Annotated in this window: 39 protein-coding genes; 13 read left to right on the forward strand and 26 right to left on the reverse strand. The window is 73.1% G+C overall.

All coding sequences use genetic code 11. The annotated features are described in order from the left end of the window. Positions 1 to 172: 172 nt before the first annotated feature. Entirely contained in the window at positions 173 to 1231 is a 1059-nt protein-coding gene (locus tag J4G33_RS09690) for a COG1470 family protein (RefSeq protein WP_208055760.1), read from the reverse strand. A 44-nt stretch (positions 1232 to 1275) separates the two neighbouring features. After that, positions 1276 to 1896, reverse strand: coding sequence for a hypothetical protein (locus J4G33_RS09695; RefSeq protein WP_208055761.1), 621 nt, complete (start codon positions 1894 to 1896; stop codon positions 1276 to 1278). A 528-nt stretch (positions 1897 to 2424) separates the two neighbouring features. Between J4G33_RS09695 and J4G33_RS09700 the strand changes: the two genes are divergently transcribed. Then, positions 2425 to 5112, forward strand: coding sequence for a LamG-like jellyroll fold domain-containing protein (locus J4G33_RS09700; RefSeq protein ID WP_208055762.1), 2688 nt, complete (start codon positions 2425 to 2427; stop codon positions 5110 to 5112). 175 nt (positions 5113 to 5287) lie between these two features. Next, positions 5288 to 5536: a Rossmann-fold NAD(P)-binding domain-containing protein gene (locus J4G33_RS09705; RefSeq protein WP_208055763.1), complete on the forward strand. Its 249-nt coding sequence runs from the start codon at positions 5288 to 5290 to the stop codon at positions 5534 to 5536. A gap of 115 nt (positions 5537 to 5651) precedes the next feature. Here J4G33_RS09705 and J4G33_RS09710 read toward each other — a convergent pair whose 3' ends face one another. The 3 genes from J4G33_RS09710 to J4G33_RS09720 form a co-directional block, all read right to left on the reverse strand. Then, positions 5652 to 9179: a family 43 glycosylhydrolase gene (locus J4G33_RS09710; RefSeq protein ID WP_208055764.1), complete on the reverse strand. Its 3528-nt coding sequence runs from the start codon at positions 9177 to 9179 to the stop codon at positions 5652 to 5654. 126 nt (positions 9180 to 9305) lie between these two features. Further along, on the reverse strand, positions 9306 to 12338 hold the full coding sequence (locus J4G33_RS09715) for an immunoglobulin-like domain-containing protein (RefSeq protein WP_208055765.1): 3033 nt from the start codon (positions 12336 to 12338) through the stop codon (positions 9306 to 9308). A 210-nt stretch (positions 12339 to 12548) separates the two neighbouring features. Then, positions 12549 to 13589, reverse strand: coding sequence for a sigma-70 family RNA polymerase sigma factor (locus tag J4G33_RS09720; protein WP_307793841.1), 1041 nt, complete (start codon positions 13587 to 13589; stop codon positions 12549 to 12551). 83 nt (positions 13590 to 13672) lie between these two features. Between J4G33_RS09720 and J4G33_RS09725 the strand changes: the two genes are divergently transcribed. Beyond that, complete coding sequence (locus tag J4G33_RS09725) at positions 13673 to 13984, forward strand: DUF1905 domain-containing protein (RefSeq protein WP_208055767.1); 312 nt, start codon at positions 13673 to 13675, stop codon at positions 13982 to 13984. 17 nt (positions 13985 to 14001) lie between these two features. On the opposite strand, the gene J4G33_RS09730 is transcribed toward J4G33_RS09725, so the two are convergent. The 6 genes from J4G33_RS09730 to J4G33_RS09755 form a co-directional block, all read right to left on the reverse strand. Beyond that, positions 14002 to 15066 carry a LacI family DNA-binding transcriptional regulator gene (locus J4G33_RS09730; protein WP_208055768.1) on the reverse strand — a complete coding sequence of 355 codons (1065 nt, stop codon included), beginning with the start codon at positions 15064 to 15066 and terminating at the stop codon, positions 14002 to 14004. 2 nt (positions 15067 to 15068) lie between these two features. Next, on the reverse strand, positions 15069 to 16595 hold the full coding sequence (locus J4G33_RS09735; protein WP_208055769.1) for a sugar ABC transporter ATP-binding protein: 1527 nt from the start codon (positions 16593 to 16595) through the stop codon (positions 15069 to 15071). Between the two features lie 53 nt (positions 16596 to 16648). Next, on the reverse strand, positions 16649 to 17674 hold the full coding sequence (locus J4G33_RS09740; RefSeq protein ID WP_208055770.1) for an ABC transporter permease subunit: 1026 nt from the start codon (positions 17672 to 17674) through the stop codon (positions 16649 to 16651). Further along, positions 17671 to 18717 carry an ABC transporter permease gene (locus tag J4G33_RS09745; RefSeq protein ID WP_208055771.1) on the reverse strand — a complete coding sequence of 349 codons (1047 nt, stop codon included), beginning with the start codon at positions 18715 to 18717 and terminating at the stop codon, positions 17671 to 17673. Before J4G33_RS09745 ends, J4G33_RS09740 begins: the two co-directional genes overlap by 4 nt. Next, entirely contained in the window at positions 18714 to 20285 is a 1572-nt protein-coding gene (locus J4G33_RS09750) for a sugar ABC transporter ATP-binding protein (protein WP_208055772.1), read from the reverse strand. The genes J4G33_RS09745 and J4G33_RS09750 overlap by 4 nt, the downstream gene beginning before the upstream one ends. Positions 20286 to 20390: 105 nt before the next feature. Then, on the reverse strand, positions 20391 to 21392 hold the full coding sequence (locus J4G33_RS09755; RefSeq protein WP_208055773.1) for an ABC transporter substrate-binding protein: 1002 nt from the start codon (positions 21390 to 21392) through the stop codon (positions 20391 to 20393). Positions 21393 to 21744: 352 nt separating this feature from the next. Between J4G33_RS09755 and J4G33_RS09760 the strand changes: the two genes are divergently transcribed. From J4G33_RS09760 to J4G33_RS09775, 4 genes are all read left to right on the forward strand, one after another. Further along, a complete protein-coding gene (locus J4G33_RS09760; RefSeq protein WP_208055774.1) occupies positions 21745 to 26976 on the forward strand; it encodes a hypothetical protein in 5232 nt (1743 codons plus the stop codon). Further along, positions 26976 to 30035, forward strand: coding sequence for a hypothetical protein (locus J4G33_RS09765; protein WP_208055775.1), 3060 nt, complete (start codon positions 26976 to 26978; stop codon positions 30033 to 30035). The genes J4G33_RS09760 and J4G33_RS09765 overlap by 1 nt, the downstream gene beginning before the upstream one ends. Positions 30036 to 30224: 189 nt before the next feature. Continuing rightward, a complete protein-coding gene (locus J4G33_RS09770) occupies positions 30225 to 30722 on the forward strand; it encodes a GNAT family N-acetyltransferase (protein ID WP_208055776.1) in 498 nt (165 codons plus the stop codon). Positions 30723 to 31101: 379 nt separating this feature from the next. Then, positions 31102 to 31866 carry a 4'-phosphopantetheinyl transferase family protein gene (locus tag J4G33_RS09775; RefSeq protein WP_208055777.1) on the forward strand — a complete coding sequence of 255 codons (765 nt, stop codon included), beginning with the start codon at positions 31102 to 31104 and terminating at the stop codon, positions 31864 to 31866. Positions 31867 to 31945: 79 nt separating this feature from the next. Here the strand turns inward: J4G33_RS09775 and J4G33_RS09780 are convergent, their stop codons facing one another. The 3 genes from J4G33_RS09780 to J4G33_RS09790 all read right to left on the reverse strand — a co-directional run bounded on the left by J4G33_RS09780 (position 31946) and on the right by J4G33_RS09790 (position 38041). Further along, complete coding sequence (locus J4G33_RS09780; RefSeq protein ID WP_208055778.1) at positions 31946 to 32692, reverse strand: ParA family protein; 747 nt, start codon at positions 32690 to 32692, stop codon at positions 31946 to 31948. 88 nt (positions 32693 to 32780) lie between these two features. Next, positions 32781 to 34154, reverse strand: a complete 1374-nt coding sequence (locus J4G33_RS17800; protein ID WP_208055779.1) for a M1 family metallopeptidase — start codon at positions 34152 to 34154, stop codon at positions 32781 to 32783. After that, the gene (locus tag J4G33_RS09790; RefSeq protein ID WP_208055913.1) at positions 34151 to 38041 is read right to left on the reverse strand and encodes a Pls/PosA family non-ribosomal peptide synthetase; all 3891 of its coding nucleotides are present in this window, start codon (positions 38039 to 38041) and stop codon (positions 34151 to 34153) included. Before J4G33_RS09790 ends, J4G33_RS17800 begins: the two co-directional genes overlap by 4 nt. A gap of 373 nt (positions 38042 to 38414) precedes the next feature. Between J4G33_RS09790 and J4G33_RS09795 the strand changes: the two genes are divergently transcribed. Further along, entirely contained in the window at positions 38415 to 39197 is a 783-nt protein-coding gene (locus J4G33_RS09795) for a DUF899 domain-containing protein (protein ID WP_208055780.1), read from the forward strand. A gap of 26 nt (positions 39198 to 39223) precedes the next feature. On the opposite strand, the gene J4G33_RS09800 is transcribed toward J4G33_RS09795, so the two are convergent. Beyond that, positions 39224 to 39388 carry a hypothetical protein gene (locus tag J4G33_RS09800; RefSeq protein WP_208055781.1) on the reverse strand — a complete coding sequence of 55 codons (165 nt, stop codon included), beginning with the start codon at positions 39386 to 39388 and terminating at the stop codon, positions 39224 to 39226. Between the two features lie 303 nt (positions 39389 to 39691). On the opposite strand from J4G33_RS09800, the gene J4G33_RS09805 reads away from it, so the two are divergent. Beyond that, entirely contained in the window at positions 39692 to 41725 is a 2034-nt protein-coding gene (locus J4G33_RS09805) for an Rv1352/Rv1906c domain-containing protein (RefSeq protein WP_208055782.1), read from the forward strand. 10 nt (positions 41726 to 41735) lie between these two features. Here J4G33_RS09805 and J4G33_RS09810 read toward each other — a convergent pair whose 3' ends face one another. The 3 genes from J4G33_RS09810 to J4G33_RS17805 all read right to left on the reverse strand — a co-directional run bounded on the left by J4G33_RS09810 (position 41736) and on the right by J4G33_RS17805 (position 44660). Beyond that, on the reverse strand, positions 41736 to 42254 hold the full coding sequence (locus tag J4G33_RS09810) for an anthrone oxygenase family protein (protein ID WP_208055783.1): 519 nt from the start codon (positions 42252 to 42254) through the stop codon (positions 41736 to 41738). Positions 42255 to 42598: 344 nt separating this feature from the next. Further along, the gene (locus tag J4G33_RS09815; RefSeq protein WP_208055784.1) at positions 42599 to 43351 is read right to left on the reverse strand and encodes an Atu4866 domain-containing protein; all 753 of its coding nucleotides are present in this window, start codon (positions 43349 to 43351) and stop codon (positions 42599 to 42601) included. A 181-nt stretch (positions 43352 to 43532) separates the two neighbouring features. Further along, a complete protein-coding gene (locus tag J4G33_RS17805; RefSeq protein WP_208055785.1) occupies positions 43533 to 44660 on the reverse strand; it encodes a helix-turn-helix transcriptional regulator in 1128 nt (375 codons plus the stop codon). Between the two features lie 108 nt (positions 44661 to 44768). Between J4G33_RS17805 and J4G33_RS09825 the strand changes: the two genes are divergently transcribed. Further along, positions 44769 to 45401, forward strand: coding sequence for an NAD(P)-dependent oxidoreductase (locus tag J4G33_RS09825; protein WP_208055786.1), 633 nt, complete (start codon positions 44769 to 44771; stop codon positions 45399 to 45401). A 129-nt stretch (positions 45402 to 45530) separates the two neighbouring features. Next, complete coding sequence (locus J4G33_RS09830) at positions 45531 to 47018, forward strand: gluconokinase (RefSeq protein WP_208055787.1); 1488 nt, start codon at positions 45531 to 45533, stop codon at positions 47016 to 47018. A 118-nt stretch (positions 47019 to 47136) separates the two neighbouring features. Here J4G33_RS09830 and J4G33_RS09835 read toward each other — a convergent pair whose 3' ends face one another. From J4G33_RS09835 to J4G33_RS09855, 5 genes are all read right to left on the reverse strand, one after another. Next, complete coding sequence (locus tag J4G33_RS09835) at positions 47137 to 48261, reverse strand: substrate-binding domain-containing protein (protein WP_208055788.1); 1125 nt, start codon at positions 48259 to 48261, stop codon at positions 47137 to 47139. A gap of 126 nt (positions 48262 to 48387) precedes the next feature. After that, complete coding sequence (mmsB, locus tag J4G33_RS09840) at positions 48388 to 49674, reverse strand: multiple monosaccharide ABC transporter permease (RefSeq protein ID WP_208055789.1); 1287 nt, start codon at positions 49672 to 49674, stop codon at positions 48388 to 48390. Positions 49675 to 49698: 24 nt separating this feature from the next. Then, positions 49699 to 51246, reverse strand: a complete 1548-nt coding sequence (gene mmsA / locus J4G33_RS09845; protein ID WP_208055790.1) for a multiple monosaccharide ABC transporter ATP-binding protein — start codon at positions 51244 to 51246, stop codon at positions 49699 to 49701. Positions 51247 to 51494: 248 nt separating this feature from the next. Further along, positions 51495 to 52280, reverse strand: coding sequence for an ATP-binding cassette domain-containing protein (locus J4G33_RS09850; RefSeq protein WP_208055914.1), 786 nt, complete (start codon positions 52278 to 52280; stop codon positions 51495 to 51497). A gap of 47 nt (positions 52281 to 52327) precedes the next feature. Beyond that, entirely contained in the window at positions 52328 to 53515 is a 1188-nt protein-coding gene (locus J4G33_RS09855) for an ROK family protein (RefSeq protein WP_208055791.1), read from the reverse strand. Positions 53516 to 53697: 182 nt separating this feature from the next. On the opposite strand from J4G33_RS09855, the gene J4G33_RS09860 reads away from it, so the two are divergent. Further along, positions 53698 to 54591 (forward strand): aldo/keto reductase, encoded by an 894-nt coding sequence (locus tag J4G33_RS09860; RefSeq protein ID WP_208055792.1) that lies wholly within the window; start codon positions 53698 to 53700, stop codon positions 54589 to 54591. Between the two features lie 75 nt (positions 54592 to 54666). Here the strand turns inward: J4G33_RS09860 and J4G33_RS09865 are convergent, their stop codons facing one another. From J4G33_RS09865 to J4G33_RS09875, 3 genes are all read right to left on the reverse strand, one after another. Next, entirely contained in the window at positions 54667 to 55416 is a 750-nt protein-coding gene (locus J4G33_RS09865) for a hypothetical protein (protein WP_208055793.1), read from the reverse strand. 39 nt (positions 55417 to 55455) lie between these two features. Further along, entirely contained in the window at positions 55456 to 55716 is a 261-nt protein-coding gene (locus J4G33_RS09870; RefSeq protein WP_208055794.1) for a PspC domain-containing protein, read from the reverse strand. Between the two features lie 223 nt (positions 55717 to 55939). Further along, positions 55940 to 56365 (reverse strand): LbetaH domain-containing protein, encoded by a 426-nt coding sequence (locus J4G33_RS09875; RefSeq protein ID WP_208055795.1) that lies wholly within the window; start codon positions 56363 to 56365, stop codon positions 55940 to 55942. Between the two features lie 143 nt (positions 56366 to 56508). Between J4G33_RS09875 and J4G33_RS17810 the strand changes: the two genes are divergently transcribed. Then, complete coding sequence (locus J4G33_RS17810; protein ID WP_208055796.1) at positions 56509 to 57639, forward strand: glycosyltransferase family 4 protein; 1131 nt, start codon at positions 56509 to 56511, stop codon at positions 57637 to 57639. The last annotated feature ends 32 nt before the right edge of the window (positions 57640 to 57671 follow it).

Here is a 57671-nt window from a genome sequence, read left to right on the forward strand (position 1 = left end):
ACCGTCCCGACGTGGCCGTTCCTCACGGCCACTGATCGCGACGCCACCCCACCACCGCTCCGAGCAGTGTAGGCAGGAGGGCGGGCATACGGGACAGGTGCGCGGGCTGTACGCACCACTTTCACCCGCCCGGCGACCAGGCTCGACGGGCGCGAGAGCCGTGGACCGCGGGTCATGGCGCGGGCACCGAGACCGAGCGACGCCCCTCGTCGCGGGCACGGGCCAGGAGGATGTCGAGCCGACGACGCCGACGCCGGCGGTTCCCGACCGCGGAGTAGGCCACGAGAGCCAGACCGAGCAGGACGAGCAGCTGGGGCCACGGCACCGCCCACATCCGGACCTCTGCCGTGACCGGGGTCATCTCCGGCGTCGACCCGTCGACGGTGAGGACGACGGGATCGAGCTCGACGGTGACAGGAAGGGACACCAGGGGCCACACGTCGTCCACCTCGACGGACACCGTCCGGGAGTCACCGGGGAGGAGCTCCTGGCGGCCCGCCTCCTCGCTGGGGAAGGCGACCTCCTGACCGCCGACAGCCACCGACCCCTCGGCCAGGAGCCGGGTGTTGCCGTCGTTGAGGACGTCGAACGTGACGGTCGCGCTGCCGGGGCGCGCGGGGTTCCAGCGGACCTCGTACCCGGGGTCCACGCCGGAGATCGTCGCCCCAGGCGCGATCTCGCCGTTGACGCGGGTGATCACCCGGAGCCCGACCCTGCTCTCGACGCCGACCTGCGCCCCGTCCCCGTCGGACTGCACCGAGGACACCGAGGCGGTGATGCCTGCTGCGTGGTCACCGGGCTCGGCGTCCTCCGGCACGGCGATCGCGAACGGGACGAGGGCCGTCTCCCCGGGCCCGACCGTGACCTGCTCGGGCAGGGTGACCCACGTCCCTGCGCCCACCGACTCCTGGTCGGCGGGCAAGATGTCGAAACGTCCGGTCCGCGTGGTGAACCCGTCAGCCGCGAGCAGCCGGAAGGTCGCGCCGACCCGGCTCAGGTTCCTGACGGCGAGAGAGTCCTCGACGCCCTCACCAGGATCGAGGGCATGCTCGATCGCGCTCCTCTCGTCCGCACCCGACTCGTCCGCGGGGCGCACCGACCAACGGATGTCGGCCGTGTCGTCCTCCGCGGCCGCAGACGCGGCTGCGGAGGACGACATCAGGGCACCTGACGCGACGGCCAGCACCATGAGGGCGCGCAGGGCGACGGCAGGGACGCAGAACCTGGGCACGGGCTAGTCCAGACGTGGGATCCGAGGCGGGCCGGGGGGCTCGCTCACCAGACGTCGTCCCACAGCGTCAGCGTGAGGGTCGCGGAGTAGCTCCCCGGGGTGACGTCGACGGGCGTCTTGAGGAAGAGGTCGGCGTTCGCCTCCCAGGTCCCGACGGGCCGCGCCTCCCCGGCGTCGAGGGCGAGGGCGAGCAGCTCCTCGCTCACGAGTCCGACGTTGGGCGCGGTCTCGTCGAGCACCGTGTTGACCTGCTCGCCCTCGGCGACCTCGCCGTCGGCCTCGGTCAGGAGGCGTGGGGTCCACCCGAGGTGGCCCGCGGCGATCGACTCACCCCCGGCACCGGTGAAGGCCGAGGACTGGCCGACCACGTACCAGTAGGACTGGTCCGGCACCTCCTCGCGGTCGTCGGTGACCGTGACCGTCGGGAGCACGCCGCGGAACTCGCGGACGTCGAGCTCGCCGGAGTCGACCTCGGTGAGGGTGGCGGAGTCCGAGGCGACCGTCATGGCCAGCTCCCCGGCCGGGGCCAGCTCCTCGATCTCGACGTTGACGTCGACCTCGTCCTGCCCGAGCTCGTCGGCCATCGCCGCTCCGCCCACACCGACCAGCAGCAGACCTCCAGCAGCCCCGACAGCCGTGCGGGCCAGCACGCTCCTTGTGTCCATCGCTTCTCTCCAATCCCCGGTCCCGCGCCAGTGCGGGACCGAGTTCGCTGACGAGCGGACGTTCCGATCGTCGAGGTGGTCAGCGTCTCGCTCGTGGGCTCGTGCCCGGAGAACGCCGCTGCGGCGAGGTCGTCGTCATGGCCGGGCACCGCGACCGAGAGCGAGCTCCGGGCACCGCGGCCCCGGGCTCGCGGACGGCGAGATGGGGTGCGTCTTCAGCATCAGGCACCTTTGCGCTGGATCCGACGTGGACGTGTCGCCGTCAGCGAGGTTAGCGCTACCTGTTAGCGAGAACAACCCCTACGGGCCGGACGCCCGCCGCCCGCCAGAAAGCGGCCTCACGCACGGCCGTGGTCTGCGACGACGGCCGTCGCTCGCCTGGTCGCCACCCTTGTGACCTCTGGTAGTGAGCGCTAACATCCACCTGCCGGGTCCGCCCGTGCGGGACGTCCGGCGCTCGACCTCCCGCCGCGGTCGGCGGGCGCCTCGCGCCGGTCGGCACGTGCCACACACAGCAAAGGAGCTGACGTGACAGGCCACCCCTCACCACCCTCCCGGGGCCGTCCGAGGACCGCCCGCGCCGCCGCGGGGACCGTCGTCCTCGTCGCAGCCCTCCTGCCGCTCACCGCGACGGGCGTCGCGGCCGAGCCCTCCGACGCCCCTCGCGCCGGTCTGGTCGCCGAGTACCTGTTCGACCAGACCTCGGGCACCAGCGTCCCGAGCAGCACGGGTGACGCGATCGGCCCCGCCACCGTGGTCAACGGCACCGACGAGCTGTGGACTGGGTCCTCCCTCGTCCTGACCGGCGGGGCAAAGAGCGGCCCCGGCAGCTGGGTGCGCCTGCCCGAGGACCTCCTCGAGGACCGCTCCTCCGCCACGGTGACGATCGAGACCAGGCTCGACGCCTCGATGAAGACCAGCTGGAACTTCCTCTGGAACATCGGCAGCGACTCCACGACCGAGTACTACTTCGCCTCGGTCCGGGACGCTGCGCGCACCGCCATCACCGCGAGCGGCGGGGGCGGGGAGGCCAACGCGCGCTCGGGCAGCGCCCTGGACGCCGACCGCTGGTACAGCCTCACCTCCGTGCTCGACGGCGAGGCGGGCCGCCTGACCTTCTACGTGGACGGCGAGCAGGTCGGCTCGACCGCGACGACGCTCACCCCGGCGGCGATCACCGACCAGTCCCTCAGCACGATCGGGCGGGCGCCCTACGACGACCCTCTCTACCGTGGCGAGGTGTCCACCTTCCGCGTCTACGACCGGGCGCTGAGCCCCACCGAGGTCGCCGCCGTCTCGACCGCTGACGCCACCATCCATGCCGCGACCCACGAGGCTGCGGCGCAGGCCGTCCTGGACCGGGTCAGCCCCGTGACGATCGACGAACCCGTCACGACGCTGCCCAGCTACGGCGGGCGCGTGACCTGGACCTCGACCGACCCCAGGCTGACGATCGGCCAGGACGGCGTGACGGTGACCGCGGAGCAGCCGGCCCCGGGGACCGACCCGATCTCGACGACTCTCACCGCGACGGCGACGGTCCGTGGCACCCAGGCGACCGACGAGGTCTCCGCCACGGTGCGCGCGACCCCCGCGGCCGACGAGCCGTTCGGCTACGCGATGGTGCACTTCATCGAGGACTCGGCCGGGTACGCCGAGAAGATCTACCTCGACGTCTCCCGAGGCGACGACCCCGAGCGGTGGGACCCGCTCAACGGTGGCGAGCCGATCCTCGCCTCGCACCTGGGCACCACCGGGGTGCGCGACCCGTACCTGACCTACAACCCCGAGACGGGGACGTACTACATCATCGCCACGGACCTGCGGGTCTTCGGCGGGGACCGCGGCGCGGGCAGCTGCGTCGAGTGGTGCCACTGGAGCTCGCAGGGCAGCACGAAGCTCAACGTCTGGGAATCGCCCGACCTGATCACCTGGAGCGGCGTGCGCCAGGTCGACGTGGCCCTCGACGTCGACGGCACCACCCCGGCCGAGCTCGGCATGGCCTGGGCCCCCGAGGCCACCTGGGTCGAGGACTACTACCCGGACGGCAGCGGCGCCTTCGTCCTGTACTGGTCCTCGAACGTCTACACCGACGCCCAGCACACCGGGCCGACCTACTCTCGGGTGCTGTGGGGAGCGACCTCTGACTTCACGCAGGAGACCTACGAGTACGGCGGGGTCTTCATCGACGAGGGTGGCAACACGATCGACACGACGATCACCCAGCACGACGGGACCACCTACCGCGTCACCAAGGACAACTCGGCCGGCAGGGGCCTGTACATGGAGTCCACCACGGCCCCCCGGTGGTGGGAGCCGTCGGCGACGTGGTCGACGATCCAGACCACCATCGGCGCGTCCTGGGCGGGCGGGGACCCCGGCGGCGTCGAGGGCCCAGCCATCTTCAAGGCCCACGGTCAGGACCGCTGGTACCTGTACGTCGACGTCATCCCCACCACCGGGTACCGCCCGATGGTCACGACCGACCTGGACGCCGGCTGGACCGTGCTGGACAGCCCGGGCTTCTTCATGGCGCCGAGCACCAAGCACGGCGGCATCATCCCCCTCACCGGCGAGCTCTACGCGGACCTCCGAGCAGCCGACGCGACCGGAGCGGTCACCACCGACCTGGGCAGCGTCGAGGTGCCCGAGGGGGCCGACGACGACGTGCTCCGGGCCGCCCTGCCCGGTTCGGCCGAGGTGACCCTCGCCTACGGGCGCGGCACGGCCGAGCAGCCCGTCGACTGGGACCTCGCCACCGTGGACCGCACGACCGCCGGGACCTACCCGGTCACGGGGACCGTGCGCACCATCGGCGCGAACCTCAACCAGTGGGTCGGGGCGGGCGGATCGACGGCCTGGGACGCCGCCGGCCGTGAGCCGTACAGCTCGACCGCCGTCGTCGTCGAGGCCGAGGTGGTGGTCGTCGACGCCGCGGCGCCGGAGGTGGGGGTGGCGGCCCAGACGCGGTGCGTCGCCGGGTCGGTCGTCCTCGCCGTCCGGGTGACGAACGAGGGGGAGGTCCCGGTCAACGCCACGGTCACCACGGACCACGGTGCCCGCACGGTCGGCTCGCTCGAGGCCGGGAGGAGCGCGTCGGTCGCCATCTCGACCCGTCAGCCCGCGATCACGGCGGGGAGCGTCACGGTGACCGCGGAGGCCGACGGCAGGACGGCGTCCGGGACCAGCCCGTACGCCGGGGCTGACTGCGGCTGACCTGCAGGGTTCGAGGGCCCGCCGGGCACCCCCGGGCGGGCCCTCGAACCCCGCGGCGGCCGGGCTCCGGCCGCCGCGGGTCCGTCGAGGGAGGCGACCTCCCCCATCAGCTCGGGACGCTGCGCGTCACCCGAGCCTCGCCCCACACCTCGTCCGCACCGGAGACGTCGCCATCGTGGACGTGCTCTCCGTCCTGTCCTGGGTCGCGACCACCGCCCGGTCGGGGTCCTCCTCCGTGGCCAGGGCCGCGCAGCGGAACATGCCCGACGGCGTCCGTGTGGAGCTGGCCGGCCGGGGCGTCCTCGTCCAGGACGTCCACCTCGGGGCCGCCGACACGGACATGACCGCGGGGAGCGACGGGCCGAAGATCGATCCGGGAGAGGTCGCGCGGGCCAGCCTCGGCCAGGCCCGGCTGGACTGCTGAGCAGACCCGTCGGGGGGGGGGGGGGGCCGCGGGCCCCCCCCCCCCCGGGGGGGGGCCGGCCCCCGCGCGCCCCGCCCCCCGACGGGTCATCGGATGTGCGAGACCTGGCGTGCCCTCACGAGCAGGTCACCGCGTCGAAGGCCACCTCCTGCGAGGTCGAGACGCTCTGGCCGTCGACCGTGGCCTCGGCATCGATCGTCACGGTGCCCGCCTCGACGGACGGCAGCCGGCTGCTGAACGCGTGGGTGACCCCCGCGCCCGGCTCGAGGGACGAGGTTCGCGTCCCGTACGGCGAGGTGCTGGTCACCGAGGCGGGCACGTCGTCCTCGTTGCGCAGCGTCACGGTCTGCACCACCCGGCCCACCACGCACCGAGCACCCACCGAGGCGACCACGTCGACGGTGGGACCGCCGGCGCCCGTCACGGTGACCGTCACCGTGACGGTCCGGTTCTCCGGGGCGACCTCCTCGTCGCTCTCCTGGTCGAAGACGGGCATGCCGTCCGCGGCCCAGTGCACCCGGCGCACGAAGGTGTCGCGCCCGCTCAGGCCACGGTTGTCGGTCCGGGCGTGGAACACGTAGAGGAGGTTGTCGTCCTCGTCGTAGGACCACATGCCGTGCCCGGTCCCGAGCTGCCACTCGCCGTTGAACACCCCGGACTTCTGGACCGGGTAGTTGAGCTTGGTCCACGCCTCCGGGTCCGTGAGGTCCACACCCTCACCGGCCGTGGCGGTCGCCAGACCGGTCGTGTAGGTGTCACCCACGAGGGAACCCGAGTAGATCATGTACAGGGTGCCCTCGTGCGCGATGACGTTGGAGCCCTCGGCGATGGTGTTGTCCCAGGCGTACTCAGGGACGACGATCCGCACGGGCGGCGAGGTGAGCCTCGTGGGGTCCGCCGGGTCCATCCTCGCGATGAAGACCGCGCCGAGCATCTGCCACGAGTAGTACGACTGACCCGAGTCCTCGAAGTAGGTCATGTCCAGGGAGATGTTCTGGATCGGGTTGAGGATGCTCCCGTCGGCCCGCAGCACCTTCTCGGCCTTCGTCCAGTTCTCCGGTACGGCCGGGTCGAGGTCGTTGCCCTCGGCGTCCTGCTCGAGCTGGATGATGCTCGCCCGCCCGGTCCACATGTCGGGCTGCCCGTTCGACCCGTTGTAGCAGGGCATGAACAGCACCGACAGCTTCCCCCCGATGACGTGGAACTCAGGTGCCCAGAAGCACCCCGTCATCACGCCGCCGTCGGCGTCCGTGTCCCCGGCCACCAGCAGGTCGATCTCGGTGTTGCGGCCCTCACGGATCGCGTCGTCCGAGAGGTCGTCGATGGTGTCGGCGACCCGGATCGGCATGTGCGGGCCGTTCGCCGGGTTGACCGGGTTGAGGTTGAGGTCCTCGGTCGCGATCATCAGGAACTTCGTCTGACCGTTCCAGTCGAATCGGAAGATCGACGGGTCGGCCCGCTCGTCGGCGAACGGCGTCGGGTACTCGGGCTGCTTGACCGTCCCGGTGACCTCGTAGGTGCCGGGGGTCGAGGTGTCGACGGCGGCGATGGAGCTCTCGTCCCAGGCGATCGCGCGGGTCGACGTCGAGCCGTCGCTGTAGGCGAGCTCGGCCCGTCCGGGCAGTGCTCCCGCGTCCAGGGTGGTTCCCGCAGGGATCTCGACGCCGTCGAGGTCCCCGATGCCGGTGTTGACCGCACGACCGAAACGCACGTCGAGGGCCTCGGCCACCTCGGCCGTCACGGGCAGGGCGTTGCCGGTGGCGTAGTTCGGCACAGCCGCCTCGCTGACACCGGCCGTCGCGGCGACCGTGCCCCCCAGGACTGCTCCGCGCGTCGCGGGGTCGGTCAGGTCGGTGAAGGTGGTTCGGCTCGGCCGTCCGGCGTCGGAGGTCCACGTCACCACGTACCTCTCGGCCGCGGAGTCCCACACCACCGCCGGACCGTTCACGCCACCACTGACTCCCAGGTCGACCATCCCGATCTCCTCGTACGAGAGCAGGTCGGCGCTGCGGGCGAGCAGCATCTGCCCGGCCTGGGTGCCGTCCGAGCCACCGCCCCGGGCGGTCCTGGTCGCGACGAGGCCGAAGCTCCCGTCGGCGAGGTAGAACAGGTGCGGGTCACGCAGGCTCCGCAGGATGTTCGCTGTCGTCCCGCTCGCGGCCGGTGTGGTGGCGGTGCGCGGGAAGAAGATCCCGTAGTTCTCGTTCAGCGGGGTCCACCCGTCCTCCTGCTCGAGGGCGAGGTGCATGCTCAGGGCGATGTCGGCGTTGTTGGCCTCCGCCGCGGTCGTCGGGGTGCGGTGGTAGGCGAGGAGCAGGGGCGAGCCCTCGGCCGGGAGCACCCGGACCGCGAACTCCCTCTCCGCGGCGAGTCCCGACGCGCTGTCCGTGAGGCGCACCGTGACGCGACCGTCCACCGTCTCGGCGGAGGAGGAGACGATCGCGTCACCGACCTCGAGGTCGCCGCTCACGCCGATCACCTCGAGGGTCGCCCCGTCAGGGGCAGCCGGCAGGGCGTCACCCGACCGGACCACCGGTGGGATCACGAAGCGCTCCGCGAGGCGGTCGGCCCGGTCCTGCGCGGTCTCGTCCGAGGGCTGCACGGTCACCGTGATGTCGGTGCTCGCGCTGACGCCGCGGATGGTCACGGTCGCCGTCAAGGTCACCTCGGCCGCGGGCTCACCCTCCAGCGGCGGGGTCACCAGTCCGTTCGGTGCGACGACCTCCGGGGCGCTCGAGGTCCAGGTGACTCGCCCTGAGGCCGTGGGCAGGTCGATGTCACCGCTGGTCTCCAGGTTCGTCAGACCGAGCCCGTCCAGCACCGCCTGGGCCTGGGCACCGAGCTCGGCCTGGTGGGGCAGCGCGTCCTGGGCCGCGAGGGCTGCGACCTCCTGGGCACCGAGGGCACGGTCGTAGACGCGGAAGGCAGAGATGGCCCCCTGGAAGAGGGTGTCCGGCCACGGGGACCGGGCGATCGTGTTGAGCGATTGGTCAGAGATGTCCGCCGGCGTGGCGGCGACGGCCCCCTGGGCCGCGAGGACCCCGTCCAGGTAGAGCGAGGCGGTGCCGTCGGCATCGACCACGGACGCGACGCTGACCCACTGGTTCGCCGTCACCCCGCACGTGCCGGACTGCACCAGCTGCTCGACCCCACCGGCCTTGATGCCCACCAGGGGGGTGCGGCTGTTGCCGCAGTTCAGGGAGGCGAAGAAGTACTCCGTGGCTGAGGACTCGTTCCCGACGTTCCACAGGAAGTGGAAGGTGCTGAGCATCGCGGTGGAGGCCTTGACCTCGGCGACCACCGTCGCGGTGCTCGCCCCGCTCAGGATGTCGTCCGGGAGCTCGACCCAGGTGCCGTTCGAGGTCTTCGCGCCGCCGCGCAGCGTGAGCGCGGTGCCGGTCCAGTCCGCGGCCTGGACGTTGCGGACCACCGCGGCGTCGAGCTCGGAGCCGTCCGCGGTGTTGGGCACCGTCGCGCCCGAGGCCTGGTCGAAGAGGTACTCGGCGACGAGCCCGTCGGGGGGTACGGCGGCCTGGACCTCGGTGGGCGCCGTCGCCTGAGCGCCGGTCACTCCCAACCCGAGGACCATGCCGCTCAAGGCGGTGAGCGCCGCTACCGCGCGCCGTGGGGTGGACAACTGCATGTCACTCTCCTCCAGATGAGGTCTGAACGTCGTCGGTCAGAGACCGCCGTCGGCGGTCGATGCTCACGAGGGGTCGAGGGCCGCCCGGTCGGGGCAGCCCTCGACCCTCCGCCGCGGTCTGCGTCGTCAGGCGCAGGTCGTCGGCGAGGACGAGGCCTCGGCCGAGGTCGTGGAGCCGTCCGCGGCGGTCGCCGTCGCGCTCACGGTGATCGCGGGCAGCGTGCCCTCCCGCGAGCTGAACGCCGAGGTCACCGTCCTGCCCGCCTCGAGCACGGCGGTCCGCTGGCCGAACGGGGTGCGGACGACCGTGTCGAGCGGGCCGTCGGAGGAGCTCGACACGGTCACGGTCAGCACCACCGCGCCCCGCACGCACCGGGTGGCGGTGCTGAGGGACATCGGGGTACCGGCCTCGACGAGGACCGTGACCTCGACCGTGGCCCTGGACGCGTCCTGGGCCACACCGGTGACGGTGAAGCTGCCCGGTGAGGCATAGGCCGCGGGGTCGATCTCCGCCCAGTCGACGTCCACCGTCTGCGCGGACCCGTCGGCCATGGTCAGCTCCGCCCGAGGGAGGGTCGGCGCGACCCCCGGGGAGGTCGTCACCTCCATCGCCGCGACCGAGGTCACCGCGATGTCCGGGGCGTAGGCCTCGAGGACCTTCTGGTACTCGGCCCGGGTCACGGGAATGACGGTGCCGTGGCGCGGCTTGCCGCCGTCGGCGTTCTGCGGCAGGTTCTCGCGCAGCTTGGCACCCACGGGCTCCCACGAGTCGCCGTCGTCCAGGTCGTCCGAGCCGAAGGGGATGTAGTAGTTCGGCCCACCGTGGTAGTCGGGCTGGTCGATGAACAGGAACCAGTCGTGGTCGTTGACGTCGCCCTCGTTGGCGCGGAACAGGTTGGGGCCCTCACCGCTGGTGAAGGTCCCGCCGGGCTCGCCGTTGGGCAGCCCCGTGGCGATCCGCTCCTTGATGAGCGTCCACTCGTCGGCCGCCCCGGTGGTGCCGGGCAGCGAGCCGCTCACGGTCGCGAGCAGGTCGGTGGACTTCTCGGCGCGGATGGTCATCGACGCCTCGTCCTTGGTGAAGCGGTAGTACGTGTCGTCGATCTGGGCGACCGTCGAGTCGATCATGCCGCGACCGTTGCCCCGACGGACGTCGATCCACGGCCGGGCCTCGGAGAAGGTGACGAAGTCGTCCGTGGTGGCGTACATCATCCGGTTGTAGGTGACCGCGCTGCGCTCGGCCGGGTTGGTCGTCGGGTACAGGTTCGACGCCCAGAACACCACGAACGTGTCGAGCTCGTCGCTCCAGAACGCCTCGGGGGCCCAGGTGTTGCCCGCGTAGTCCGAGGAGACCTTGACGTGGCGCTGCTCGGACCAGGTGACCAGGTCGTCGGACTCCCAGACCTCGATGTGCAGGGAGCCGGAGAGCTGGGCCGTGGTGAAGCCACCGGGCAACCCGGCGACCTTCAGGTCGGTGGCGATCATGTAGAAGCGGTCGCCCTCGGGGGCGCGGATGATGAACGGGTCACGCAGGCCCTGGGTCCCCTCGTCCGAGACGAAGAGGGGCTGCCCGTCGTTGAGCGTGTTCCAGGCCAGAGCGTCGTTGCCGCGCGAGGCCGCGAGGCTCACCTGCTCGGCCCCGTCGCCCTCGCCGGTGAAGAACGCCCACACGTAGGCCTCGGTCTGGTCGGTGCCGCTGGGCATCGGACGCAGGCGGAGCACGAACTCGCGGGTCTGCGTGGCATCACCGTTGGTCGCGGTCGCCGTGAGGACGACCTCCACGGGGTCCGTCCCTGCGGCCGGCCGCTCGACCGCGATGGTGCGCGAGGTCGGCGTCACGCCGTCCCGCACGGTCACGTGGTCGGCGTCCTCGGTCCTCACCGACCAGGAGATGGACGAGCCCTGCTCGCCCGTGGTCGGCACGGAGAAGTTGGTCCGGACGTCGTCGAGGCCGTCGAGCTGCAGGGCGGCGAGGTCCTGAGCCGCCTTGTCCGACGCGGCGGCGTCCTCGGGGACCTCGACCGCGTAGGTCACCGTCCGGGTGGACTCCCCCGCGGTGAACGTGGCGGTGAGGGTGACCGTCGCGGCACCGCTGCCCGCGGCGGGACGCGTCACGACGCCCGTCCCACCGTCCACCTGGATCGCGGGGTCGTCCGACTCCCAGGTCACGGTCGTGCCGTACACGAGGGTGGGGAGGGTCAGGTCAGCGGTGGTGCTGGCCGGAAGGACGAGGGAGGCGACGGCCTTGTCGATCGCCTGGCCGGCGAAGAGCTCCCCGACCTGCGCTGCGTCGAGGGCCTGCCCGTAGACGGCGAGCTCGTCGACCGTCCCGTTCCACCCGGCGTCGGCGTAGGTCGAGCGGCCGAGGTAGGCGACGAGGTCGCTGCCGAAGGAGGCGACGTCGCGGTCGATGGCCACCTGCCCGACGGGGGCACCGTTGACGTAGACGCTGAGCTGGCGGCTCGTCCCGTCGATCACGGTCGTGTACAAGGCCATCCCGGCAGGGGTGCGGATGCCGCTCGTCGCGGCGTTGGTGCTGCCCGGGCCCACCTCGGTGGTCCACGGCGAGGTGGCGTTGACCGTGTTGGTGACGACGGACTTCACGTAGCCGCTCGGGTTGGTCGGGTTGAGCAGCCAGTAGGCGGTCGAGTGCTGCGCGCCGCTGGCCACCGGCGCGCCGATGAAGGCTGCCGCGGTGTTGCCAGCCCCGGACCGAGGGCTCAGCCAGGTCGAGATCGTCAGGTCCTGCTGGCCGACCAGCCCTGCCGTGGGGATCTCGAGGTAGGGGGCCGCGGTCGCACTGCCGCCCGGAAGGCTGAGCACACCACCGGCGACCTGGGCGCCGGTGCGTCGGAGGGTGGCGTCGTAGCCGTTCCCGCTGGTGTCGGGGATGCTCGGGCCGGTCGCGTCGTCGAACGTGTAGTGGATCAGCGGCGCGGGGCCGTCGTCCGCAGCGGAGGCTGCCGCGGGCGTGAAGGCTCCGAGCAGCGCCACGGCGCCCGTGACCGCCGCTGCGATGGCCCGCCGTCGCGGTGCGGGGCCGCGGGGCCACGTGGGCGGAGCCCCGGCACGGCGCTGGCCGCGCGATGAGCTCTCGTCGTGGTGCGGCTCCGCCCCACGACGTCGGGTGCCGGTCGCCACGTGCTTGAGGTGCCCCATTGCAGATCCCTTGCGTCGCGCACCGGTCACCGTTGACCGACGCTGGCTCGGCGATGTTAGCGAGAACATGCCGTTCGCCAGGCTATGAGGGGGCAGGTGCGCCGTCAAGGGATCCGCGGGGTGCGAGCGGCTTCTCCCCGTCCCCGCACCGACCTGACCGGGTCGCTCGTCTGGCCGATGCGCACGGCCGAGTCACGCTGCTGGGCGGGCCTACTCCTCGGGGAACGTCACCGGCAGCCCGAAGGCCTCGACGTGCTCCCGCCCCAGGAACGAGGTCACCTGGCAGATCCGTTCACCGCTGATCGTGAGCACGTTGATCGACCAGGCCTCGAACGGTCCACCGTCCGGGGACAGGTAGCTCACGACGGCGAGCTGCCCGTTGGCCGTGGTCGGCAGGTGGCGCCACTGCCCGCAGGTGCTCAGCGGGAGCGCGCGGGCGAAGTTCATGACGGCCTCCTGGCCGCGGTACCAGTGCGGCAGCGGCGGCATGGACCAGGTGACGTCCTCGGTGAGGAGCGCGACGAGCGCACCCGCGTCACCGGCTTCCATGGCGGACATGAACCTCTCGACGACGTCACGCCGCCCGACGTCCCCGAGCTGCTGCAGGGTCTGCTGCTGCGCGCCGGCGGGCACCTTCTGGTCGATGAGGCGGCGGGCCCGTTGCAGTGCGCTGGTGACCGAGGCGGTGGTGGTGTCCATGAGGTCGGCGATCTCCCGGGCGGAGAAGCCCAGCACCTCGACCAGCAGCAGGACGGCGCGCTGGTTCCCGGGCAGGTGCTGCAGGGCAGCGACGAAAGCGAGCTCGACCGCTTCGCGCTGCTCGTAGCGCGCGGCCGGGCTCGACGCCCCGCCCTCCATCCCCACGTCCGAGTACGGCCCGAGCCAGGCGACCTCGGTGAGGGGCGTGTCCCCGACGACGGCGTCGTGGCTCGGGCTGGTCAGGTCCATCGGCAAGGCCCGACGCCCCCGCGCCGCAACCGCGTCCAGGCAGGTGCGGGTGGTGACCCGGTAGAGCCAGGTGCGCAGGGAGCTGCGCCCCTCGAAGCGCGGGAGTGCTCGCCAGGCGCGCAGGAGGGCCTCCTGGAGCGCGTCGTCGGCGTCGTGCGTGGAACCGAGCATCCGGTAGCAGTGGGCGTGCAGCTCCCGGCGCAACGGGTGGACGAGGCGGGTGAACGCGGCGTCGTCGCCGGTCCGGGCGAGAGCGAGGTCGTCGGCCACCGAGTCGCGCACGAGCTCAGGCTCGATCGGCACCTCGCCCTCGAGCGATGAATCAGACCTGTTCTCGCAGTCTCCCCTCGGAGACATCGCCACCGACCGCATCACAGGAGGACACCATGCCCGAGCCCGCCCCCGCTACTCCCACGGCGCATGAACCCCAGCCCCTCGACCACCGCTTCACCGCCCCGATCGAGAAGGACGGCTCCTTCGCCACCTACCTGACGGTGCACGGGTCGGCCGAGCTGCTCGGCACCGGCAAGGCCGTGAAGATCACCGGGACCATCGACGGGCACGAGTTCGCCGCGACCCTCATGCCCTCGGGCCACGGACCGCACTGGCTGCCGCTGCGGGCCGCGATCTGCAAGGCGATCGGGAAGGGCCGGGGCGGGGAGGAGGTCGAGGTCCACCTGCTGGGGCGGACCACCTGAGCGGCCCGGCTCGCCGGCTACCGTCCCCGCGCCCCCTCCGGTGCGGGCGTCCCAGCCTCGACCCCGCGCCCCACCGCGCCCTGCGTCGACTCCCGCACCACCAGCTTCGTCGCGAGCGGGGTGTCCGTCGTCTCGTCCTCGCCGTCCTCGAGGGTCACGAGGACCTTCTGCAGCATCAGCTCGCCGAGCGCCGCGAAGTTCTGGCGCACGGTGGTCAGCGGCGGGTACAGGAAGGCCGACTCGGGGATGTCGTCGAAGCCGACGATGCTGATGTCCTCCGGCACGCTCAACCGGCGCTCGCGCAGGGCAGACATCAGTCCCAGCGCGGTCTGGTCGTTCGAGGTGAACACCGCCATGCCGGGCTCGAGGTCCATCTCGAGGCCCAGCGTGTACCCGGCCTCGGCGCTCCAGTCCCCGTAGACGAGGTCCACCACGGGCAGACCCCGCTCGGCGAGCTCGTCACGCCAGCCGCGGATCCGCTCGACGGCGTCGGCCGCCCGCGCAGGCCCGGCGATGTGGGCGATGCGGGTGTGCCCGGACTCGGCGAGGTGGCGCACCGCGGCCCGGGCCCCCCGGTACTGGTCGATCTGCACCAGCAGCGGGCTGCGCCGGGAGGAGGACGCCGCGGCCACCACGGGCACGGACAGGTCCAGCTCGCGCACCATCTCGAGCACGCCGATGTCCATGACGATCAGCACGATCCCGTCGACCCGCTGGCGCAGCAGGCCTTCGATCGCGGCGCGCACCGCCCCGGGGTCGTCGTCGACGGTGTTGACCGTGTCCACGCTGTAGCGGGCCGCGCGGGCCGCCATGGTGAACGTCATGCCGATGCGGGTGGGGCCGTAGTCCGCGACGGCCGGGGCGATGAGACCCAGGGTGCGGGTGCGGCGGGAGACCAGGGACCGCGCTGCCGGGGAAGGGCTGTAGCGGAGCTGGGCGATGGCGTGCTCGACACGCTCCCGGGTCGCGGGACGCACGTTGGGCAGCCCGTTGATCACGCGGGAGACGGTCTGGTGCGAGACCCCGGCCAGACGAGCGACGTCGAAGATGTTCGCGGCGCGCGGGGCCTTGTCGTCGGTCACGCTCAGCCCTCCTGCTCGTCCGGGCTCGCGACGAGCGCCAGGAGGGAGTCGACGGTCATGTCCGCCGAGGCGAGGGTCTCCACGATCCGGCCCTCACGCAGGATCGCCACCCGGTCCCCGACGCGCAGCACCTCCTCGAGCTCTGCGGAGATGAACACTACCGACAGGCCGTTGTCGGCGAGCTCCCCCACCAGGTTCTGGATCTCGACCTTGGCGCCGACGTCCACCCCGCGGGTCGGCTCGTCGAGCACCAGCACCCGCGGCGCCAGCGCCAGCAACCGGGCCAGGAGCACCTTCTGCTGGTTGCCGCCCGAGAGGGTCCCGGCCGGGCGGTCGAGGTCTGCGGGGCGGATGCCCAAGGCCTCGACCCAGCTCTGCGCGAGCTCCCGCTGGCGCGCAGGCCTGATGCGCCGGAACACCCCGCGGTGGGCCTGGACGGAGAGGGTGATGTTGTCCAGCACCGACAGGTCCTGGAGGACCCCCTCGGAGCGCCTGTTCTCGGAGGAGTACACGACCCCCAGCGAGATGGCCTTGCGCGGGGAGTCGAGGTCCACCGCCTGGCCCTCGATCCGGATGACACCGGCGTCGAGGCCGGACACCCCGGTCAGGGCCCGCGCCAGCTCGGTACGTCCCGAGCCGAGCAGCCCGGCGACGCCGAGCACCTCCCCCTCCCCCAGGTCGACGTCGGCCCCGCGGATGCCTGGAGCGGCGTCCACCCCGCGAGCACTGAGGAACACCGGGGCGTCGGGCTCCTCGGCGGCCTCGCGGTGACGGGTCTTGAAGTCGGAGGCGTCCCGACCGAGCATCTTGTGGACCAGGTCGATGCGCAGCAGCTGGCGGGTCAGGTACTCCCCGACGAGCTTGCCGTCGCGCAGCACGGTCACGCGGTCGCAGATCTCGTACACCTGGTCCAGGAAGTGCGACACGAAGAGGATCGCCACGCCCCGGTCCCGCAGCTCGCGGATGATGCGGAACAGCTCGGCGACCTCGTCCAGGTCCAGGCTCGAGGTCGGCTCGTCGAGGACCAGCACCCGCACCTCGGTCGAGATGGCCCGCGCGATCGCCACGAGCTGCTGCACGGCGACCGGGTGGCTGCCCAGCAGGGAGGCGGGGTCGACGTCGAGCCCCAGGTCGCGCAGGACCTCGCCCGCCCGGGCGCGCATCAGTCGCTGGCTCAGCACCCCCCGCGAGCGCGGCTCACGCCCCAGCAGGATGTTCTCCGCCACGGACAGGTTCGGGAGGAGCTCGACCTCCTGGTACACGGTGCTGATGCCGGCCCGCTGCGCCTCCTGCGGCGTCGCGAAGCTCATCTCGCGCCCCTCGAGCCTGAGCGTCCCGGCGTCGAGGGCCAGCACGCCCGTGATGGCCTTGATGAGGGTGGACTTGCCCGCACCGTTCTCCCCCATGAGGGAGTGCACCTCGCCGGGGAACATCCGGAAGGAGACGTCGTCGAGGGCCGCGTCGGCCCCGAAGCGCACCGTCGCGCCGGTCAGCTCGAGCAGCGGCTGCGCACCGACGGCCCCGTCCATCCCACCAGTATCGCGGGACGGACGGGGCGCGGCCTGCGCCGCGCGCGGGGCGGCTATCGCCTTCGCTCCGACCGGGCGACGATCACGCGCTGCACGACGATGAACAGCAGCAGCAGAGCCCCGACGATGATCTGCATCCAGGCCTGCTCAGCACCCATGAAGGAGATGATCGTCTTGATCGTCCCGAAGACCAGCACACCGATGAGCGACCCCAGCACGTAGCCGCGGCCACCGGTCAGGAGGGTGCCGCCGATCACCACGGCGGCGATCGCGTCGAGCTCGGTGCCGATGCCGTTGCGGGGGTAGCCGGCCCCGGAGTAGGCCGTCAGCGCGAGCCCCGCCAGGCCGCCGCAGAACCCGCTGATCACGTAGGCGGCGACCTTCGTACGGGCGACGTTCAGGCCCATGAGTCGTGCGGACTGCTCGTTGCCACCGATGGCGTAGATGGTGCGACCGAACCTCGTGAGGTGCAGCACGAAGACCGCGACCGCGACGGTCAGCAGGGCGATGATCCCGGTGGGGGTCAGGTACCAGTCGCCGAGGCGGAACCGGGTCTGCTGCAACCACAGGACCCCGGGCTCCTCGACCCGGATCGAGGACAGGCTCACCACGAAGGCCAGGCCACGGGCGAGGAAGAGCCCTGCCAGGGAGGCGATGAAGGGCTGCACGTTGAAGTACTGCACCAGCACCCCGATGAGCAGGCCGATCGCCGCGCCCCCCGCGAGCATCGCCGGGACCGCGATCCACACCGGTATCCCTGAGACGAGGAGCTGCGCGCCGAGGATCCCGGTGAAGGCCATGACCGACCCGACCGACAGGTCGATGCCCGCCGTGAGGATCACGAAGGTCATGCCCACGGCCAGGATGAGCAGGTACGCGTTGTCCAGCAGCAGGGCCGACATGTTCCGTGCGGTGATGAAGTCCCCGCGCAGGAAGGCCTCAGCACCGGCGAGAAGCAGGACGAGGATGACCACGGCGGCGAAGGACGGGATCATCGCCGCGTGCCGGGCCAGGAAGCTCTCCACCGGGGAGGAGGCGCGCTCGACGCGCACCGCTGGGGTCGTCGTCGTCGTGCTCATGCCGCCACCTTCGTCCGCTCCTGGTCCGGGGCCGTCGTCGACGGCCGTCGTCTGGTCATCGACCCGAGGGCGCGCCGCACCCGCGGGGACTGCACCACCACCACCACGACCACGACCACCGCGAAGAACACCGGGCTCTGCGCCGAGGGCACCCCGAGGAAGAGGATCGTCGACCCGAGGGTCTGGATGATCAGCACCCCCACGACCGTGCCCGCGATGGAGAACTTGCCCCCCGCGAGGGACGTGCCACCGAGGACGACGGCGAGGATCGCGTACAGCTCGATGAACAGCCCCGCGGCGTTCGCGTCGGCCGCCTTGATGTTCGAGGCGTAGATGACCCCCGCCACCCCGGCGAGCACGCCGCTGAGGATGTAGGCCCCCCACACGATCCCCCTGGACCGCACCCCCGCGAGCCTGCTGGCCTCGGGGTTGATGCCCACGGCCTCGGTCAGCACGCCCAGGGCGGTGCGCCGCTCGACGAGGGCCAGGGCGGCGATCGCGGCGACCGAGATGAAGAAGGCGAAGGGCAGCACCGTGAGGTAGCCGCTGGCGATGTAGGAGAACGGGGCCGAGTTCACCGTCGTGATGAACCCTCCGGTGATGAGGAGCGCGACACCCCGCCCGGCGAGCATGAGGACCAGGGTCGCGATGATCGGTTGGATGCCCAGCACCGCCACCAGGAACCCGTTCCACGCCCCCAGCACGAGGGCGACCAGCACCGCGACCACGACGGCCACCAGCACCGTGCCGAGGTTGCCCGGGTCGTTGGAGCCGTCGATGACGGTCAGGGCCACGGCCCCCGAGACCGCCATGATCGCCCCGACCGAGAGGTCGATGCCCCGGGTCGCGATGACGATCGTCATGCCGAGGGCCACGAGCATCAGCGGGGCGCTGTTGCGCAGGATGTCGATGAGCGCCCCGTAGAGCTGGCCGTCGCGCACCGTGATGGTGAGGAACCGGGGTCGGGCCACCGAGTTGACGACGATCAGCGTGATCAGGGCCGCGAGGGGCCAGAACAGCCGGTGCTTCCAGATCTGCGTCATGCCGCACTCCCCTTGCCCTCGTTGGCCAGGTAGTCGATGAGTCCGTCCAGGTCGGTCTCGCTCGAGTCGACCTCGCCGATCTTCCTACGGTCCCGCAGGACGGCGATCCGCTGGGCCAGTCGAAGCACCTCCTCCAGCTCGGAGGAGATGAAGATGACGGCAAGGCCCTGCGCGGAGAGCTCGGCGACCTTGCGCTGGATGTCGGCCTTGGCACCGACGTCGATCCCGCGGGTCGGCTCGTCCAGGATGATCAGCTCGGGCGAGGTCGCGAGCCACCGCGCGAGCAGCACCTTCTGCTGGTTGCCGCCCGAGAGGTTCCCGACGACGGCGTCCGGGTTGGCGGGACGCACCCCCAGGGCCTCGACGTACTCCGCGACGATGGCGTCCTGCTCGCTCTTGCGGATCGGACGGGCCCACCCGCGGCGCGCCTGGATGCCCAGCACGATGTTCTCGGCCACGGTCAGGTCCGCGACCACGCCCTCACCCCGACGGTCCTCGGAGGAGAAGGCGATCCGGTGGTCGATCGCATGCCGTGGGGAGGTCATCTTCACGGGGGTGCCGTGCACGGCCACCTGCCCGGCGTCGGCGCGGTCGGCCCCGCACAGCAGGCGGACCAGCTCGGTGCGGCCCGAGCCGAGCAGCCCCGCGAGGCCGACGACCTCCCCGGGGTAGATCTCGAGGTCGGCGGGTTCGAGGACGCCCCGCTTGCCGACGCCCTCGGCGCGCAGCAACGGCTCACCCGAGCGGTCGACGGTGCGGTGGGCCGTGCGGGACAACGCGTCCAGGTCGTCCAGAGCGCGTCCGATCATCTTGGTGACCAGGGCGTCGCGGGGCAGCTCGGCGATGGGGTGCTCCCCCACGAGGCTGCCGTTGCGCAGGACGGTGATGCGGTCGGAGATCTCGTAGACCTGGTCCAGGAAGTGCGAGACGAAGAGGATCGCGACGCCCGCGGCCCGCAGCTCGCGGATCACCGCGAACAGCTGGTCGACCTCGTCGCGGTCCAGGCTCGAGGTCGGCTCGTCGAGGATCAGCACCTTCGCCTCGGTCACCATGGCGCGGCTGATCGCCACGAGCTGCTGGACCGCGATCGAGTGGGTGGACAGCAGCGAGCGCGGGTCGATCGACAGGCGCAGGCTCTGCAGGTGGCGCGCGGCCTCGGCGTGGGTGGCGCGCCAGTCGATGGCCCCGCCGCGGCGCGGCTCGTGACCGAGCATCACGTTCTCGCCGACCGTGAGGTTCGTGCAGAGGTTGACCTCCTGGTAGACGGTCGAGATGCCCGCCGCCTGGGCGTCGGCCGTGGAGGTGAAGGTCCGCGGAGAGCCGGCCACCGTGATGCTCCCGCTGTCCACCTGGTACACCCCGGTGAGGGCCTTGATCAGCGTGGACTTGCCGGCACCGTTCTCCCCCATGAGGGAGTGCACCTCGCCGGGGCGCAGCACGAAGTCGACATGATCGAGGGCGAGCACCCCGGGGAACCGGATGGTGATGCCGCGCATCTCGACGATCGGGGGGACGTCAGGGGTGAGTGGGACGTCCACGATCGGTGGGACGTCGGTGTCCGCAGTCATCTCGTTCCACTGCTTTCTCGTCGGTGCCCGAGGGGACGACGCCGGGGCCCTGGGGCCCCGACGCCGTCTCCCTCGCTGGCTACGTCAGGCGGGTGACCGTGCGGATCAGTAGGTGCGGTCCGGCAGGGCGGCCTCGGCGGCCGCCTGGTCGAACGCCTGGTCCTCGACGATCGTGGTCTTGGCGACCTCCTCGCCGTTCAGCACCGCCTTGACCAGCTCGGCGGCCGCATCACCGAGGAGCGGGTTGCACTCGACGATGTAGTTGATCTTCCCGTCGACCAGGGCCTGCATGCCGTCGCGGACGGCGTCGATCGTGATGATCTTGATGTCCTCCCCGGGCACGGCGCCCGCGGCCTCGATCGCCTCGATCGCACCGAGACCCATGTCGTCGTTGTGCGCGTAGACCAGGTCGATGCCGTCGGCCCCGTGCTTCTGCAGGAAGCCCTCCATCACGGACTTGCCGCCGTCACGGGTGAAGTCCCCGCTCTGGGAGTCGATCTTCTCGATCGGCGTGCCCTCGATGGCTGCGTCGAAGCCCGCGGCGCGGTCGTTGGCCGGGGCCGATCCGGTCGTGCCCTCGAGCACCACCATGTTCGTCGGCTCGGTGAACTGCTCGGCCGCCCACTCGCCGGCCATCTGGCCCTCGAGCTCGAAGTCCAGGCCGACCCAGCTGGCGTACAGGTCCTCCGAGGCGCTGACCGTGCGGTCCTCGAGGATCACCGGGATCTCGGCGTCCTGGGCCTCCTGCAGGACGTCGTCCCAGCCGTCCTCGACGATCGGCGCGATGACGATGGCGTCGACGCCCTGGTTGATGAAGGAGCGGACGGCAGCGATCTGGGCCGCCGGGTCGTTGTCCGCCGAGTTGAACACCAGCTCGAAGCCGTTCTCCTCGGAGAACGCCTCGTTCATCGACTCGGTGTTCGCGCTGCGCCAGCCGCTCTCCGCGCCGGTCTGCGCGAAGCCCACGGTGATCAGGTCGCCGCCGCCACCGCCACCACCGCCGGGGGCGGCGACGTCGTCGCTGTCTGCGGTGTCGGTGGAGCATCCGGCCGCGGTGAGGGCCACGACCCCCACCAGTGCCAGCGTGGACAGAATCTGCTTCCGCATCTCCAAAACCTCCTTGTTCTGGTCCGGCGTCATCGCCAGCGTCGGGTCCCCCTGCGAGCCCGCGCGGCGGGCTGTGTGACGAATGTTAACCCTCACATGCCACTCCATGACCAGGTGGTGTGAATCACATTTGGGTAACGTCTCGGAGCCCTCACCTGCGCGACACCTCCTCGACGCCGGTGATGTGACGGCGCACCACGCTCACATCCGTGCAGGTCAGGGACGGAGCAGCCCTGTCCGAGATGTCGCTCTTCCCCCGGCGCGCGTCCAGGCGTACCGTCAGAACGGTCTCCAGGGACGCCCCGGCAGTGGAGCCGGGCCCCCGTCCCCCCCTCTCGCGACGGTCTGTGGCATGGCACTCCTTGACGCTCTCGAGGTCGCCGGCCGGGCATCCGGCACCGTGCTTCCGCCTGCCGTCCACCGGGTCCTGGCAGCCCTCCCCGACCCTCCCGGTCCACTCACCGGCGCGCAGTCCTTCACCGGGCCGCTGGCCGCCGCCGTGACCGTCCCCGGTCTGCTCGGGGCCACGATCAGCGGCGAGGTCGCCATCATGGTCGCGTCCCCGACCGGGCCCGGCGCTCCCGGGTTCGCCCTCACGGTCTCCCTCGACCAGGCGACCCTCACGCTGCCCTCCGGGGTCCAGGCCGCGACCGTCACCGCCATCGGCACCGGACCCCGTCATCGGCTCATTTTCGCGGGGACCGGTGTGCCGCCCACGGTGACCGCCCGTGGCTCCCTGACCGTGCGGGGCTCCCAGGACCACGCCGCCACGGTCACCGTCGACGACGGCCTGGAGCTGACCTTCACCGGGCCGGACCTGCTGCTGCCCGGCGGCGTCGGCCTGCGGCTGCCCGCGACGGTCACCGCGACGGGCGGGGTGCTCCACCTGCCGGGCGCCACGCTCGTGCTGCCCCCGAGCGCCCCCGTCGTCGGTGGCCTGCCCTGCCGGGCTGACCTGACCTGCGGCCACGGGCGCCTCGACCTCGAGCTGGCCGTGCAGCCCGCCGGGGCCGACGGCGAGGCCCCAGCCCTCGGCGGCACCCTGTCCTGGCACGTCCCGGAGGCGGACTCCCTCACGCAGCTGGTGCCCACGGGCGGGTCGGTGATCCTGGACCTGCCCGAGGGCCCAGGGCTGCTGGGCGCGGCCGGGCCCACGGTCGACCAGCCGCTCCGGCTGCGGTGCACCCTCGCCCGCCCGCCGGACCGCCCCGGGGACCTCAGCGTGACCGTGACCGTGGAGTCCGAGGCCCCGCGCGGTCTGCTGCACCGTGAGGGCCCCGGAGCGGGAGAGGTCGCCGCGGGGGTGGCCGTCACCCTGGCCCCGGCCATCCGCGCGGGCTCGGCCGCCGCCACCACGGCAGCCCTGCTCGGGGCGGCCGCCGTCGTCGGCCGACTGCTCGTCGCCGAGGGCGGGTTCACGGTGCACGGCGTGACCCTCGACGCCTCGGCCGGCTCGGGACCGACCATCAGCGCACGCGTGGACCTCGAGGGCTCGATCCGTGCGCGGCTGTGGCGCACGGGTCCCCTGGGGATCGGCATGACCGCGGAGGACCGACCGATGCGGGTGCGCTGGCGCGACGTCCGGGTCACCGTCGACCCCACGGCCCCCGCGGGCGAGCAGCTCATCCTGGACTACTCCCGGGCACGGCCCGACGTCGTCGACCCGGGCACCTGGACGGTCCAGACACCGGGCTCCCTGCTCGACGTGGTCGGCACCCGCTCGGGGCACGGCTCCACCTGGTTCGAGATCGACCTGCGGTTCGTCGTCGACCTGGGGCCGGTGCGGGTCAGCGGGGCGACGGTGCGGGCCACGGTCGAGCACGGGGCGGTGGCCCTCGGGCTGCGGGGGCTGGCGGCCTCGGTCGAGATCCCTGGGGTGATCCACGGGGAGGGCGACGTCTCCCTCACCAGCACGGGGTTCGCCGTCGTGCTCGGCATCGAGCTGCTGCCGGTGATGCTCGCCGCGATGGGACTCGTCCGCTACGACGGCACCGGGGACAAGGTCGAGATCGGCTTCGCGGTGGACCTGCCGGGCCCGATCCCCCTCGGGCCCACCGGGCTGGGCCTCTACGGTGCGCTGGGCACCTTCGCCTCGAACGGTGCCCTGCCCGAGCTCGACCCCGACGACCCGTTCACCGACCTGCGCCGGTGGAAGCCGTGGCAGCCGCTCGAGACCCGGGCCGGGGCCATGACCATCGGCATGGGCGTGCAGATCGGCACCGTGCCCGACGGCGGCTTCCTGGTCAACGCCCTGGGTGTGCTCGGCATGACCCTGCCCGACCTCGCCCTGCGCGTCGGCCTCGACGGCACCCTGCTGACGCCACGGACCGGGATCAGCAGGACTGCCCTGGACGACCTCGCCGACCGCGCGGAGGACGACGTCCCCGGGGTCGAGCTCGAGGTCTTCGGCGGCCTGTCGGCGACCCCCGAGGCGATCGACCTCGTCCTGGAGGGCCGCTACCGCATCCCGTACCTCCTGGACGTGCGGATCCCCGTGGGTGGGCACTTCCCCGTCGGCAGCCAGGGCTGGTGGTTCCGCGCCGGGAGCGACGACGGCGTGCTCGGGCCCACCGGCCGACCGCCCGGCCCCGTCTCCGCGCGGGTGCTGCCCGAGACGCCCTTCGCCTGCGACGGGTGGGCCTTCCTCATGGTCGCCGGGGACGGCATCGCCGACCCCGGCCTGCTCCGGACGGCCCCCGAGGTCCAGGGGTTCGCGGTCGGCGTCGGCGCCGGGATCAGCGTGGTGCTCGGGGCCAAAGGACTGCTCTGGGCCGAGATCTCCGCCTCCCTCGCGGCGCTGCTGAGCACCCGCCCGATGCTCGCCTGGGTGCAGGGCACCGTTTCCGGTCGCCTCGGGCTCGGGCCCTTCCGGGTCGGCATCTCGGCGACCCTCACCCTGCAGATCTGGCAGGACCAGTCCGACGGCAGCCAGCAGTTCGCCTTCGCGGTGCAGGTCTGCGGGGAGCTCGACCTCGTCTTCGACACGGTCCGCCGGTGCATCACCCTCGACACCCTCGACCAGTCCGACGCCCTCGAGGCCCCCGTGCCGGCCCCGGAGGACTGGCCCTGGCCGCAGGTGCGACTGGCTGACGGCCTGGCCCGCTCGCTGCCCGCGGTCGACACCGCCGTGGGCGAGGACCTCGTGGGCCTGCCCCTGCAGCCCGCCCCGGGCGGCGCGTCGGGGCCCTCGGGCGGGTGGGGTGAGGCCCCGGAGGTCTGGCCGGACGTCGTGCCGATCCTGGGGTTCCCGATCGCGCCGCGGGTCACCCTGCCGCAGCCCACGCCGAGCACCAACCTCGGGGTCGTGGCCTCGGGTGGGGCGCAGGTGGTGTGGAGCCTGACCAGGCTGTCCTTGGAGGACGTGACCGACCCCGACGCCCCGGTCGCGATCGCCCTGCAGAGCACGGCTCGCTGGCAGGTGCCTGCGGGGGTCGGGGCGTGGCCCGCGGGCACCTCCGGCCAGCGCGAGCTCGTGCTGCTGCGCCGCTCCCTGACTGCGTGGGCCGCGCACCTCGCCGGGGACGGCAGCCACCTCGAGCCGATGATGAGCCCCGCCACCCTGATCGGCGGCGCCTGCCGGTGGGAGGCACCAGCGGGGCCCGGCTGGGCCCTCGGGGGTGACGCGACCGCTGTGACCGGCGGCGGATGGCACGTGCCGCCCGAGCACGACCCCTGGGCCGGCACCACCGTCGCGAGCTTCACGGGCGGCACGGGGTTCACGGTGGCCACGGCCCCCGAGGCCGGTACCGCCGGGGAGGACCCGCTCCCCGGGGCCACGGCCTACGGCGGACCGACGCCCCTGCCCGCCCCCGTGCCGGCCGGGGACCGCGGGCACCCCGACGGGCTGCGGCTGCGAGGGTCCCACCTCGGGGTGCCGGGTGAGGCCGCCACGACGATGCGCACGGTGCTCACCCTGGACCGTCCCGTGGTCGGCGGCGAGCTCTACCTGCTGCTGGCCGCCGGGCACGACGACGACAGGTTCCTCGGGGTCAACGGCCTCGGGGCCCGCGCCCGCGCCGCCTCGGGCGGGTCTCTGGCCCTGCTCGTCGAGGACCTCGGACTCGTCGAGGACGGCGCCTGGGTGCTCGCCCGGGTGGCGCTCCCCACGGCGGCGGGGTCGGCCGCCGTCGTGCGGATCGAGGTGACCGTGCCGTGGCTGCGCCCCGCGGTGCTGCTCGGGCTGCACGCCACCGCCGCGCGGGACGCCGAGGCGGCCGACGCGGGCGCGGCAGGCAAGGCCGCCGCGGCTGCGGCCGACGTCGAGTCGAGCCAGGACTACACCCAGACCTACCGGCTGCTGCGGCCCGGGCACCGCTACCGGCTGAGCGTGAGCCTGGGGTGGACCAGCAGGCTCTCGGTGCCGGGGCAGCCCGAGCTCACCGGTGCCTCGGGCCCCGACCCGGTCACCAGGCACTGGTACTTCGCCACCGCGAGGGCCCCGGCCGGGCCGCCCCCGACCCTGCCCCCCGCCGAGGAGGCCACCACCGGGACAGCCGTCGGGTGGGGCGCCCCCTGGAAGGTGTACCCGAACGCCCTGGTCAGCGCGACGACGGGCGCGGAACCGGTCGGTGGCGGGCCGGGCGACACGATCGCCGAGATGACTGAGCACCTGGCGACCGCCCTGGTGGTCGCCCAGTTCCGGCCCGGCTACCTGACCCGGTACGTCAAGGGCTTCACCCTGCCCGACCGCGCCGAGCTCGTCTTCGTCACGGACGCGCTCGACCGGCCCGGCATCGAGTTCCTCGCCCTGCACCCCGTCGAGCTCGCGGCCCTGTACGAGCGCGAGATCGGGCTGCTGCTGCGGCGCACCGACCGCCAGGCCACCGACGTGTACCGGGTGCCGCACCCTCAGCCCGCCGCGACCAAGCCGAAGGTCGCCCTCTCCCTGGCCGTGCAGCAGGCGGCCCAGCTGGTCGGCTGCGCGGTGCCGCCCACCGAGCTGGTGCTGCGCTGGCCGGAGCCACTGGCGCGGGGCGCGAGCTACGAGCTGTCCTGCGTGACTCCCCCGGCCGGCGAGCTGCCCCGTCGCTCGACCCCGGCCCTGGCCGCGATGACCTTCACCACCTCGCACTACCTGACTCCCTCGCACCTGATCCGCAGCTTCGGGTTCACCAGCGGGGGCGCCCGCACCACCCGCACCCACGGGGACCTCCCCGTCCGGGCGGTCAGCCGTCCGCCCGGCTGGCGGCAGGAGGACGGCGAGGTCGAGCTGCTCCTCCACCAGCTCGGGCTGGCGCCGCTGCGGCCCACCCCGCAGAACCGGTCGAGCGTCCTGTGGGCCCGCGCCGGGGACTCGTGGGGCGTCGTCGGGATCCTGCTCGAGTCGACCGAGCCCCTGGTGCGCGACGGCGGGGCGCGGATGGGACTGCGCACCTGCGTGGTGGGTGGGGCCGAGCTGGCCGTGCGGCGCGCCAACCGGGCGGGCACGGTCGCCCTGTGGCTCACCCCGACGCCGGTATCCCTCACCGCCGCGACCACGGTCACCCTCGGGGTCACCGACCGGACCACGTGGCTCACGCGGCGCACCACGATCGACCCGGTGCCCCGGTTCACCGCGACCACCCTCACCCCGCTGGAGGCCTGATGAGCGAGGGGTTCTGCCGGCGGGACGTGGCCTTCGGCGACCTCGCCTGGGCCACCGGGGCCGGAGCCGACGACCAGGTGCCCGAGGGGCTGCACTGGCACGTCACCCTCGGGCCCCGGGGCGGGCTGCCCGCCGGGCCGACGATCCTGCTCGAGGTCCCGGTCAACGAGGACAGCTTCCGCGCCGTCGGCCCGCTCCAGACCTCCCCCATCGGGACAGGACCCTGGGAGATCGACGAGGACGACGGCCGGCGGCTCACCCTCGCGTACCCGCCTGCCGTCGAGCCCCTCGAGGTGCTGGGCTGGGCGTGGCTGCAGGCCGACGGCGACCTCCGCCTGACCGCCACCGACCGGCTCCGCACCCCCGCGGGCACCGGGTCGGTCATCGCCGAACGCTCCGAGCCGCTGCCCGGGGATCACCAGCACGCCGTCGCCGCGGCCGGCTGCGAGACCGTCGAGGTGACCGGCCGCGGGGCCGTGCACGAGGCCTACGCCGAGGTCGGGACATGGCACCTGGACCGGGTGGACCCGAGCTGGGTGGTCGACCGCGCCGGGCTGGCCACCGAGCTCGCGCAGACCCTCCCGCTCTACCTGCCCGCGCCGTGGGCGGAGGACTGGCGCACCCGCGTCGAGCTGAGCGCCCCGCTGCACCGCCTGCCGCACGATGCCGTCGACCCCGGACTGCTGCAGCCCGACGGTCGACGGGAGGTCGACCGGGTCCGCCAGCTGGTCGAGCCGCGGCGGTCAGCGGGAGGCGGCGAGGAGGTCGACGGCGTCGGGGCGTGGGCCGAGGCCGCGTACGGGTCGGTGGTGGCCGGCGGGGTGGGCCGGCTGGTCGGGCAGTCGGTCGCGGCCGAGGGCGTGGCCGCCTCGCAGGTGTCCCAGGACGCGGTGCAGGCCTACCTCCAGGCGGCTGTAGACCCCGGGGTCGCACGGTGGATGGGACTGTCCGGCACCCTCGAGCGCGAGCCCGAGCACCTCCACCACGGGCGAGGCCTGCTGGTCGCGCTGCTGCCGACCCTGATACGACGTCAGCCGTGGGAGCGAGGCCGGGGGCGGGGGCTCAGTCGGCTCGACCGTCTCGAGCAGCTCTACGACGAGGAGCTCGGGGGCGGGTACGCGGACCTCCAGGGCCAGGTCGCGCAGCTGGCGCCACTCCTGAGCGGCGACTGGTGGGACCTCCGGCTCCTCGCCGTGCCCATCCCCTACCTGCGCGAGGCGCCCTCCGACCGGCCCCGCGCCCCCGGCCTGACCGTGCGGCGCCCCGCCTGGGCACCGGTGGCCGTGGACCGGTGGTCGGCCAGCGTCGCGGTCGAGGAGGTCGTGCCCCGAGGGCTGGTCTCCTTCGTCCAGACGGCGCCGACGCCACGGACCCTGCACCCCGGGCCGCCCGGAGCCCCCGCGCCCATGCTCGCCGGGTGGTCGAAGGTCGACCTGCGTCACGTGCTGCACGTCGACGAGCTGGCCGGCACCGACCCCGCGGTCGAGCTCACCGTCCGGCTCGGTGACTGGCTGGGCCGGTGGGGCGGGGCCGGGAGCCTCACGGTGCCCCGGCCCGACCGACCGCTGCCCCCTCAGCCCCGCCTGACCACGGGACTGGTCCTGGCTGAACCTGCCCCGACCGGGGACGGAGCTGCGTCCTGCGGCGCGGTGCGGGTCGAGGTGCTGGCGGCGGGGGCCCGCGCGCCGGGCTCGATGCCGGTCACTGCCCTGGTGCTCGACCTGCCGCGCGGGGGGCCGCAGGTCCTGGACCTCACCGCGGCCGAGGGCCGGAGCGCCGCACCGGTCCGCCGCGTGGTCCATCACCCGGCCCCGATGACCGTGCCTGGCCAGGTGGTCGACGAGAGCGTCTCGGTCCGGGCCCGGGACGCCGACGGCCGGGAGTCGGCTGCGACCACCGTCACCGTGCGGGTCGTGGACCCTCGTCCGATCCGAGCACCCCGCGTCGGCCCGCGCCTGATCCCGACCACGCGCCGCAGCGGCGCCCCGACCGTGAGCGTGACCCTGGCGATCGAGGCCGCCCCGCACGCCCGGGCGTACCGCGTGCTCATGGCCGGGGAGTCGGCGCTCCGACGCGCGTTCGGGATGCCGGCCGACACCGCAGGGTCCCGCGCCGAGCGGGCCAGGGCGGTGCGCGCCCAGATGGGCGCGCGTGACCGACGGTCCCACTACTCGTGGGCCAGCACCGCGTCCTTCCCCGTCAAGGGTTCGACCTGCTACGCCACGCTCGAGCTGCCCGCCGGGATCGACGGCGTGGTCTTCGTCCGGGCCGTGGCGGTGACCGCGACACCGAGCCGGCACCCAGGTGGGCCGCCGACCGAGACCGTGACCACGCCCTTCTCCGCGACCGACCCCGTCGCCCTGGTGGTCCCGCTCAGCGAGTTCCCGCCGGTGCCCGACCTGGTGCTGCGCGCCGAGCCCGAGGGCGTGGTGGCCGCGACCGTGCGGGTGACCCGGCCGCCGTCGGGCCTGCTCGGGTCCCTGCCCCGGGACGGGATCGAGGCACGGCTGGTCGAGCACCTCGGGTCGCAGGTGCAGCCCGTCTACTGGCCCGAGCTCGCGACCGTCCGGCTCGCGCCGCGACCCGAGGAGCCTGAGGTGCACGAGGGGACGGTGCGGCTGCGCGGCGTGCCGTGGGTGCGGTCCGCCCTCGCCGCGTGCGTGCGCTACCCGGCCGAGGCCACGCTGGCGCCCGGGGCGACCGAGCTGCCGACCGAGATCCGCAGCACCGGACCCCAGCTCGAGCGCATCCCCTCCCCCTGGGGGCCGTACTCGACCCCCGCCTGGGTCGACACCACCGGGCCGCTGCCGACGCTGGGCTCGACGGCGACCGGCGGGAGCATCGAGGTGACGGTCGCCGGACTCACCCCGATCCCCGAGGGCCGGCCGAGGTGGACGGCCCAGCTGCTCGCCGGGGCGGGGGCCCTGGTCCCCCGCGGGACGCCGGTCGCGGCCGAGCAGGGGGTGACGATCCCGGTGGTCGAGGGCGAGCGGTACGCCATCCAGCTCCGGGACCCCTTCGGCGCCGAGCACGAGCCCTGGCTGGTCCCCGCCCCCTGACCCGCCCCTCCTCCCTCTCCCGCTCCTCCCCCTTACCCTCCTCCCCCTCCTCCCGCTGAGGTCGCACATCTGCACCCAGGACGCACCTGCGCATGGGCGACCTCGGTGCAGAGGTGCGACCCCGGCGGGGAGCCGGCACCGGGTCGTCGTCCTCGGAGCCCAGGGCGGACGAGACCTAGGGTTGGGCTCGTGCTGATCCGGGACTACGCCGAGACCGACGCCGCGACGACCCTCGACGTCTTCGAACGAGCGATCACCACGACCGGACGAGCGCGCTACACCCAGGAGCAGGTCGAGGCGTGGCTGGGCGCCCCGCGCGAGCTCGCCCGGTGGGGCGCCGAACGCCTGGAGGTGCGCACCTTCGTCGCCGAGCACGACGGTGTCCTTGCCGGCTTCGCGGACCTCGAGGAGGGCGGCTACGTCAACCGGCTGTTCGTCGATCCACGGTTCGGTCGACGTGGAGTCGCCCACGCTCTGCTGGACCACGTGCGCGCCGCGGCGGTGCTCGACGGCCTGCCCGAGCTGACGACGCACTCCAGCCTCGTGGCCAGGCCGGTCTTCGAGCGGGCGGGCTTCCGTGTGGTGCACGACGAGGTGGTACGACGCGGAGACGTGACGCTGCAGCGATTCTTCATGCGTGCGCCGCGCCCCGTGGACGACCGCCCTCTGGTCGAGCCAGCCGACTGAGCCCCTCGCCGGTGAGGGACGACCCGTCGCGCGACAAGGCGCTTCGCCTGCGTCTCTCCGGCCCCCGCTAAGCCCCCGGTGGTCGCGGGCAAGTGGCGAGCACGCCCCCTGCCCGCCCAAGTCGCACGTCTGCACTGGGGACGCACGTGCGCAGGTGCGACCTGGGTGCAGATGTGCGACCTCGGGAGCAGGGGCAGGCAGCGTCAGGGAGTGATCAGCGCCGGTACCTGGTCGGGGTCGGTGACGATGCAGACCGCGAGGTCGCACGTCTGCCCCGAGGACGCACGTGCGCAGGTGCGACCTGGGTGCAGATGTGCGACTTGGGGCGCGGGGCGGCGGCCCGACGGCGATCGCGTACGGGCCGGGGGAGGATGGGCCCGTGCTGAACCGTGCGAGGCCGCCGGCGACGGTCGACGTCTGGCTGGCCGAGCCGGCGGACCTCACCTCCAGCTGGCTCGCCCACCTCGACGCCGTCGAGCGCTCCCGCGCCGCCGACCTCCCGGGCCCTCAGGCCTCCCGCTTCATCCAGGGGCGCGCGCTCCTCCGGGCGGTTCTCGGCGAGCATCTCGGCTGCGCCCCTCGCGAGGTTCCCCTGCACGTGCGGTGCCCCACCTGCGCAGGTCCGCACGGCCCGGTCTCCCTCGCCACCGGCACCGGCACCGGCCCGCACCTGAGCCTCACGCGCGCCGGGGCGCTCGTCGCCGTCGCGGTCAGCGAGGCCGGGCCCGTCGGGGTCGACGTCGAGTCCCACGCGGCCATCTCGGCCGCTCCGCTGGGCGCCCTGCCGCCGTCACGCCGGGGCGTGACCGCCCGCACTCGCCAGCGGCGGGCCGCCCTCACCTCTGCCGTCGCCCGGTCCTGGGTCAGCGCCGAGGCCGTCCTCAAGGCGACCGGCGCCGGGCTGCGCACCGACCCGGCAGACCTGGTGATCAGCTCCCGACGAGGACGCCGCACAGCCCTCACCCCCGACGGCACCCGCGCGGTGCTCGCCGACCTCGACCTGGGGCCCGGGGTCGCGGGAGCGGTCGCCGTCGTGCCGCACGCCCCCGGCCCCACCGAGCCCGGCGGGCCCAGCCGTCTGCCCCGGCTCTCCGTCCACCAGCACGACGGCGACGCCGTCCTCGCCGCGCTCGGTACCCGCTGACCGCAGCGCCCGCCTGCCCGCGGCGCCCGCCCACCGCAGCGCCCGCCCGACCGCAGCGCTGGCCTCCGCGCTCACCGACTCACAGCGACAGCGCCGACCGCACGCCCTTCCACAGCTCGCCGTAGGCCTTGGCCGGCACGCTGCGCGGCGCGAAGGTCGAGATCGGTGCGCGCTCGACGCCCATCTTCTCGACCATGCTCGAGGCCGGCACGGCCACGTCGATGACGTGCTTGGACTCCTGGGGCAGCCTGTCGGCGACGTCACGGTGGATGGTCTTGCGACGGTCGACCATGGAGAGGAAGCCCACGATCTTCGGGCGTCCCTTCTTCATGTCGGTGACCATGTCCGTCACCTGGTCGAGGGACCGCATGGCCAGCGGGGACGGCACCAGCGGCACCACCACGACGTCGGCCGCGCGCAGGATCGCCTCGGAGAGCAAGGACATCCCGGGCGGGCAGTCGAGGACGACGACCTCGTGCTTGCTCAGGGAGGCGAGCATCTTGTCGAGCTGCCGCTCGGGCCGCTTGGTGCCGTCGAGCTCGACGTCCAGGGCGCTGTAGGAGTCGTGGGCGGGGATGACGTCGAGCTTCTTGTCCTCGGTGGACCGGACGACGTCGGCGAGGTCGGTCTTGCCCTTGACCAGGGCGTGCACGTCAGCCTTGGCCTTCTGCTTGGGCTTGACGCCGAGCAGGAACGTCGCACCGCCCTGCGGGTCGAGGTCCCACAGCAGGGTCCGGTGCTTCTGGGAGGCGTGCCATGCGAGGTTCACGGCGGCCGAGGTCTTCCCCACCCCACCCTTGACGCTGTAGACGGCGACGACCTTCATGCACGCTCCTGGTGGCTCGGCTGGGTGGCTCGGCTCGTGGTGGTCGGTTGACCGTGATCACGACGCTAGGTGCGGACCAGGTTCTCGTCTACCGGCGGAGCGCATCGAGCCAACCCCGGCCCGAGGCCCCGTCCAGGGGCGGCAGGGCGGCGCCGTCGATCCAGGCCTCGAGCAGGCCCTGGACCTCCCCGGCGAGCTCGGTCCCGCCGGTCTCGGTCGCGTGCTCGAGGGCGTGCTCCCGGAAGTCCGCCGTCGTGACGCTCCCGCCGGCGTACCGCGAGGTCCAGCCGCGCACCATCGCGACGAAGGCCTCGTCCCCCAGGGCACCGCGCAGGGCGTGCACCGTGAGCGCCCCGCGCTTGTAGACGCGGTCGTCGAAGATCCGGCGGTAGCCCGGGTCCGCGAGCACGAGGTCCTGGTCGAGGCGGGACAGGCGCCGGTGCCAGGTGCTCGCGAGGGCGTCGGCGCTGCGTCCGCCGGACTCCTCGGACCACAGCCACTCGGCGTAGCAGGCGAACCCCTCGCTGAGCCAGATGTGCTGCCAGGAGGACGGCGACACGGAGTTGCCGAACCACTGGTGGGCGAGCTCGTGCGGGATGAGGCGCTCGTCCCCGTCGGTGGAGCTGAGGTGGTTGGCCCCGAAGATCGACAGGCCCTGCGCCTCGAGAGGGATCTCGAGGTCGTCCTCGGTGATGACGAGGGTGTACGTCGCGAACGGGTACGGACCGAAGATCCTGGCGAAGAAGGTCATGAGCTGGCCGTGGTGGGCGAGCCGGTCCCGGGCCGCGGTCCGCAGGGCGGTCGGCACCAGCACGGCCTGCCGGACGGGCTCGGCGACGAGCTCGTGCTCCTCGTACTGGCCGATCTGCACGGTCGCGAGGTAGGTCGACGTCGGGCGCTTCTCCTCGTAGACCCAGGTCGTCGCGCTCGCCCGGCGCTTCGAGGACACGAGGGCGCCGTGGGCGAGCACCCGGTAGGGGTTGTCGACCGTGATCGAGGTCCGGTAGGTGGCCTTGTCCGCGGGCCGGTCGTTGCAGGGGAACCACGACGGCGCCCCGGTCGGCTGGCTCGCGACCACCACCCCGTCGGTCAGCTCCTCCCAGCCCACAGGTCCCCAGGGACTGCTGATCGGCGCCGGGTTCCCCCCGTACCTCACGACGACGGTCAGCTCGGTCCCGGCCGTCACCTCGCCGCCGAGCCGCAGCACCAGGCGATCGGCGCGGTGCACGTAGCGGGCCAGCCGGGCGCCGGTCAGGGTGACCTTCTCGACCGTCAGCCCGGCGAGGTCGAGGGCGAGCTCGGTGAGGTCCTCGAGGGTGCGGACCCGCAGCGTGGCGGTCCCGTGCAGCCGGTTGAGGTGCGGCCGGTAGGTGAGGTCGAGGTCGTAGTGCTCGACGTGGAACGCGGTGCTGCCGTGATCGGGTTGGTAGGGGTCGACGTCGCCCTGCCCGCCCGCCGTCACGCGGGCACCGGGTCGGTGACCGCGCCGGCCGCCGGCTCGCGCGCGGGCCGCGCGGCCCACGGGGCGATCGGGTTGCCGACCCACCGGGTCCCCGAGGGCACGTGCTCCCCGCGCAGCACCAGCGAGGCCGGGCCGACGCTCGATCCCGCGCCCAGACGAGCAGCGGGGAGGACCACACCGTGCGGGCCGAGGGTTGCGCCCTCGTCGAGGGTCACGGTGTCCAGGCTCATCACGCGGTCGTGGAACAGGTGGGTCTGCACCACGCAGCCGGGGCCGACGGTCGCCCCGTCCCCCAGCCGGACCAGGTCGGCCTCGGGCAGCCAGTACGTCTGGCACCACACGCCGCGTCCGATCCGCGCACCCATCGCTCGCAGCCACCACACCACCGCGACAGTACCGTTCGCGACGTCGGCGAAGAACGGCGCCGCGACCATCTCGGTGAAGGTGTCGGCGAGCTCTCCCTTCCACACCGCCGAGCTCCACAGCGGGTGCTCCCCCACCCGGAACCGGCCCACCAGCGCCCACTTCGCGGCGACCGTCACCCCGGCCGCGACCACGCCGGTGGCCAGCAGCACCACCCCGCTGAGCGCGGCGGCCGCTGCCCAGCCGGCCGCGAGGACGACGCCCTGGAGCGCCAGCAGGGTGGCGAGCCCGAGCAGCCCGACGACCAGGGCCGGGACCACGCGGCACAGCTCGACCAGCCCGCGGGCGACCTGCAGCCGGCGGGGCGGGTCGTAGGTGCGGCCCGGGTCGTCGAGCACGGGGGCCCGGGGCAGGCGGACCGGGGGGCTGCCGAGGTAGCTCGAGCCCGCGCGGGTGCGGTTCGGGGTCGCCGACAGCACCGCGACGAGGCCGTTCTTGGGAACGGTGCGCCCGGGGGCGGTCATGCCCGAGTTCCCGACGAAGGCCCGTCGTCCGACCTTGGCCGGGGCCACCCGCACCCAGCCGCCGCCGAGCTCGTAGGGCGCGACCATCGTGTCGTCCGCGAGGAAGGCCCCGTCCTTGATCCGCATCATGCTGGGCAGGCCGATGACCGTCGAGATCTCCGTCCCGTGGCCCACCCGGGCCCCGAGCAGGCGGAGCCAGGCCGGGGTCCCCACCGAGGAGTACAGGGGGAAGAGGGCCGTCCGTGCGGCGTCCATGAGGCGCTCGACCGACCACGCCTGCAGGCCCGCCCGCGAGCGCACCGGGTGGTAGCCCTCGGCCAGACCGTGCGACAGGAAGCGCACGCCGACGACGACCAGCACCGCGTACACCGCGAAGGCGACCAGGGTCGCGACGGGCGCGAGCAGGAGGGCGTGCCCGACGGCGGCGCCCAGGGTCATGGTGTCGCGGACGGCCCGGCCCAGCACGAGGAGCCCTGCGCCCACGGCCACGACCGGGAGGCCCGCGAGGGCGATCCCGGCCAGGGCGTAGCCCAGCAGCCAGGCTCCTTCGCGCGGGCCGGACGTCGGGCGCTCGGCGGGCCACGGGTGGCGTGCCTCGTGGACCTTGGCCGCCGGGGACCCGGACCAGTACTCGGCCTTGCCGGTGGCGCCGTGCACGGCCGATCCGGCCGCGACGTCGGTCCCCGCGCCGACCTTCGCCCCCGGGTACAGCACGCTCCGGGCGCCGATGGTGGCTCGCTTGCCGACGCTGATACGCCCGACGTGCAGCACGTCGCCGTCCACCCAGTGCCCGCACAGCTCGACCTCGGGCTCGACGGCGCACTGGTCACCCAGGGTGAGCAGCCCGGTGACCGGCGGCACCGAGTGCAGGTCGACCCCCCGCCCCATCCGCACGCCCAGGGCCCGCGCGTAGAGCCCGACGTACGGGGCGGTGGCCGAGGTGATCGCCCCGAAGCCCTCGACCAGCCGTTCGGCCGCCCACAGCCTCAGGTGGACGCTGCCACCTCGCGGGTACTCCCCCGGCCCGACGCCGAGGAGCAGCGCCCGAGCGCCCAGCGCGCTGACTCCCATCCGCCCCAGGGGGCTGACCGTGAGCACCCACCCGGCGAGCACCCACCACCACGTGACCGGCACCGCCCAGGGCACCCCCCACAGGCCGTCGAGCACGGCGTTGATCGCGGCGAGGGCCGTGAGCCAGCGCAGCCCGACCAGGGTGCGCAACGGGACCAGGGCGAGGAGCTGGACGGTCTGGCTGAGGACCGGCACGGGGCGGACCGGGGGGCCGGGGGCCTCGGGGGTCGAGTCCTCGGAGATCTCGGGCCAGGTGGTGCGCAGGTGCTCGGCGAGGTCGCCGACGGCAGGGTGGTCGTAGACCTCGGCGACGGTGACCTCGGGGTAGCGGACCCGCAGCGCCGAGACCAGCTGGGCGGCGGTCAACGAGCTGCCTCCGCGGGCGAAGAAGTCGTCGGCGTCGTCGGTCGGGTGCACCCCGATGACCGCGGCCCACTGCTCGCCCACCCAGGCCGCGGTGCCCTGCAACGTCGACTCCTCGCGCATGGCGTCCTCGAGGGGCCACGGGAGGGCCGCGCGGTCGACCTTGCCCGAGGTACGGGTCGGGATCTCCTCGACCTGGGCGAGCATCGGGACCATGGTCGCCGGCAGCCGGTCACGGAGCTGGGCGAGGGCGGCGGGGAGGTCGACGGCAGCTCCGCTCGGCACCACGTACCCGACCAGCAGGCTCGCGCCGGTCGCCGAGCGCTGGACCGCTGCGGCCGCCGCACCCACCCCCGGAAGGGCCAGCAGAGCTGCCTCGACCTCGCCGAGCTCGATCCGCTGGCCGTTGACCTTGACCTGGTCGTCGGCGCGCCCGACGAAGGTGAGCCCCTCGCTGTGCCGCTCGACCAGGTCACCTGTGCGGTAGGCCCGCTCCCAGCCGAGGGTGTCCATCGATCCGAACTTCACGGCGTCGAGCGCGGGGTCGAGGTAGCGGGCCAGGCCCACGCCACCGATGATCAGCTCCCCGGGCTCCCCCTCGGCGACCTCGTTGCCCTCGGCGTCGACGACGGCGAGGTCCCACCCGTCCAGGGGCAGCCCGATCCGCACGGTCTCCCCCGGCTGCAGGAGGGCCGCGCACGCGACGACGGTCGCCTCGGTGGGGCCGTAGGTGTTCCACACCTCGCGGGTCGGCGCGCAGAGCCGGTCGCCGAGCTCCCGCGGGACGGCCTCCCCGCCGAAGATCAGCAGCCGGACGGCGTCGAGGGCCTCGACCGGCCACATCCCCGCCAGGGTCGGGACGGTCGAGACCACGGTGATCTCGCGCTCGACCAGCCACGGGCCCAGCTCGGTGCCCGCGCGCACCAGGGCGCGCGGGGCCGGGACGAGGGTCGCGCCGTGCCGCCACGCGAGCCACATCTCCTCGCACGAGGCGTCGAAGGCCACGGACAGGCCGGCGAGCACCCGGTCCCCGGGGCCGATGGGCGCATCGCGGAGGAAGAGCCGTGCCTCGGCGTCGACCAGGGCCGCGGCGCTGCGGTGCGTGACGGCCACACCCTTGGGGGTCCCGGTCGAGCCCGAGGTGAAGATGACCCAGGCGTCGTCCTCGGGCGTCAGGTCGTCGGGCGTGGCGTCGTCGTCGGGCGTGGCCGTCGAGTCCGGGACGACCGTCCCGTCCGGCGCGCGGAGCTCGAGCCCGTCCCCCAGGACGACGCGCACCCCGGCCTCGGCGAACACCTGGCGCGCCCGCTCGTCCGGGTCGTCGGCGTCGACCGGCACGTAGGAGGCCCCGGCGCGCAGCACCGCGAGGATCGACAGGTACAGGCCGACGGTGCCCGAGGTCGCCCGCACCCCGACCCGGTCCCCGCGCCCGACGCCGGCTGCCGCGAGGTGCTCGGCGCGCTGCCGGACCGCCTCGTCGAGGGCCGCGTAGGTGAGCTCCTCGTCGCCGTCGTCGATCGCGACCGCCTCGGGCCACTGGGCGACGGTCGTGGCGAACACGTCCATGAGGGTGCGTACCGGGGCGGCCCGGTCACCGGCGCGCAGAGGGTCCTGCGCGGTGACGTCCTGGGTGATCACAGGCGGAGGCGCTCCTGCTCGATGTGGTCCGGTGGTGGCGTGATGGTGGCACGCCACGGTGAACAGCAGGTGACCGTCCGCCCTCCGCCCGGCGCCCGACCTCCCCGCTGCGGCCCCCTCCCCCTGTCGAGGTCGCACACCTGCACCGAGGACGCACCTGCGCATGGACGACCTGGGTGCACATGTGCGACGTGGCCAGGGCCGTGGCGGACGCCGATGAGTTCCGACCGGTGTGCCGGTCTACCTGGGGAGCGGACGACGGCCCGCGACGCCACCGGCGTGCACCACCACGGAGGGCACCATGACGACCACACCCATCAGCACGTCCACCGCACGTCCCGGCCGACCACCCGTCGTCGACCTCGCCGCCTGGCAGGCCGCCCGCGACGAGCTGCTCGTGCGGGAGAAGGCGCACACCCGCGCGGGCGACGCCCTGGCGGCGGAGCGACGTCGACTGCCGATGGTCGAGTTCGACGGGTCCGTCGAGGTCGTCGGGCCGGACGGGCCGGTGCCGTTCCTCGCGCTGTTCGAGGGACGCGAGGAGCTCGTCGTCTACAAGCACATGTGGCACGACGGCGCCCCGCACCAGGGCCAGTGCGAGGGGTGCACCCTCTGGGCCTGGCACCTCAAGGACGCCGTCTACCTCAACGCCCGGGGCGTCTCCTTCGCCATCCTGACGACGGGGCCGTGGGAGGAGGTCGCGCCCTTCGTCGAGTTCATGGGGTACACGCAACCCTGGTACTCGGTGCGCGGCGCCCCGGCCCCGGTCGGCGACGATATGGGCTCGATCGCCTGCTACCTGCGCGACGGCGACCGCACCTTCCTCACCTACGCGACCACCGGGCGAGGCGTCGAAGGTGCCGCCGGGTCCTTCGCCCTGCTCGACCTCACGCCGTACGGCCGCGGCGAGGCCTGGGAGGACACCCCCGACGGTTGGCCCGAGGGCCGCGGGCAGTGCTGGTACTGGCGGTCCGACGCCGAGGGGAACGCCGGCTGGTCCGAGAGGAGCCGCCCCGTGCCGCAGTGGACCCGCGCCGGCGCGACGCCCGTCGACACCCTCGGTCGGGTCGGGGAGCACCACTGACGCGGCAGGGGTCGGGGGCCGGGCGCTCAGCTGGCGTCGTCGGGCGGGAGCATCACAGCGCGGGCGCGGAGCTGCTCGACGTCGAGCCCGCCGGCCTTCCAGCGGAAGGTCGCCCGCAACCGCTCGCGCGTGCCGATCAGGTGCTCGACCTCCGTGCCGGCGAGCGGCGGCTCCCGCAGCGGATCGGTCATGGCGCTCTCCCTGCGTCAGGCGCGGCGGCTGATGGGTCGGAGGCTACGCCGGGGTGTGACAGGTGTCTCCAGCCTGCTCCACCTCCACCGGCCGCCACGGCGGGCCGGCCCGCCCAGCTCGCACGCCTGCCACCCGACCGCGCCTCGGGGTGGGGCACCGCTGGGCCGTTCGGGTGCTCTCGATCGGATTCGTCACCGAATCGGCCACGTGGACGCGTCGTCCGCCAATACTCTGCATCGTCGGTCATGGCGACGGGGGGACCGCTCCCGGCCTGGGGGCCGCTGAGCATGATCGGACACGCGATGACGAACACCCTGAGGTCCAGCGTCCTCACCTCCTCCGGCAGGGCCAGGCGGCGCAGCTCGGCGCTCGGTGCGCTGCTCACGACCGCCCTCGCTCTCACCGCCTCGGTCGCGCTGGTGGCGCCGGCCCAGGGCACCGACGGTGGGTTGCCCCCCGTCGAGGAGGCCGATGCCGGTGAGGGAGCCGACACCGGCGAGCCGGACCCGATCGTCGTCGTCGCGCCGGAGACTGCCGCGATCGAGGGCGACGTGCAGGTCGGCGCCACCGTGCAGGTCACGACGGGCGAGTGGACCCCCGCCGACGTCGAGCTCACCTACACGTGGTCCGCCGACGACGTCGTGCTCCCGGACGAGACCGGCGCCGAGCTCGCCCTGACGGCGGACCACCTCGGCACCGAGCTCACCGCCACGGTCACCGGCGCCCTGGGCGATGCGGCCGACTCCGTGACCGCCACCGCCGGGCCCGTGCTCGCGGGGGACCTCGATCCCGCCCCGACGCCGACGATCTCCGGCGCGGTGCGCGTCGACGCCGAGGTCACGGCCCTCCCCGGGACCTGGGACCCGGAGGCATCCCTCTCCTACCAGTGGCAGATCAGTGGTCAGCCCGTCACGGGCGCGACCGGTTCGACCTACACGCCGACCACCGCCGACAAGGGGCAGACGCTGACCGTCGCGGTGACCGGTACGCGCTACGGCTACACCAGCGTGACCACCGTGAGCGAGGGCGCCGTCGTCGGCGCCGGGACGTTCCCCTCCTCCCCGACACCGACGATCTCCGGCACGGTCCGGGTCGGCTCCGCCCTCCAGGCGGTCCCCGGCACCTGGTCCCCCGACGCGACCCTCACGTACCAGTGGCGGACCGACGGCAAGAGCATCAGCGGCGCGACCGGGTCCACCTACACGCCCCAGGCCGCCGACAAGGGCCGGACCCTCAGCGTCGTCGTCACCGGGAGCCGTGAGGGCTACGCGACGACGAAGCGTGCGAGTGCGGGCACGGTCGTGGCTGCCGGGCGGTTCACGACGGTCCCGACACCGAAGATCTCCGGCACCCCCCACGTCGGCTCGACCCTCAAGGCCACCGCAGGCACTTGGTCGCCGGGAGCCCAGCTGACCTACCAGTGGAAGCGCGACGGCAGGTCCATCAGCGGAGCGAACCGCAGCACCTATCGGCTCACCGCGAGCGACCACGCCCGGCGGATCACGGTGACCGTGACCGGCAAGCGCAGCGGCTATGCGGCGGCGTCCAGCACCAGCTCCGCCACCGGGCTCGTCGCGAAGCCGTTCCCCCGGACCGTCGCCCCGACGATCTCCGGGACCGCACGGGTGGGGAGCACGCTCAAGGCCACGGTCGGGACGTGGAGCCCGGCAGCGAGCCTGACCTACCAGTGGCGCCGGGACGGCGTGAGCATCCCGGGTGCGACCCGGCCGAGCTACACCCTGGTGGGCGCCGACTACGGCAAGACGATCACCGTCAAGGTCACCGGCGCGCGGTCCACGTACATCACCGCCTCCCGGTTGAGCACGGCGACCGCCAAGGTCGGCAAGCCCGCTCCGACCCTCACGAAGAACGGCGCGTACCGCGTCGGCATCGACATCAAGGCCGGCACGTACATCGCCAACCCGAGCGACTACTGCTACTGGGAGCGTCGCGACCGGCCTGGGACGTCCTTGGCGGGGGTCATCAGCAACGAGTTCACCGAGCACCAGACCATCGTCACGATCCGCGCGAGCGACAAGTACTTCGTGACCGACGGCTGCGGGTCCTGGACCAGGTTGGTGGCCCTCGGCGCGGCACGCACCACCTTCAAGGACGGGTCGTGGGCGGTCGGCTCGCAGATCAAGCCTGGTCTCTACACCGCCCCCGGCGGCCGCGAGGGCTGCTACTGGGAGCGTCGATCGTCCTTCTCCGGTGAGTTCAGCGCAGTCCTCGAGAACAACCTCACCTTCGGCGGCAGGACCTCCGTCCGGATCTACCCCGGCGACGCCGGCTTCCTCACCGACGGCTGCGGGACCTGGACCCGGCAGTCGAGCTAGGCCCACCCGCTCACCCCCCGCCCGCGAGCGCCACCACGACGAGGAGGGCGAAGGCCGCCGCTGAGGACGCGGTCCTGACGAGGTTCCAGCCGCGCCAGGTGCGGTCGAAGTCGGCACGCCGGGTGGCCACCTCCGCCTCGCTCATGGTGTCGAGGTCGACGCCGCGCAGGCTGTTGTTGAAGGGCAGGATCGTCGTGAGGGTCGGCACCAGGAAGCCCAGGTTGTAGACGGCCGCCGCGGTGACCGCGAGGGTCCGTGTGGTGGTCGAGAAGTGCGGCCAGCCGAGGATCGCCGCGGCGACGGTCAGGACCGCGGCGCCGCCGAGGGCCGCTCCGAAAGCCGGCTGCCCGTCGATGGACGGCGGGTCGGGCTGCAGCCGTCGGTCGATGGCCTGGAAGCTCTGGAGGGTGGACCGCGGGTCCATGTCCCTGAGCCCGGGCACGATCAGCGTGGTGAACGTGAAGAACACGCCCGCGGCCAGCCCGACGGCGAGCACCGCGACGGCGAGGACGATCTGGTGGAGCTCCATGGTCGGATCCGTTCGTGGGACTCGCCGTCGACGCGGTGACGAGGTCCGCCCGCGTGGAGGAGGCCCGTGCGGGCTTGGTCCGAGCCAAGTGCACCGCGGTGAGCCGGTCCATGCCTGATCGGCTCCGTTCCTTGCCCCAGCGTCCACACCACCCAGCGCCCCCCCTGTCCACCCACCCACCCCTCACCGGGCCGTCCTGGCGGGCCTGCCCCTCCCCCGCCGAGGTCGCACATCCGCAGTCAGGACGCACATGCACGGGTGCGACGTGGGTGCAGAAGTGCGACCTCGGCGGGGGCTCGCGTGGGGTGGGGGGACGGGGGCGCAGGGGGTGGGGTTGGGGTGGGTCAGGTGCGGTGGAAGCGGAAGTCGACGTGGTGGAGCACCCCGTCGCGGAACCTGCCGTAGGCCCAGAAGCCCAGGTCGTCGCGGTAGACGATGTGGTCGCCTGCGATCCAGAACGCGCCGTCGTAGGCGTGGGCGCGGCCGCCTCGGGCCTCGGCGTACCTGCCGTCGGGGGTGAGGTCCTGGACGACGTCGGCCGCCGGGTCCGTCCACCTCCCCAGGTGCGGGCTGTCGACCGTCCGGGCCGCGGCCCCCCGCCTCCCCCCGCGAGCCCGTCCGCCGTCCCGTCCCGCCTCCCCGGTGAGAACGCCGTCGACGACCAGCGCCGCAGCCTGGTGCGGGTACCAGACGACCGACTCGAGCGGCCGCTCCGTCCCCTGACCGCGCAGCACCACGAAGGTCGCCGCGCTCCCCGGCCCCACCGTGCCGAGCCGCTCCTCCCCTGCTCCCCCACCCTCGCCCTGCTCACCGTCGCTGACCTGCACCCCTGCCCCTACCCCGGCCCCCGCCGCGGGCAGCACCGACATCCCGGCGCAGTCGACGACGGCGGCGCGCGGGGTCCTCGAGGCGAGGCCCGGCCCGACGCCGGTCACCCTCCCGTCCTGGACGACGACGTCGGCCCTCGCCAGGTCACCGACCGCGGGGTCGAGGCTGCGCACGGTCGCGCCCGCGAGCACCATCGGCGTGCCGGGCCGGTCGATCACCGCCCCGAGCTCCTGCTCGAAGGTGGCAGAACCGCGACGACTGACGGGCATGGGTCCTCCAGAGGGCGACGGGCGGCGGGTCCCGGGCGCGGGACGTGCCGCGAGTCCTCCGAGTCTGAACCCCGCGCCCGCACCGAACCAGGCCCCACGACACCCGGCCCCATGACACCCGGCCCTGCCACACCCAGGCACCTCTGCCCCCGGAGCCCGACGGCGCCGGGCGCCCCCACCCTCAGGCCGGTCCCCCACGCAGCGGCAGGCCGGTCGCCATCCGTCGCTCGTTGTCGCGGAACCGCGGCTCGTAGTGCGCGAAGAACACCGTGGCGACCAGCTCGCGGCGGCTGCGCACGTCGGTCTTGTCGAACACGCGCTTGAGGTGCTGCTGCACGGTGTGCGGGGACAGGACGAGCTCCTGGGCGATGGCCGCGGTGGAGGCACCCCGAAGCACCAGGCTGGTGACCTCCTGCTCGCGGGCCGTGAGCTGGTAGGCCGCCATGAGCAGCGGCGAGATGCGGTCGGGGGTGGCGGGCTCGACGATCACCGCGACGCGTCGGCTGCCTCGGTCCACGAGCACCGTCCCGTGCAGCACCACCCACACCCCGCTGCGGGCCCGGACCCGGGAGACGACCACCCCGCCCGGCGCCGAGGGCTCTGCGGCCGCCCGGGCGCGAGCCGCCACGGCGAGGACGGCTGAGGGCATCCGCCCCTGGTCGACGTCGCCGTCGGGCAGCTCGCGCAACCATGCCTCCACGCCGGGGGTGGTGGAGCTGACCTCCCAGTGCTCGTCGAGGATCACCAGACCGGGGGCGTCGGGGTGCTCCGGGGCGGTCGCCTCCCCGAGGAGGAGGGCCCGCCGGGCACCCTCGGCGAGGTGCGGTGAGATCGCCTGGAGGAACCTCGTGTCCCGCTCGTCGAACAACGGGCTGCCGGGCTCGCGGTACAGGCCCACCGCGCCCCAGACGTCACCCGACCCGGTGCGCAGCCGGCTGATCACCTCCTGGTCCCCGCCGAGGGTCATGTTGAAGTGCCACCGCGGGCTGCTCTCCGGTCGCCCGCCCGTCGCCTCGTGCAGGGTGGAGACGCCCGACGACGAGGTCGCGACGTCGGCGATCCGGTTGACGTCCTGGCCGCAGTACTCGGCGACGAGCCACTCGTCGGGCATCCGGTCCAGGCCCTCGTGGACGTGGCTGGTGACCAGCAACGAGGCGGGGTCGACGGTGAACCAGCACGGCGTCCAGTAGTGCGGCACGACCGTGGCGAGCACCTCGGTGCACCCGCGCCACAGGCTCACGAGGTCGGTGGGCTCACGCACCAGCCTCGCCACCCGGTCGAGCGCCCGCTCGTGGGCATCGATGGCCACCCGTCCACGGTAGGCCTGCCGACCGCGACGCGGAATACCAGCTTTCTGGGATACCCCCGAGAGGGAGGCGCTCCTAGCGTCGGGGGGACCACGAGGGAGGCGGTCGAGATGAGACTCGCAGTGTTCGGCGCGACAGGGATGGTCGGCTCGTCGGTGGTCGAGCGAGCCCTCGCCGAGGGCCACGAGGTGCGCGCTCTGGTGCGCGACCGACGACGGCGCTCGGGTCGGCTCCCGGACGCGGTCCACGCGGTCCTCGGCGATGCCCGAGACGCCGAGGCGGTGCACGAGACGGTGGTCGGCACGGAGGCGGTGCTGTCCAGCCTCGGCGGCTTCCAGGACCCGGAGAGCATGAGCATCGGCACGGGCCACATCATCACCGCGATGCGCGACCAGGGGATCCGCCGGCTGGTGGTGATGCAGGGCTACCACCTCGACATGCCGGGCGACCCGCACAACCTCGGCAAGGCGGTCATCCTCCCGATGCTCTGGGTGGGCAACCGCAGGCTGCTGCCTGCCTCCCGGGCGATGGCCGCGACCCTGCAGGCCAGCGGCCTGGACTGGACCCTGGTGCGCAGCCCGCGGGTGACCGCCGGAGCCCGGACCGGGCAGGTGCGGACAGGGCACCTGCGCCTGAGCCCGGTCAACCACGTGCGCGTCGGCGACCTCGCCGAGGTCATGCTGGGATGCCTGACCGACCCGACGACGGTCGGCACGGCGCCGATGGTCAGCGCCGCCCGTTGACCGGGGCGCACGTGGGCGGTCCCGCCCGCACCTCGCCCTCGGGCGCGGACCCGTCCCGGTCGGGCGCTGCCCCCGCGCCCTGGCTAGGGTCAGGAAGGTCCCACGCCCCGGCCGAACAGGACGTCACCGATGACCACCCCTCTCGAGGACGTCGCCCTGAGCGACGCGCTGGACCCGCTCGTGCTGGCGATCGACGTCGGGTCGACGGCGAGCCGCGGCGGTGTCTACGACGCGACGGGTCGACCTGTTGCCGGCCTCAGGCACAAGGTGCGCCACGCCTTCACCGTCGCCCCGGACGGCACCTCCGAGATCGACCCCGACCAGGTCACCGCCGAGGTCGTGGAGATCATCGACGCGGTCACCGAGGAGGGCTCCCTGGGTACCCGGATCGCGGGCGTGGCCATGGACACCTTCGCGGCCTCCCTCATCGCGGTCGACGCGGACGGTCGGCCGCTGACCGCCTGCCTGACGTACGCCGACTCGCGGTGCGCGCAGGACGTGACGGCCCTGCGGGCCGAGCTGGACGAGCCCGCGGTGCACGAACGCACGGGCACCCGGATCCACACCAGCTACCACGCGCCCCGGCTGCGGTGGCTGGCCCGGTCCGCCCCGCAGACCTTCGCCGCCGCGGCCGGCTGGTGGTCCCTCGGTGAGTACGTGTACCGGCAGCTCATCGGGGTCGACGCCGCAGGCACCTCCACCGCCGCGTGGACCGGGCTGCTGGACCGCCGCACGGGCGAGCTCGACGCGGAGCTGCTCGAGGCCGTCGGCGTGCGCGCCGAGCAGTTCTCGCCGATCCACGACCTCGCCGACACGGTGCTGCCGGCGGTCGCGCCGCGGTGGCCCGCCCTGGCCGAGGCCCGCTGGTTCCCCGTCATCACCGACGGCTTCGCGAGCAACGTCGGTGCCGGTGCGACCGACCCGACCACCATGGCCGCGGCGACAGCGACGAGCGGCGCGCTCCGGGTCCTGCTCCCCCACGCCGCGCACCCCGTGCCCCTGGGCCTGTGGAACTACCGGGTGGACGGGGACCGGACGCTCCTGGGCGGGGCGCTGAACGACGTCGGGCGGGCCTTCGCCTGGGCGACCAGCACCTTCCGGCTCGAGGAGGACCTCGACCCCCTGCTGACCGCGCCGCCGTCGACCGCCACGCCCCTGGTGCTGCCGTACCTGACGGGCGAGCGCGCCCCCCACTGGGCCGGGGACGCCCAGGCCACCATCACCGGGGTCACCGCCGCGACGGACAGCGCGGCCATGCTCCGTGGGACGGTCGAGGGCATCGCGATCACCTACGCCCGGGTGGTCGCCGAGCTCGGCCCCGCGGCGCCCGAGGCGGTGCGGATGACGGCGTCGGGCCGGGTCAGCAACGACCACCCGGACTGGCTGCAGATCCTCGCCGACGTGCTGGGCCGTCCCGTCACCCACGTGACCCTCAAGCGGTCGACCCTGCGCGGCACCGCTCTCCTGGCCCTCGACGTGCTCGCGCCGGACGCGCTCCGGGCCCCGCGACCGACCGGCACCACCTACGAGCCTGACGGTGGCCGTGCCGACTACTACGCGGACCGCCAGCGCCGCTTCGCCGAGATGTACGACGCCGTCGTCGGCCCTGGGGCGTAGCGGCGCGGCAGAGGCTGGAGGGTCGGCCGGCGAGGGGTGAGGGGGGCGTGGGACGCCGAGGGGGTGGAGCCACGGACGGGCCCCACCCCCTCGGCGTCCGGCGCTGGGCTGTCGGTGGTCAGCCCTCGGTCAGCGGCCCGAGCGTCGCGTCGTCCGCGTAGACCTCGGCGGCGTTCTCCTGCGTGACGATCTGCGGGTCCAGCAGGTAGGAGGGGACGACCTTCACACCGTTGTCGTAGGACTCGGTGTCGTTGATCTCCGGCTCCTGACCCTGCTGGAGCAGCTCGATCTCCTTGATCGTCTGGGCGACGAGCTGGCGGGTGTCCTTGTAGATCGTCGAGTACTGCTCACCGGCGACGATCGACTTGACCGACTCCACCTCGGAGTCCTGGCCGGTGACGACCGGGGTCTCCTTGCTGGCCTGGGCGACGGCGGTCAGAGCCGCACGCCCCAGCGTGTCGTTCGGGGACAGGATGCCGTGCAGCTCGGTCTCGGTGTAGGTGCCGGACAGGATGGTGTCCATCCGCTTCTGGGCGTTCTCCGCCTTCCAGCCCTGGGTGGCGACCTGCTCGAAGGTGTCCTGGCCGGAGACCACCGTCAGCGTGCCGTCGTCGATCTTCGGCTGCAGCACGCTCATCGCGCCCTCGAAGAAGGGGGTGGAGTTGGCGTCGTCGGGCGAGCCGGCGATGAGCTCGATGTTGTACGGCCCCTCGCCCATGCGCTCCTCGAGGCCCTGGAGCAGCGCCTCGCCCTGCAGCACGCCGACCTCGTAGTTGTCGAAGGCCACGTACATGTCCACCGCGTCGGTGTTCTTGACCAGGCGGTCGTAGGCGATGACCTGAGCCCCGGACTGCACCGCCGCCTCGAGCTGGGTGCCCAGCTGCGAACCGTCGATCGCGCCGACGACGATGACCTCCGCGCCCTGCTCGACCATCGCCTGGATCTGGTTCTGCTGCTCGGTGACCCCGCTGTTCGCGAACTGGACGATCGGGTCGAAGCCCGCCTCCTCCAGGCCCTCGATGAACAGCTGCTCCGCGAGCACCCAGTTCTCGGAGGTCTTCTGCGGCAGGGCCACACCGATCGTCGCGTCCTCGGCGAAGCCGGCGGTCTGCTCGGTGGAACCTCCCGGCTCCTCCTCGCTGCCGCCGCTGCTGCCGCCGTCCCGCTCGGAGGCGCCGCACCCGGTGAGGGCGAGCACCCCGGCCGTCCCCGCTGCGAGCATCGCCGCTGTCATCTTCTTCATGGATCGTCCCCATCTGTCAGGCACCCGTCATTGGGTGCGAGGTAGCTGCCCGCCGGGGAGTCGGCGGGCGTCAGGTGTCGAGCCGGGGGACCCCGGCGGGCTGGAGGGGTGGGGCAGCGAGCGAGGTCAGCGACGGGCGAGCGTGTCCGCCTTGGAGCCCTTGACCGGGCCCGCCTCGGGGCCGTCCGGACCGCCGGGGATCTCGCTCTGACGTCGCGAGCGCATCAGCAGCCCGATGATCGAGGGCTTGCCCTGGACCTTGTTGTAGACGTCGAAGGCCACGGCGGCGAGGAGCACCAGGCCCTTGATCATCTGGGTGCTGTCCGAGCCGACGCCCATCAGCTGCAGCCCGTTGTTGAGCACCGCCATGACGAGCCCACCGATGAGGGACCCGATCACGGTGCCGACGCCGCCGGAGACCGCCGCCCCGCCGATGAAGACCGCCGCGATGGCGTCGAGCTCCCACATCGTGCCGTCGAAGGGGCCTGAGGCGGTGGACCGCCCGACGAAGACGATGCCTGCGAGCGCCGCGAGGATCGACATGTTCATCATGACGAGGAAGTTCGTCCGACGGATGTTGACCCCGGACAACGAGGCCGCGATCTTGTTGCCGCCGACGGCGTACACGTGCCGACCGGTGATGGTGCGGGTCGAGACGAACCCGTACACCAGCACCAGGACCACGAGGATCACCCCCGACACGGGGAAGGACGTACCCACCCGCCCGCTGCCGAAGAGGAACGTCGCGGCGGCGATCACCGCGACCAGCGGGCCGAGGCGTGCGATCGACACCCACGGCGCGATCGACTCCCCACCCAGGCGCTGCGCCGACTGCCGGCGCCGCACCTCGGCGTGGACGACGGCGGCGACGGCGAGGAGTCCCAGGAGCAGGGTGGAGTTGTTCAGGCCCGTGCTCGGCCCCCACTCGGGCAGGTAGCCAGCCCCCAGGAACTGGATCTCTGCGGGGACGGGCACGGTGTTGGACTTGCCGATGTACTGGTTCGCACCGCGGAAGAGCATCATCCCCGCGAGGGTCGTGATGAACCCGGGGATCCCCACGTAGGCGACCCAGAACCCCTGCCAGGCACCGATCACGGCGCCGACGGCGAGGCCGAGCACGATGCCGAGCCACCACGGGATCCCCCAGTCCCGGATCGCCAGGGCGACGATGATGCCGACCACGGCCGCGACCGAGCCGACCGACAGGTCGATGTGCCCGGCGATGATGACCAGGACCATGCCGATGGCCAGGATCAGCACGTACGAGTTGCCGTTGATGATGTTCTGCACGTTCGTCGGGGTCAGGACCTTGCCGCCGGTCGCGACGTGGAACACGATGATCAGCGCGACGAGCGCGAAGACCATGCCGAACTGGCGGGCTCCGCCGCCGAACACCTCTTTGAGTGACGTCATCGTCTCGGTTCGTCCTTTGAACGGTCAGTGGGTGGGTGCCGGGCTGGTGCCGGTCATCAAACGCATGAGGCTCTCCTGGGTCGCCTCGGACCTGTCGAGCTCTCCGGTGATCCGGCCTTCGAAGATCGTGTAGATCCGGTCGCACAGGCCCAGCAGCTCGGGGAGCTCGGAGGAGATCACCACGACCCCCTTGCCCGCGTCGGCGAGCCGGTGCACCAGACCGTAGATCTCGTACTTCGCTCCGACGTCGACGCCGCGGGTGGGCTCGTCGAGGATGAGCAGGTCCGGTTCGGAGAACATCCACTTGCCCAGGAGCACCTTCTGCTGGTTGCCCCCGGACAGCTTCGCCACACCCTCGCGCACCGACGGCGTCTTGATGTTCAGCGAGGTGCGGTAGCCCTCGGCCGCGCGCACCGCGGCCTCGGGGTCCAGCACGCGGTAGCGCGTGATCCGGCGCAGGTCGGAGGCCACGATCGTGTCGGCGATGGTGTCCAGGAGGTTCAGGCCCTGGACCTTCCGGTCCTCGGGGACGTAGGCGACCTTGTGGTCGATCGCCTGCTGCACGGTGCGCAGGGTGACCGGCGTGCCGTCGATGGTGATCTGGCCCGCGAGGTGGCGGCCGTAGGACCTGCCGAAGATCGATCGGGCGAGCTCGGTCCGCCCGGCGCCCATGATCCCGGCGAACCCGACGATCTCTCCGCGCCGGACGTGGAAGCTCGAGCTCTTGCAGACCAGGCGTCCGGGGACCTGCGGGTGCTCGACGGTCCAGCCACTGACCTCGAAGAAGGTCTCCCCGATGGTGGGGGTGTGGTCGGGGAACCGCGCCTCCAGGGAGCGGCCCACCATCCCGCGGATGATCCGGTCCTCGTCGATGCCACCCCCGGCGGCGCTGAGGGTCTCGACGGTGCGGCCGTCGCGCAGGACGGTGATGGAGTCGGCGATCGCGGCGATCTCGTTGAGCTTGTGCGAGATCATGATGCTGGTCAGGCCCTTGGTGCGCAGCCCCCGCAGCAGGTCCAGCAGGTGCTCGGAGTCCTCCTCGTTGAGCGCGGAGGTGGGCTCGTCGAGGATGAGCAGCCGCACGTTCTTGGACAGGGCACGGGCGATCTCCACGAGCTGCTGCTGGCCCACGCCGAGGTTCTTGATCTGCTCGTCGGGTGAGGCGGTCAGGCCCACGCGGGCGATCAGCTCGGTGGCCCGACGACGGGCCGCGCCCCAGTCGATGCCGACGGTGCCGGTCGGCTCGTTGCCGAGGAAGAGGTTCTCGGTGATCGACAGCTCGGGGATGAGCGCGAGCTCCTGGTGGATGATGACGATGCCGGCGCGCTCGCTGGCCTTGATGTCCTTGAAGCGGACCTCCTCGCCCTGGTAGACGACCTGCCCCTCGTACGTGCCGGCCGGGTAGACCCCGGAGAGGATCTTCATCAGGGTCGACTTCCCGGCGCCGTTCTCGCCGCAGATGGCGTGGATCTCACCGACCTGCACCGTCATCGAGACCTCGTCGAGGGCCCGGACGCCGGGGAAGGTCTTGGTGATCGACCTCATCTCGAGGGCGACGGGTGTGTCCGTCATGGTCTCCGCTCTCCGTGCCGCGCTGCACTGCTGGCGTCGTCGCCAGCCTCAGGTGAACCGCGACCGACACTAGGGACCGCCACACCTTGCGGTCAACCTCCGAAGCCAAGGCTCTCAGCGGCGTTACTTGATCGTGACCAGCCGTGCGGAAGGCTGGCCCTTCTGGCGGTCCCGGCACCTTGTCGCCGGATGCTCCCTGGGAGGAAACGGGCATTGACCACGACTAGTGAAGCCAAGCCCCGATGGGGTCAGCGGCGCGCCCAGCTCGGCATGGCCACCCGTGTCGCCCCGGCGATCGCGGCGATGATCTCCTCGGGGGCGGCCGTGGCGGCGTCGAAGGACCCGGCGTTGCGACCGTGGCGGAGCACCTCGATCCGGTCAGCCACCGACCGCAGGTCCGCCAGGTTGTGGCTGATGAGGATGACGCCGAGCCCCATCGCCCGCAGCCGTTCGACGAGCATGAGGACCTCGGCCGTCTGCACGACCGACAACGCGGCCGTCGGCTCGTCGAGCACGAGGATGCGCGGGCGGGTGGTGAGCGTCCGCGCGATCGCGACGGCCTGCCGCTGACCGGCAGACAGGTCCCGCACCGGCGCGAGGACGGACGGGACGCCCACCGTGAGGTCGCGCAGGATCTTCGTGGACTCGAGCTCCATGCGAGCCAGGTCCATCGGCCCGCTCGCGGACACCCGCAGCTCGCGGCCGAGGAAGATGTTGGCCGCCACGCTGAGGTTCTCGCACAGGGCGAGGTCCTGGAAGACCGTGGAGACCCCCAGGGCGTGGGCTGCCGCCGGGGACCCGATGGTCACCGGCTCGCCGGCGATCCTGACCTGCCCGCTGTCGGGCTGGAGCACCCCCGAGACGATCTTGGCCAGCGTCGACTTCCCGGCCCCGTTGTCCCCCACGAGCGCGACGACCTCGCCCGCGTGCACGTCGAGATCGACCCCGATGAGGGCCTCGACCGCGCCGAACCGCTTGGTCACCTGACGGACGGCCAGCACCGGCTGGCGCGTCCCTGCGTTCTCGCCGGTCATCCTGGCCTCCTCGTCGAGCGCCATCGTCCAGTCGCCCTGGTGGGTGGTCATCCGGGCACCCGGTCGCGGTCGGGGTGATCGACCCGGTGCGTCAGCAGGGTCGTGCCCTCGAGGGCCAGGAGCACCGCACCCATGACCTCCGCCCGGGCCCCGAGCTCTGCACCGACCACCTCGAGCGGCGCGATGTGGTTGAGCGGCACGCGTCGTCGGATCGCCTCACGCAGCGGGGCGAGCAGGGTCTCCCCTGTCTCGGCGAGCTCGCCGCCGACCACCACGCACTGGGGGTTCACGCTGATCGCCAACGCCGCGACCACGCCCCCGATCGTCGCCCCGGCGTCCTCGACCACCTGCCGGCAGCCCGGGTCCCCCTCGGAGGCCAGGGTGACGATGTCCCGCAGTGACAGCGGCCCGCGGCTGGCCCGGAGCACGTCGATCAGCGCGGGCACCCCCACCACCGTGTTGAGGCATCCTCGGCTCCCGCACAGGCAGACCGCCCCGCTCGCGTCGACCTGGACGTGGCCGATCTCCCCGGCGGTCCCGGCGAAGCCGCGGTGCAGCTGGTGCCCGAGCACGACGCCCGCGCCGGTCCCGTGCGAGACCCGCACGTAGACCGAGTCCTGGAAGTGGCGCGCGGCGCCCAGCCGGCTCTCGGCGAGGGCGCCGAGGTTGGCGTCGTTGTCCACGAAGACCGGGACACCCAGGCGCCGGGACATGACCTCACCGACGGGGACGTCGTCCCAGCCGCGCAGGATGCCGGGGACGGAGATGGTGCCGGTGGCGACGTCCACGGGGGCCGGGACGCCGATGCCGATGCCCAGCAGCTCCTCGGGCGAGGAGCCGACCCGCTCGAGGAGCTCGACGATGAGCAGGGCCGCGCGGTCCAGGCTCGTGTCGGCCCGGTGCTCGTGGGGCAGGGGCAGGGTCTGCTCGACGAGGACCTCCTGCGCGGAGTCCGCGAGGGTCATGGCCATGTGCCGCGTGCCGATCCGCACGCCGACGACCAGCCCTGTGCGGTGCAGCACCGTGACCAGCAGCGCCCGCCGTCCGTTGCGCACGGTGGTCCGCACGTCCACCGCCCCGGCGCCCTGCAGCTCGCGCACGATGCTCGAGACGGTGGCGGCCGAGAGGCTCGTCGCGGCCGCGAGCTCGACCTGCGTCAGACCGCCGTACCGCCGGATGGTGTCCAGGACGGTGGCGCGGTTGGCCTCGCGAAGAGCAGTCTGCGAACCAGCCATCGCGGCCAGCCTCCTGTCTCTCCCCAGCGAGTCCCCTGCTGGACGAAGGCTACCCGCGGTCCACGCACCGTGGCCGATCCTGTGCCCCCGAGGTGCTCGCCCGACCTGCTGCGGACCCGTCCGGGTGCGATGCTGGGCAGAGTCGGCCCGGACGGCGGGCCACCCCGATGCGGAGGTCCACCGTGCAGCACCGCAAGCTCGGCCCCTACACCGTCTCCGCGATCGGCCTGGGCGCGATGCCGCTGTCGATGAACCAGAAGAAGGAGTACCCGGAGCCTGCCGAGGCGATCGCCACGATCCACGCCGCGCTGGACGCGGGCGTCACGCTGATCGACACCGCAGACATCTACGCCCCCTCCTGGGACGCGGTGGGGCACAACGAGCGACTCGTGGGCGAGGCCGTGCGGTCCTGGGGCGGGGACACCTCCCAGCTCCTCGTCACCACCAAGGGCGGCATCACCCGCGGCGACGGGGAGACCTGGGGACGGGACGGCTCGCTCGGGCACCTGCGCTCCGCGGTCGAGGCCTCGCTGCGTGCCCTGCAGGTCGAGACCATCGACCTGTACCAGTACCACCGGCCTGACCGGACCATGGTCTACGCCGACATCATGGAGAACCTCGCCGAGCTCAAGCGCTCGGGCAAGGTCCGCGAGGTCGGCATCTCCAACGCGAGCGTCGAGGAGATCGAGATCGCCCGCGAGGTCCTGGGCGACGGGGGCCTCGTGAGCGTGCAGAACGAGTTCTCCCCGCGCCACCCGGGCAGCTACGACGAGCTCCGCTACTGCGAGGAGCACGGGATCGCGTTCCTGCCGTGGAGCCCTCTCGGTGGCACGGGCGGTGGGGCGCAGGCGGTCGGCGAGCGGTTCGCGGTGTTCGCCGAGATCGGCGAGCGCCACGGGGTGAGCCCCCAGCAGGTGGTGCTGGCGTGGGAGCTGGCCCTCAGCGAGGCGCTCATCGCCATCCCCGGCTCCCGACGCGCGACCTCCATCACCGACTCCGCCGCCGCGGCAGACCTGACCCTCGACGCCGACGAGGTGGACCGCTGCTCGCAGGCCGTCAACCTGCCGGTGGGCTGACCCCGCTCAGTCTGCCCACCTGTCTTCCCACCCCAGCCCCAGCTCAGGTCGCACATCTGCATCGAGAACGCACGATCACCGGTGCGACCTCGGTGCAGATGTGCGACCTCGGCGAGGGGGCGGGGCCCCGGGGGACCCCGGGGCCTCCCGCCAGCCGAGGGCCCCCGCGAGGACGGCCAGCCCGGCGGCGATCAGCACGTGCCAGACGGCGTGCCCGAACCACCACTGGCTCTCGGGGTCGCACAGCGGCCACCCCGGGCTGGAGAGGATCTCGATGACCCCGCCGGTGGCGAGCAGGGCTGTGCTCGTCAGGATCGTCCGCCGCAACGCCGGCCGACGCCAGGCCCGGTCCAGGCTGATGATCACGGTGACTGCCGCCACGACGCCCTGGGTCAGGTCCCCCGCGGTCGGCCAGAGGTGGATGACCGGCGCGATCGCGACCGTGGGCAGCACCCACCACCACCACTCCCGCGCGCGCCCGGCGAGGTCGGCGACGGCGTCCGCGGTGATGAGCAGCAGGGCGGCGAGCAGCGGCAGGTCGTGCGCGAGGTCAGCCCAGGCGGGGTTCGGCCCGTGCTGCACCACCGACCCCAGCCCGATCCCCGCGACCAGCACGGCGTAGGCGGTCGACGGCGGTTCGACGATCCCTCCCGCGACCGGCGCACCCAGGGCGCGTCGCCGTCGTCGGGCCATGACGACCACCACCACGCCGGCGAGGACGAACGCGAGGCTCGACCAGGTCGAGACGGGCTCGCGCAGGAATCCCTCGGCGAGGGGCTCGCAACCCGGGCCGACCTCGTCGACCGGGAGGGGTGACGTTCCCACGCCTCTGACGATAGGCGCCGCGGCGGGCGCGTGCGCGGCCTACGGGGCCGGCGTCGACGGGGCGGCGGGCGCGGGCGCCGGCGCCCACACGGAGCGCTCGTCCGGCATGAAGATCCACAGGATCGGGTAGATGAGGATCGGGGATCCTGGCACCACGAAGAGGATGAGGATGAAGAGCCACCGCACGCTCCACGGGGTCATGCCCCAGCGGCGGCCGAGCCCGGCGCACACGCCTCCGAGGATCCTGTCCTGGTGGGGCCGGTAGTAGCCCTCGGCGTACAAGCTGTCCTGGATGCCCACGTGACTGTTCCCTTCTGGTCCGCTGCTCGCGGGGGGTGTCCGCTCGGGGTGAGGAGCGGCGCCCGCGTCCTGCGGGCATGGCACCAGCCTCGTCTCACGGGGGTGCCTGACACATCGGGGAGGCACCTGAGGAGTCCCTGATCCCTGATCGGCGGGAAGGGCGCGCACCTCAGGGGCCGCTCAGGGGTCGCCGTCGGGCGCCACGGGCCGCCCCGAGGCCTACCTACGCGGCGCGGTCCCGCCTGACCGCGGCGGGCACGGAGCCTGTGGTGGGTGCCACGTCCTGGTCCTCGGGGATCCTGGTGTCCGGCTCGAGGGCGACGTCCGCCGCGACATGGGCGCGCGCGCCGATCTCGGTCCGGTCGCCGACCCACGCCCCCGCGCCGACGACGGCGTCACGGCCGACGTGGACGTCGCGCCCGAGCCGGGCCTGCTCGCCCACGACGGCTCCCTCCTCGACCCAGCCGTAGGACCCGATGCGCGCACCAGCCAGGACGCGGGCCCCGGGGTCGACCCACGTCTCGCGGCCGAGCGTCGCGTCCTCGGCGACCTCCGCCCTGACGGCGACGACGCCCCCGGTGTCCCGACGCCGGTACCGGACCCGGCGGCCCGCCGCGTCCTCGAACTCCTCGTATCGATTCAGTCTCATCGTGTCTGGTTCAACGAGTCCCGCCGAGAGGATGTTCCAGCGTGCACGCCGACATCGCCGCACCCCCCAGGGTTCACGCGGAGGTCTCCTCCCTGTCTCCGGGGGCACACCCTCAGTGAAGATCACCTTGATGGGGTTCGAGCGTGAAGATCGCCGTCGTCTCCGAGACGTTCCTTCCTTCGATCAACGGAGTCACCGGGTCGGTGCAGCAGGTGCTCCGCCACCTGAGCCGGACCAGTCACGAGGCGCGGGTCTTCGCGCTGGGTGACCCACCCCCGGAGTGCGAGGGGTTCGACGTGGTGAACCTCCCGTCGGTCGGCCTGCCCGGCCACCGCCACGTGCGCGTCCCGGTGCCCGTGCCGGCGGTCGCCTCGGGCTCGTTGCACCGCCGGCTCGCGGAGTTCCGCCCCGACGTCCTGCACCTGGCGTCTCCGTTCACCCTCGGCGGGCCGGTGATGCGGGTCGCCGGGTCGCTCGGCATCCCCGTCGTCGCCATCTACCAGACCGACGTCGCGGGGTTCTTCCGCCGGTACGGGCTCACCGCCGCGTCGACCTCGGCGTGGCGGCACATCCGGTCCGTGCACGGGCGCGCCCAGCTCACCCTCGCGCCGTCACCGACCTCCGCCCAGGAGCTCGTGAGCCACGACATCCCTCGCGTCGAGGTGTGGCCGCGCGGGGTCGACACCGCCGCCTTCTCCCCCACCCACCGCGACGCCGACCTGCGGGCCAGGTTCAGCCCGGACGGTGAGGTGGTCGTCGGCTTCGTCGGCAGGCTCGCGGCCGAGAAGCAGGTCGAGGACCTCGCCGTCCTGTCGGACCTGCCCGGGGTGCAGCTGGTCGTCATCGGCGACGGGCCTGAGCGCGAGCGCCTCGAGCGGCGGCTGCCCGGGGCGCACTTCACCGGATCGCTCTCGGGCCTGGCCCTCTCACGGGCCGTCGCCAGCCTCGACGTCATGGTGCACACCGGCCCGTTCGAGACCTTCTGCCAGGCCGCCCAGGAGGCGATGGCGAGCGGGGTGCCCGTGGTGGCGGTCGGCGCGGGTGGCCTGCGCGACCTCGTCGACCACAGCCGGACCGGCTGGCTCTACCCCCAGGGGGACCTCGCCGCCTTGCGCGCGCGGGTGGTCGACCTGGTGGGTGACCAGGCCAAGCGCGTCGCCATGGGGGTCGCCGCCCATCAGGCGGTGCGGGCGCGGACCTGGCCCGTGGTCTGCGACCGGCTGCTGCGGCACTACGAGCAGGCTGCGTCCGTGGCCGCGGTGCGGGGAGCCTGAGCACTGGCGCGACCGTCGCGCGCGACGGCCTC

This window comes from Actinotalea soli, from assembly GCF_017565425.1.
GTDB lineage: Bacteria > Actinomycetota > Actinomycetes > Actinomycetales > Cellulomonadaceae > Actinotalea > Actinotalea soli.

What these genes read in the sequence shown, in the direction of transcription:
- J4G33_RS09725 (WP_208055767.1), top strand. Translation starts at nt 13,673, where the DNA reads ATGCCCGAGCCCGCCCCCGCTACTCCCACGGCGCATGAACCCCAGCCC.
- J4G33_RS09805 (WP_208055782.1), top strand. Translation starts at nt 39,692, where the DNA reads ATGACGAACACCCTGAGGTCCAGCGTCCTCACCTCCTCCGGCAGGGCC.
- J4G33_RS09760 (WP_208055774.1), top strand. Translation starts at nt 21,745, where the DNA reads ATGGCACTCCTTGACGCTCTCGAGGTCGCCGGCCGGGCATCCGGCACC.
- J4G33_RS09825 (WP_208055786.1), top strand. Translation starts at nt 44,769, where the DNA reads ATGAGACTCGCAGTGTTCGGCGCGACAGGGATGGTCGGCTCGTCGGTG.
- J4G33_RS09810 (WP_208055783.1), bottom strand. Translation starts at nt 42,254, where the DNA reads ATGGAGCTCCACCAGATCGTCCTCGCCGTCGCGGTGCTCGCCGTCGGG.
- J4G33_RS09745 (WP_208055771.1), bottom strand. Translation starts at nt 18,717, where the DNA reads ATGACGCAGATCTGGAAGCACCGGCTGTTCTGGCCCCTCGCGGCCCTG.
- J4G33_RS09765 (WP_208055775.1), top strand. Translation starts at nt 26,976, where the DNA reads ATGAGCGAGGGGTTCTGCCGGCGGGACGTGGCCTTCGGCGACCTCGCC.
- J4G33_RS09710 (WP_208055764.1), bottom strand. Translation starts at nt 9,179, where the DNA reads ATGCAGTTGTCCACCCCACGGCGCGCGGTAGCGGCGCTCACCGCCTTG.
- J4G33_RS09750 (WP_208055772.1), bottom strand. Translation starts at nt 20,285, where the DNA reads ATGACTGCGGACACCGACGTCCCACCGATCGTGGACGTCCCACTCACC.
- J4G33_RS09830 (WP_208055787.1), top strand. Translation starts at nt 45,531, where the DNA reads ATGACCACCCCTCTCGAGGACGTCGCCCTGAGCGACGCGCTGGACCCG.
- J4G33_RS09790 (WP_208055913.1), bottom strand. Translation starts at nt 38,041, where the DNA reads ATGGACGTGTTCGCCACGACCGTCGCCCAGTGGCCCGAGGCGGTCGCG.
- J4G33_RS09800 (WP_208055781.1), bottom strand. Translation starts at nt 39,388, where the DNA reads ATGACCGATCCGCTGCGGGAGCCGCCGCTCGCCGGCACGGAGGTCGAG.
- J4G33_RS09695 (WP_208055761.1), bottom strand. Translation starts at nt 1,896, where the DNA reads ATGGACACAAGGAGCGTGCTGGCCCGCACGGCTGTCGGGGCTGCTGGA.
- J4G33_RS09850 (WP_208055914.1), bottom strand. Translation starts at nt 52,280, where the DNA reads ATGACCGGCGAGAACGCAGGGACGCGCCAGCCGGTGCTGGCCGTCCGT.
- J4G33_RS09835 (WP_208055788.1), bottom strand. Translation starts at nt 48,261, where the DNA reads ATGAAGAAGATGACAGCGGCGATGCTCGCAGCGGGGACGGCCGGGGTG.
- J4G33_RS09735 (WP_208055769.1), bottom strand. Translation starts at nt 16,595, where the DNA reads ATGGACGGGGCCGTCGGTGCGCAGCCGCTGCTCGAGCTGACCGGCGCG.
- J4G33_RS09740 (WP_208055770.1), bottom strand. Translation starts at nt 17,674, where the DNA reads ATGAGCACGACGACGACGACCCCAGCGGTGCGCGTCGAGCGCGCCTCC.
- J4G33_RS09855 (WP_208055791.1), bottom strand. Translation starts at nt 53,515, where the DNA reads ATGGCTGGTTCGCAGACTGCTCTTCGCGAGGCCAACCGCGCCACCGTC.
- J4G33_RS09780 (WP_208055778.1), bottom strand. Translation starts at nt 32,692, where the DNA reads ATGAAGGTCGTCGCCGTCTACAGCGTCAAGGGTGGGGTGGGGAAGACC.
- mmsA (WP_208055790.1), bottom strand. Translation starts at nt 51,246, where the DNA reads ATGACGGACACACCCGTCGCCCTCGAGATGAGGTCGATCACCAAGACC.
- J4G33_RS09815 (WP_208055784.1), bottom strand. Translation starts at nt 43,351, where the DNA reads ATGCCCGTCAGTCGTCGCGGTTCTGCCACCTTCGAGCAGGAGCTCGGG.
- J4G33_RS09875 (WP_208055795.1), bottom strand. Translation starts at nt 56,365, where the DNA reads ATGAGACTGAATCGATACGAGGAGTTCGAGGACGCGGCGGGCCGCCGG.
- J4G33_RS09715 (WP_208055765.1), bottom strand. Translation starts at nt 12,338, where the DNA reads ATGGGGCACCTCAAGCACGTGGCGACCGGCACCCGACGTCGTGGGGCG.
- J4G33_RS09795 (WP_208055780.1), top strand. Translation starts at nt 38,415, where the DNA reads ATGACGACCACACCCATCAGCACGTCCACCGCACGTCCCGGCCGACCA.
- J4G33_RS09755 (WP_208055773.1), bottom strand. Translation starts at nt 21,392, where the DNA reads ATGCGGAAGCAGATTCTGTCCACGCTGGCACTGGTGGGGGTCGTGGCC.
- mmsB (WP_208055789.1), bottom strand. Translation starts at nt 49,674, where the DNA reads ATGACGTCACTCAAAGAGGTGTTCGGCGGCGGAGCCCGCCAGTTCGGC.